This is a genomic window from Candidatus Nealsonbacteria bacterium DGGOD1a (genome assembly GCA_022530585.1).
Classification (GTDB): Bacteria; Patescibacteriota; Minisyncoccia; order Minisyncoccales; family UBA5738; genus UBA5738.
On record CP092821.1, the window covers coordinates 288,358 to 343,729 of the forward strand.

Annotated in this window: 66 protein-coding genes and 1 tRNA gene (2 of these 67 running past the window's edge); 53 read left to right on the plus strand and 14 right to left on the minus strand. The window is 44.9% G+C overall.

The window, feature by feature from the left end; genetic code table 11:
* The 3 genes in view from L7H18_01420 to L7H18_01430 are tightly spaced (at most 43 nt apart) and all read left to right on the plus strand, a layout consistent with a single transcriptional unit that may run on beyond the window.
* A protein-coding gene (locus L7H18_01420) for an ABC transporter permease (protein UMX48185.1) crosses the window boundary here: on the plus strand, positions 1 to 456 show its final stretch. It extends 768 nt beyond the left edge of the window; 456 of the gene's 1,224 nt are visible here — the last part of the coding sequence; its start codon lies beyond the left edge, outside the window; its stop codon occupies positions 454 to 456.
* A gap of 32 nt (positions 457 to 488) precedes the next feature.
* On the plus strand, positions 489 to 1,031 hold the full coding sequence (locus L7H18_01425) for a DUF5666 domain-containing protein (GenBank protein ID UMX48186.1): 543 nt from the start codon (positions 489 to 491) through the stop codon (positions 1,029 to 1,031).
* 43 nt (positions 1,032 to 1,074) lie between these two features.
* A complete protein-coding gene (locus L7H18_01430; protein ID UMX48187.1) occupies positions 1,075 to 1,584 on the plus strand; it encodes a hypothetical protein in 510 nt (169 codons plus the stop codon).
* 67 nt (positions 1,585 to 1,651) lie between these two features.
* On the opposite strand, the gene L7H18_01435 is transcribed toward L7H18_01430, so the two are convergent.
* Positions 1,652 to 2,101 (minus strand): divergent PAP2 family protein, encoded by a 450-nt coding sequence (locus L7H18_01435; GenBank protein UMX48188.1) that lies wholly within the window; start codon positions 2,099 to 2,101, stop codon positions 1,652 to 1,654.
* A 330-nt stretch (positions 2,102 to 2,431) separates the two neighbouring features.
* Here L7H18_01435 and L7H18_01440 point away from each other — a divergent pair, with 330 nt between their 5' ends.
* A complete protein-coding gene (locus tag L7H18_01440) occupies positions 2,432 to 3,244 on the plus strand; it encodes an alpha/beta hydrolase (protein UMX48189.1) in 813 nt (270 codons plus the stop codon).
* Entirely contained in the window at positions 3,241 to 4,386 is a 1,146-nt protein-coding gene (locus L7H18_01445; GenBank protein ID UMX48190.1) for a glycosyltransferase, read from the plus strand. Before L7H18_01440 ends, L7H18_01445 begins: the two co-directional genes overlap by 4 nt.
* Here the strand turns inward: L7H18_01445 and L7H18_01450 are convergent.
* Both L7H18_01450 and L7H18_01455 read right to left on the minus strand, forming a co-directional pair.
* Complete coding sequence (locus L7H18_01450; GenBank protein ID UMX48191.1) at positions 4,375 to 5,070, minus strand: rRNA pseudouridine synthase; 696 nt, start codon at positions 5,068 to 5,070, stop codon at positions 4,375 to 4,377. The two genes, L7H18_01445 and L7H18_01450, sit on opposite strands and share 12 nt — an antisense overlap.
* 58 nt (positions 5,071 to 5,128) lie before the next feature.
* A complete protein-coding gene (locus L7H18_01455) occupies positions 5,129 to 5,830 on the minus strand; it encodes a hypothetical protein (GenBank protein UMX48192.1) in 702 nt (233 codons plus the stop codon).
* 207 nt (positions 5,831 to 6,037) lie between these two features.
* Between L7H18_01455 and L7H18_01460 the strand changes: the two genes are divergently transcribed.
* The 11 genes from L7H18_01460 (at position 6,038) to L7H18_01510 (ending at position 12,704) form a co-directional block, all read left to right on the plus strand.
* A complete protein-coding gene (locus L7H18_01460; protein UMX48193.1) occupies positions 6,038 to 6,703 on the plus strand; it encodes a YdcF family protein in 666 nt (221 codons plus the stop codon).
* A gap of 265 nt (positions 6,704 to 6,968) precedes the next feature.
* Entirely contained in the window at positions 6,969 to 7,346 is a 378-nt protein-coding gene (locus L7H18_01465) for a DUF2178 domain-containing protein (GenBank protein UMX48194.1), read from the plus strand.
* Positions 7,343 to 7,540 (plus strand): helix-turn-helix transcriptional regulator, encoded by a 198-nt coding sequence (locus tag L7H18_01470; GenBank protein UMX48195.1) that lies wholly within the window; start codon positions 7,343 to 7,345, stop codon positions 7,538 to 7,540. The genes L7H18_01465 and L7H18_01470 overlap by 4 nt, the downstream gene beginning before the upstream one ends.
* Before the next feature lie 47 nt (positions 7,541 to 7,587).
* The gene (gene mutM / locus L7H18_01475; GenBank protein ID UMX48196.1) at positions 7,588 to 8,394 is read left to right on the plus strand and encodes a DNA-formamidopyrimidine glycosylase; all 807 of its coding nucleotides are present in this window, start codon (positions 7,588 to 7,590) and stop codon (positions 8,392 to 8,394) included.
* A gap of 82 nt (positions 8,395 to 8,476) precedes the next feature.
* The gene (locus L7H18_01480; protein UMX48197.1) at positions 8,477 to 8,749 is read left to right on the plus strand and encodes a hypothetical protein; all 273 of its coding nucleotides are present in this window, start codon (positions 8,477 to 8,479) and stop codon (positions 8,747 to 8,749) included.
* Positions 8,750 to 8,755: 6 nt separating this feature from the next.
* On the plus strand, positions 8,756 to 10,138 hold the full coding sequence (locus tag L7H18_01485; protein ID UMX48198.1) for a radical SAM protein: 1,383 nt from the start codon (positions 8,756 to 8,758) through the stop codon (positions 10,136 to 10,138).
* The gene (locus L7H18_01490; protein ID UMX48199.1) at positions 10,128 to 10,706 is read left to right on the plus strand and encodes an isoprenylcysteine carboxylmethyltransferase family protein; all 579 of its coding nucleotides are present in this window, start codon (positions 10,128 to 10,130) and stop codon (positions 10,704 to 10,706) included. The genes L7H18_01485 and L7H18_01490 overlap by 11 nt, the downstream gene beginning before the upstream one ends.
* A gap of 98 nt (positions 10,707 to 10,804) precedes the next feature.
* The gene (locus L7H18_01495) at positions 10,805 to 11,272 is read left to right on the plus strand and encodes a DUF4395 domain-containing protein (protein ID UMX48200.1); all 468 of its coding nucleotides are present in this window, start codon (positions 10,805 to 10,807) and stop codon (positions 11,270 to 11,272) included.
* Positions 11,266 to 12,039: a prolipoprotein diacylglyceryl transferase gene (locus L7H18_01500; protein ID UMX48201.1), complete on the plus strand. Its 774-nt coding sequence runs from the start codon at positions 11,266 to 11,268 to the stop codon at positions 12,037 to 12,039. The genes L7H18_01495 and L7H18_01500 overlap by 7 nt, the downstream gene beginning before the upstream one ends.
* The gene (locus L7H18_01505) at positions 12,039 to 12,359 is read left to right on the plus strand and encodes a hypothetical protein (GenBank protein ID UMX48202.1); all 321 of its coding nucleotides are present in this window, start codon (positions 12,039 to 12,041) and stop codon (positions 12,357 to 12,359) included. The genes L7H18_01500 and L7H18_01505 overlap by 1 nt, the downstream gene beginning before the upstream one ends.
* A gap of 57 nt (positions 12,360 to 12,416) precedes the next feature.
* Positions 12,417 to 12,704, plus strand: a complete 288-nt coding sequence (locus tag L7H18_01510; protein UMX48203.1) for a hypothetical protein — start codon at positions 12,417 to 12,419, stop codon at positions 12,702 to 12,704.
* Positions 12,705 to 13,020: 316 nt separating this feature from the next.
* Here the strand turns inward: L7H18_01510 and L7H18_01515 are convergent, their stop codons facing one another.
* Complete coding sequence (locus L7H18_01515; GenBank protein UMX48204.1) at positions 13,021 to 13,749, minus strand: hypothetical protein; 729 nt, start codon at positions 13,747 to 13,749, stop codon at positions 13,021 to 13,023.
* 342 nt (positions 13,750 to 14,091) lie between these two features.
* Between L7H18_01515 and L7H18_01520 the strand changes: the two genes are divergently transcribed.
* The 7 genes from L7H18_01520 to L7H18_01550 all read left to right on the plus strand — a co-directional run bounded on the left by L7H18_01520 (position 14,092) and on the right by L7H18_01550 (position 19,905).
* A complete protein-coding gene (locus L7H18_01520) occupies positions 14,092 to 15,774 on the plus strand; it encodes an AAA family ATPase (GenBank protein ID UMX48205.1) in 1,683 nt (560 codons plus the stop codon).
* Positions 15,775 to 15,797: 23 nt separating this feature from the next.
* Entirely contained in the window at positions 15,798 to 16,235 is a 438-nt protein-coding gene (locus L7H18_01525; protein UMX48206.1) for a YbhB/YbcL family Raf kinase inhibitor-like protein, read from the plus strand.
* A gap of 283 nt (positions 16,236 to 16,518) precedes the next feature.
* Positions 16,519 to 17,967 (plus strand): TIGR04141 family sporadically distributed protein, encoded by a 1,449-nt coding sequence (locus L7H18_01530; protein ID UMX48207.1) that lies wholly within the window; start codon positions 16,519 to 16,521, stop codon positions 17,965 to 17,967.
* A gap of 51 nt (positions 17,968 to 18,018) precedes the next feature.
* Positions 18,019 to 18,348, plus strand: a complete 330-nt coding sequence (locus tag L7H18_01535) for a nucleoside triphosphate pyrophosphohydrolase family protein (GenBank protein ID UMX48208.1) — start codon at positions 18,019 to 18,021, stop codon at positions 18,346 to 18,348.
* A 30-nt stretch (positions 18,349 to 18,378) separates the two neighbouring features.
* Positions 18,379 to 18,948, plus strand: a complete 570-nt coding sequence (locus L7H18_01540; protein UMX48209.1) for a M48 family metallopeptidase — start codon at positions 18,379 to 18,381, stop codon at positions 18,946 to 18,948.
* Between the two features lie 53 nt (positions 18,949 to 19,001).
* On the plus strand, positions 19,002 to 19,616 hold the full coding sequence (locus L7H18_01545) for a mechanosensitive ion channel family protein (GenBank protein UMX48210.1): 615 nt from the start codon (positions 19,002 to 19,004) through the stop codon (positions 19,614 to 19,616).
* A 19-nt stretch (positions 19,617 to 19,635) separates the two neighbouring features.
* On the plus strand, positions 19,636 to 19,905 hold the full coding sequence (locus L7H18_01550; GenBank protein ID UMX48211.1) for a DUF5652 family protein: 270 nt from the start codon (positions 19,636 to 19,638) through the stop codon (positions 19,903 to 19,905).
* 42 nt (positions 19,906 to 19,947) lie between these two features.
* Here the strand turns inward: L7H18_01550 and L7H18_01555 are convergent, their stop codons facing one another.
* Entirely contained in the window at positions 19,948 to 20,448 is a 501-nt protein-coding gene (locus L7H18_01555; GenBank protein UMX48212.1) for a metallophosphatase family protein, read from the minus strand.
* A gap of 285 nt (positions 20,449 to 20,733) precedes the next feature.
* On the opposite strand from L7H18_01555, the gene L7H18_01560 reads away from it, so the two are divergent.
* The 12 genes from L7H18_01560 to L7H18_01615 all read left to right on the plus strand — a co-directional run bounded on the left by L7H18_01560 (position 20,734) and on the right by L7H18_01615 (position 30,421).
* Entirely contained in the window at positions 20,734 to 21,399 is a 666-nt protein-coding gene (locus tag L7H18_01560) for a transposase (protein ID UMX48213.1), read from the plus strand.
* Between the two features lie 158 nt (positions 21,400 to 21,557).
* Positions 21,558 to 23,384 (plus strand): DNA primase, encoded by a 1,827-nt coding sequence (dnaG, locus tag L7H18_01565; protein UMX48214.1) that lies wholly within the window; start codon positions 21,558 to 21,560, stop codon positions 23,382 to 23,384.
* A 143-nt stretch (positions 23,385 to 23,527) separates the two neighbouring features.
* Positions 23,528 to 24,586, plus strand: coding sequence for a sigma-70 family RNA polymerase sigma factor (locus L7H18_01570; protein ID UMX48462.1), 1,059 nt, complete (start codon positions 23,528 to 23,530; stop codon positions 24,584 to 24,586).
* 59 nt (positions 24,587 to 24,645) lie between these two features.
* Entirely contained in the window at positions 24,646 to 25,191 is a 546-nt protein-coding gene (locus L7H18_01575; GenBank protein ID UMX48215.1) for a cytidylate kinase family protein, read from the plus strand.
* Positions 25,192 to 25,195: 4 nt separating this feature from the next.
* Entirely contained in the window at positions 25,196 to 25,735 is a 540-nt protein-coding gene (locus L7H18_01580) for a cytidylate kinase family protein (GenBank protein ID UMX48216.1), read from the plus strand.
* Between the two features lie 91 nt (positions 25,736 to 25,826).
* Positions 25,827 to 25,898: transfer RNA gene (locus L7H18_01585), tRNA-Asn, on the plus strand.
* A gap of 335 nt (positions 25,899 to 26,233) precedes the next feature.
* Positions 26,234 to 27,145, plus strand: a complete 912-nt coding sequence (locus L7H18_01590) for a hypothetical protein (GenBank protein UMX48217.1) — start codon at positions 26,234 to 26,236, stop codon at positions 27,143 to 27,145.
* A gap of 477 nt (positions 27,146 to 27,622) precedes the next feature.
* Positions 27,623 to 27,805, plus strand: a complete 183-nt coding sequence (locus tag L7H18_01595; GenBank protein UMX48218.1) for an AbrB/MazE/SpoVT family DNA-binding domain-containing protein — start codon at positions 27,623 to 27,625, stop codon at positions 27,803 to 27,805.
* A 143-nt stretch (positions 27,806 to 27,948) separates the two neighbouring features.
* Complete coding sequence (locus L7H18_01600) at positions 27,949 to 28,494, plus strand: flavodoxin family protein (protein ID UMX48219.1); 546 nt, start codon at positions 27,949 to 27,951, stop codon at positions 28,492 to 28,494.
* A 5-nt stretch (positions 28,495 to 28,499) separates the two neighbouring features.
* Positions 28,500 to 29,273, plus strand: a complete 774-nt coding sequence (locus L7H18_01605) for a DUF4037 domain-containing protein (protein ID UMX48220.1) — start codon at positions 28,500 to 28,502, stop codon at positions 29,271 to 29,273.
* Between the two features lie 116 nt (positions 29,274 to 29,389).
* Complete coding sequence (gene tnpA / locus L7H18_01610) at positions 29,390 to 29,839, plus strand: IS200/IS605 family transposase (GenBank protein UMX48221.1); 450 nt, start codon at positions 29,390 to 29,392, stop codon at positions 29,837 to 29,839.
* A gap of 174 nt (positions 29,840 to 30,013) precedes the next feature.
* A complete protein-coding gene (locus L7H18_01615) occupies positions 30,014 to 30,421 on the plus strand; it encodes a hypothetical protein (protein UMX48222.1) in 408 nt (135 codons plus the stop codon).
* Here the strand turns inward: L7H18_01615 and L7H18_01620 are convergent.
* Positions 30,348 to 31,607: an ISL3 family transposase gene (locus L7H18_01620; protein UMX48223.1), complete on the minus strand. Its 1,260-nt coding sequence runs from the start codon at positions 31,605 to 31,607 to the stop codon at positions 30,348 to 30,350. The genes L7H18_01615 and L7H18_01620 overlap by 74 nt on opposite strands.
* Between L7H18_01620 and L7H18_01625 the strand changes: the two genes are divergently transcribed.
* Together L7H18_01625 and L7H18_01630 are read left to right on the plus strand one after the other, a co-directional pair.
* A complete protein-coding gene (locus L7H18_01625) occupies positions 31,595 to 31,912 on the plus strand; it encodes a hypothetical protein (protein UMX48224.1) in 318 nt (105 codons plus the stop codon). The genes L7H18_01620 and L7H18_01625 overlap by 13 nt on opposite strands.
* Positions 31,913 to 31,986: 74 nt before the next feature.
* Positions 31,987 to 32,610, plus strand: coding sequence for a hypothetical protein (locus L7H18_01630; protein ID UMX48225.1), 624 nt, complete (start codon positions 31,987 to 31,989; stop codon positions 32,608 to 32,610).
* Positions 32,611 to 32,937: 327 nt separating this feature from the next.
* Here L7H18_01630 and L7H18_01635 read toward each other — a convergent pair whose 3' ends face one another.
* Positions 32,938 to 33,792 carry a DNA adenine methylase gene (locus tag L7H18_01635; protein UMX48226.1) on the minus strand — a complete coding sequence of 285 codons (855 nt, stop codon included), beginning with the start codon at positions 33,790 to 33,792 and terminating at the stop codon, positions 32,938 to 32,940.
* A complete protein-coding gene (locus tag L7H18_01640; protein UMX48227.1) occupies positions 33,789 to 35,714 on the minus strand; it encodes a hypothetical protein in 1,926 nt (641 codons plus the stop codon). Before L7H18_01640 ends, L7H18_01635 begins: the two co-directional genes overlap by 4 nt.
* A gap of 488 nt (positions 35,715 to 36,202) precedes the next feature.
* On the opposite strand from L7H18_01640, the gene L7H18_01645 reads away from it, so the two are divergent.
* The 5 genes from L7H18_01645 to L7H18_01665 all read left to right on the plus strand — a co-directional run bounded on the left by L7H18_01645 (position 36,203) and on the right by L7H18_01665 (position 39,723).
* Positions 36,203 to 36,526: a helix-hairpin-helix domain-containing protein gene (locus L7H18_01645; protein ID UMX48463.1), complete on the plus strand. Its 324-nt coding sequence runs from the start codon at positions 36,203 to 36,205 to the stop codon at positions 36,524 to 36,526.
* Positions 36,527 to 36,605: 79 nt separating this feature from the next.
* Positions 36,606 to 37,355 carry a transposase gene (locus tag L7H18_01650; protein ID UMX48228.1) on the plus strand — a complete coding sequence of 250 codons (750 nt, stop codon included), beginning with the start codon at positions 36,606 to 36,608 and terminating at the stop codon, positions 37,353 to 37,355.
* Between the two features lie 203 nt (positions 37,356 to 37,558).
* Entirely contained in the window at positions 37,559 to 38,677 is a 1,119-nt protein-coding gene (gene rsgA, locus L7H18_01655; GenBank protein UMX48229.1) for a ribosome small subunit-dependent GTPase A, read from the plus strand.
* Between the two features lie 40 nt (positions 38,678 to 38,717).
* Positions 38,718 to 39,131 (plus strand): desulfoferrodoxin, encoded by a 414-nt coding sequence (locus tag L7H18_01660; protein UMX48230.1) that lies wholly within the window; start codon positions 38,718 to 38,720, stop codon positions 39,129 to 39,131.
* A gap of 190 nt (positions 39,132 to 39,321) precedes the next feature.
* Positions 39,322 to 39,723, plus strand: coding sequence for a hypothetical protein (locus L7H18_01665; protein UMX48231.1), 402 nt, complete (start codon positions 39,322 to 39,324; stop codon positions 39,721 to 39,723).
* A gap of 60 nt (positions 39,724 to 39,783) precedes the next feature.
* Here L7H18_01665 and L7H18_01670 read toward each other — a convergent pair whose 3' ends face one another.
* On the minus strand, positions 39,784 to 40,041 hold the full coding sequence (locus L7H18_01670; protein UMX48232.1) for an SWIB/MDM2 domain-containing protein: 258 nt from the start codon (positions 40,039 to 40,041) through the stop codon (positions 39,784 to 39,786).
* A 382-nt stretch (positions 40,042 to 40,423) separates the two neighbouring features.
* On the opposite strand from L7H18_01670, the gene L7H18_01675 reads away from it, so the two are divergent.
* From L7H18_01675 to L7H18_01685, 3 genes are all read left to right on the plus strand, one after another.
* Positions 40,424 to 41,383, plus strand: a complete 960-nt coding sequence (locus tag L7H18_01675) for a M15 family metallopeptidase (protein UMX48233.1) — start codon at positions 40,424 to 40,426, stop codon at positions 41,381 to 41,383.
* Between the two features lie 170 nt (positions 41,384 to 41,553).
* The gene (locus L7H18_01680; GenBank protein ID UMX48234.1) at positions 41,554 to 41,751 is read left to right on the plus strand and encodes a cold shock domain-containing protein; all 198 of its coding nucleotides are present in this window, start codon (positions 41,554 to 41,556) and stop codon (positions 41,749 to 41,751) included.
* 81 nt (positions 41,752 to 41,832) lie between these two features.
* Positions 41,833 to 42,033, plus strand: a complete 201-nt coding sequence (locus L7H18_01685; GenBank protein UMX48235.1) for a hypothetical protein — start codon at positions 41,833 to 41,835, stop codon at positions 42,031 to 42,033.
* Between the two features lie 415 nt (positions 42,034 to 42,448).
* Here L7H18_01685 and L7H18_01690 read toward each other — a convergent pair whose 3' ends face one another.
* Positions 42,449 to 42,970 carry a GrpB family protein gene (locus tag L7H18_01690; GenBank protein ID UMX48236.1) on the minus strand — a complete coding sequence of 174 codons (522 nt, stop codon included), beginning with the start codon at positions 42,968 to 42,970 and terminating at the stop codon, positions 42,449 to 42,451.
* Between the two features lie 193 nt (positions 42,971 to 43,163).
* Between L7H18_01690 and L7H18_01695 the strand changes: the two genes are divergently transcribed.
* Entirely contained in the window at positions 43,164 to 43,646 is a 483-nt protein-coding gene (locus L7H18_01695) for a hypothetical protein (GenBank protein ID UMX48237.1), read from the plus strand.
* 207 nt (positions 43,647 to 43,853) lie between these two features.
* A complete protein-coding gene (locus L7H18_01700; GenBank protein ID UMX48238.1) occupies positions 43,854 to 44,837 on the plus strand; it encodes a DUF5671 domain-containing protein in 984 nt (327 codons plus the stop codon).
* A 53-nt stretch (positions 44,838 to 44,890) separates the two neighbouring features.
* Here the strand turns inward: L7H18_01700 and L7H18_01705 are convergent, their stop codons facing one another.
* Positions 44,891 to 45,991 carry a hypothetical protein gene (locus L7H18_01705; protein UMX48239.1) on the minus strand — a complete coding sequence of 367 codons (1,101 nt, stop codon included), beginning with the start codon at positions 45,989 to 45,991 and terminating at the stop codon, positions 44,891 to 44,893.
* A gap of 487 nt (positions 45,992 to 46,478) precedes the next feature.
* On the opposite strand from L7H18_01705, the gene L7H18_01710 reads away from it, so the two are divergent.
* Positions 46,479 to 47,687, plus strand: a complete 1,209-nt coding sequence (locus L7H18_01710) for a DEAD/DEAH box helicase (GenBank protein UMX48240.1) — start codon at positions 46,479 to 46,481, stop codon at positions 47,685 to 47,687.
* Positions 47,688 to 47,770: 83 nt separating this feature from the next.
* Entirely contained in the window at positions 47,771 to 48,643 is an 873-nt protein-coding gene (locus tag L7H18_01715; protein UMX48241.1) for a hypothetical protein, read from the plus strand.
* Here the strand turns inward: L7H18_01715 and L7H18_01720 are convergent.
* Together L7H18_01720 and L7H18_01725 are read right to left on the minus strand one after the other, a co-directional pair.
* Positions 48,592 to 49,242: a hypothetical protein gene (locus L7H18_01720; GenBank protein UMX48242.1), complete on the minus strand. Its 651-nt coding sequence runs from the start codon at positions 49,240 to 49,242 to the stop codon at positions 48,592 to 48,594. The genes L7H18_01715 and L7H18_01720 overlap by 52 nt on opposite strands.
* Positions 49,243 to 49,341: 99 nt before the next feature.
* On the minus strand, positions 49,342 to 49,665 hold the full coding sequence (locus L7H18_01725; GenBank protein UMX48243.1) for a YerC/YecD family TrpR-related protein: 324 nt from the start codon (positions 49,663 to 49,665) through the stop codon (positions 49,342 to 49,344).
* Positions 49,666 to 49,870: 205 nt separating this feature from the next.
* Here L7H18_01725 and L7H18_01730 point away from each other — a divergent pair, with 205 nt between their 5' ends.
* Positions 49,871 to 50,524 carry a DUF192 domain-containing protein gene (locus L7H18_01730; GenBank protein ID UMX48244.1) on the plus strand — a complete coding sequence of 218 codons (654 nt, stop codon included), beginning with the start codon at positions 49,871 to 49,873 and terminating at the stop codon, positions 50,522 to 50,524.
* 115 nt (positions 50,525 to 50,639) lie between these two features.
* Here the strand turns inward: L7H18_01730 and L7H18_01735 are convergent, their stop codons facing one another.
* Positions 50,640 to 53,312, minus strand: coding sequence for a GNAT family N-acetyltransferase (locus tag L7H18_01735; GenBank protein UMX48245.1), 2,673 nt, complete (start codon positions 53,310 to 53,312; stop codon positions 50,640 to 50,642).
* Positions 53,313 to 54,098: 786 nt separating this feature from the next.
* Here L7H18_01735 and L7H18_01740 point away from each other — a divergent pair.
* The 3 genes from L7H18_01740 to L7H18_01750 all read left to right on the plus strand — a co-directional run.
* Complete coding sequence (locus L7H18_01740) at positions 54,099 to 54,371, plus strand: anaerobic ribonucleoside-triphosphate reductase (protein UMX48246.1); 273 nt, start codon at positions 54,099 to 54,101, stop codon at positions 54,369 to 54,371.
* A 157-nt stretch (positions 54,372 to 54,528) separates the two neighbouring features.
* Positions 54,529 to 55,113: a rubrerythrin family protein gene (locus tag L7H18_01745; GenBank protein ID UMX48247.1), complete on the plus strand. Its 585-nt coding sequence runs from the start codon at positions 54,529 to 54,531 to the stop codon at positions 55,111 to 55,113.
* 174 nt (positions 55,114 to 55,287) lie between these two features.
* On the plus strand, positions 55,288 to 55,372 hold the 5' portion of the coding sequence (locus L7H18_01750; protein UMX48248.1) for a CAP domain-containing protein. The gene runs 995 nt beyond the window's last position; the window shows 85 of its 1,080 coding nt (coding positions 1-85); the start codon lies at positions 55,288 to 55,290; its stop codon lies beyond the right edge, outside the window.

Here is a 55,372-nt window from a genome sequence, read left to right on the forward strand (position 1 = left end):
TCGACAAAGGCCGATTTTTCGATTATGAACCAGGCCGACATTGTTTCGAGTATGTCGGCCGTAACGAGCCAGCTAACCTATCTTTTGGCGGCAATCGCCGGAATTTCGCTTTTAGTGGGCGGCATCGGGATTATGAATATGATGCTGACCACCGTGACCGAACGCACGCGGGAAATCGGTTTGCGCAAAGCTATCGGCGCTAAAAAAGGCGATATTACGGTTCAGTTTTTATCCGAAGCGGTTACCCTGACCTTTACCGGCGGTATTCTTGGGGTGGCGCTTGGGTGGCTCGCGGCATACGCGGTTTATAAATTCGCGGGAGTGGCGACCAGCGTTTCTTTGGTCTCGGTGATTTTGGCGTTTGGCGTATCGGCGATAATAGGAATAATCTTCGGCTATTATCCGGCGGTGCGCGCCGCCCGAATGAATCCGATAGAAGCTTTGCGTTACGAATAAATAATTCTTGATTAAAACAAAAAAACAAAAAAATGAATAAATCAATACCAATCGCGATTATTGCAGCGATAATTTTCGGGGCAGCGGGGTTTTATGGCGGTATGCTGTACGGGACTTCAAAAAGTTCTTCAAATTCTGCGGCGGTGGCCGGAAATCGTCCGACCGGGGTGCAAAACGGGAACGCAAGCGGCGTTGGTGGCATTGTGTATGGCGAGATCATTTCGGTTGACAGTTCCAGTATGACGGTAAAGGCTAGCGATAGCGGGTCGAAAATAGTTTTCTTCTCCGGCACATCAAAAATCAGCAAAAATGTCGATGCCCAGATTTCCGATTTGGCGGTTGGGCAAACCGTAATGGCGTCCGGTACCGCGAATTCCGACGGCAGTATCAGCTCCAAAACAGTTGAAATAAATCCTCAAACAAAGATAAATTCGCAAAGCGGCCGATCCGGTTCCGGGGGCACGGCCGCAAGCGCGACAAAAACACAAGATAGCCAGACGGAATCCGGTTCCGGTGATTTTGGGATGCCGCCCATGGATGATGGCGGCGCCGGTGGACCTCCTCCGGGAATGTAATTTGATGTTTTAATTCGCGCATTTAATTATACAAAATAAAAACATGAAATATACGAACAAGTCCATAGCGATCGTTATCATTGTGGCAACGGTTTTCGCCGCCGCGGGATTTTTTGGCGGAACGCTGTATCAAAAAAGCCAAATCGTAAAACCGGGTAAAAATTTCGGCGGTCCCGGCGCCGCCGGTTTCGAATCTCTGCCGTCGAATATCACGCGCCGGAGCGGCGGTTTGCAGGGAGGGTTTACTTCCGGCGATATTATTACCAAAGACGATGACAGTATCACGCTGAAGATGCGCGACGGCGGCAGCAGAATAATTTTTTATTCGGGCGCGACGCAGATCAATAAACAAGCTCAAGGCACGGTTGACGATTTGGCTGTTGGTTTATCCATTATGGTTACCGGGAGCGCGAATTCCGACGGCAGTATCAACGCTCAAAGTATTTCGTTGCGTCCTGCCGACGCCAACCCTGGCAATGGCGGAGTTCCGTCGGGCGCCAATCCGGCGGACGGGAACGAGCCGGTTTCAAACGGATCGCCCGGGCAAAATTAGGAAGTCCGGATTAAAAAACCGTCCCGAGCGCGATGCAAGGGGCGGTTTTAGTTAAAATTAAACGAAACTACCGGACAATTAACATTGCTACCGCGATTCCCAGCAGGATTCCGAAAAAGACTTCAAAACGCGTGTGGCCCAGCAATTCTTTCAGGTGTTTGGTTTCGAGTTTTTTATAGCGGTAAAAATCTTCGATCATCCGGTTCAAAACTTCGGCGTGCTTGCCGGCTTCCTGGCGCAAAGTGAACGCATCGTAGATAATGACCAGCGCGAATACCGCCGCGATGGCGAAATAAGTCGAGTCGAAGCCGAATTTTATTCCGCAGGCGGCCGCCAGCGCGGTAACCGCCGAGGAATGCGAGCTTGGGAAACCGCCGCTGGCCCAAAACCTTTTAAACGCCTCGCGGCTGACGCCGTGTTTTAACGCCAAAATCAATTTGCATAATTGGGCGATAAACCATGCCAAAAATCCCGCGACGAGCGGCTGGTTGTTGATTATTGTCGTAAAAACATCCATAAAGTTCGGTTTTCTTATTCCGTATTGATTCTAATCGTTTTCCCCCTGAATTTCAACCGGCAGGATGGTTTGCCGCGTATAATTCCGTTTGTGGCGGCAAAAACGGTCCGGCGGGAAAAGTAATTGTCGGAAAATACGGCAAAACCATTATCGTCGAGGACCGGAAGAATAATCGCGAATCGTTGATTTTTAGGATAAAAGGGAGTAATTTGAATGATATGGCGGATTTTAAAGAAGCGAAACCGCGGATAAAAACAAATTTCATCGAATCCGCCCGAAAATGATTGAAATTAAAAAAAGAAAAACAAAGAGTTGGTGAAAGATGCGTATATGGCAATGATCGAGAATTATTTGGACAACGGGGTTTATTACCGCCACAATGAGATTGTCGCCGGCCGGCCGGCGCTGGTTTTTGTGCACGGATTCACCGGGAGTTCTTCGGCGTGGGCGGGGTACGAAAAAGAACTGGGAGGAAATTACAACTTGGTTTTCTTGGACTGGCGCGGCCACGGCAAATCAAAAAAATTCATAAAATGCACAGACTACGCGATTGAAAAAATATCCGCGGATTTATCCGGTTTGTTCGACAAACTGAAAATCGCAAAGGCGGTTTTAATCAGCCATTCTTACGGAAGTTTGATCGCTCTGGATCTTTTTGTAAAACGGCCGGCCGCAATTTATGGATTGATTTTCTTGGCTCCGGACAATCGCGTTGGCGAACCCTTATGGATAAAGATCGGCGAATTTTTATTGTCCGGCATTCCTCCGGTTTTATTCGGTCCGTTTTGCAAGAATTACGGAATTCATCTTGATTATTCGAATCTGCCGACCGGCGACTGGAGTTTTAAAAGGATATTGGCTGATATCGGGAATACCACTTTTCGCGCTTATTGTTATTATTTTAAACAGATCAATGAGTTCAATATTGAAAAAATTGCGGCGGATATTAATGTGCCGGTTTTGATTGTCCACGGCGACCGGGATTCCATTTTTCCGGTTAAAAATTCAGTTTTGCTGGCCAAAAAAATAAAAAAAGCGCGCTTGAAGATTCTACCCGGCGCCAATCATATTCTGGTTTTGAATAACGCTTCCGAAATCATCGGGGAAATCGATGATTTTCTTCGGAAAGACTGTTACCGATGAAAATTGCCATCGTTACCGACACTTATTTTCCGCGTATCAACGGCGTTTCGGTTTCGACGCGGACATTTGCGCGGGAATTTGCCCGGCTGGGTCACGAAGTTCATGTCCACGCGCCGTCATTTCCGGATGCGGCAGAAGACAAAGAACCGTTCAAAGTGATTCGTTATCCGTCATTTTATTTGGCGCTTGATCCCGAAGACCGGCTTGCCTACGCGTTTCGCAAACAGGCAAAAGCTTTTATAGCCCAGAATTACGATATCGTGCATACGCAAACGCCATTTTTTTTGGGTCAGTTGGCGGTGAGATGGGCCCGCAAAAGCGGCGCCAAGGTCGTGCACACTTATCATACTTTTTACCGGGCCTACGCGGAGTATTATTTCCGGTATTTGCCGCGGGATTTGAGAACTTACGGAACCAAGTGGCTTAGTAAACGGTATTGCAACTCTTGCGATTTGGTAATTGTTCCATCGGCCCAGATGGTCGAGGAGGTTTTATCGTATCGTATTAAAGTTCCGGTCGCGACTATTCCCACCGGAGTGGCGCTTTCCCGGTTTGACGGTAAAAACGGAGACAAATTCCGCAAGAAAATGGGTTTTTCGGCCAACGAAAAGTTTTTATTGTATGTGGGAAGACTGGCTGACGAAAAAAATATTGATTTCTTGCTGCGGGTTTTTAAAAAACTGTCTTCCGGGCGCGACAATATCCGTTTTATTATTGTCGGTTCGGGGCCGGCATCGGCCAAACTGAAAGACTTGGCGTTTCGGCTGGGCGTAGAAAAAAAGACCCATTTTTTGGGTTATATCAGGGGCAATTCTTTGCGCGATTGCTATAGCGCCGCGGATTTGTTTTTGTTCGCCTCGGTAACCGAAACCCAGGGACTTACGGTTTTGGAGGCAATGGCCGCGGGCACTCCGGTGGTTGCGGTGGGGCGAATGGGAATTAAGGATATTTTAGATTGCCAGCGGGGAGGCATAACCGCCGAACCCGACGAAGAGGAATTTTTGCAAGCGATTTTGAGGATGTTGGAAGATACCGATTTTTATCTTCAAAAGAAATCAGAAACGATCGGCGTTGCCCAAAATTGGTCTTCCCGCGCGATGGCCGATCGCACTTTGAAGGAATACGAAAAATTATTCGGTTAGCTTTTCGATTTCCCGTTGCGTTAACGGCCGCCATTTGCCGGTTTGCAGGCCATCGAGGGTGAGGAAGCCGATTCTTGTCCTTTTCAGTCGGGCCACGGAGTTGCCGGTTTTTTCGATCAGGCGCCGCACCACATGTTTTTTCCCCGAATGGATTACGATGCGATATGAATTATCGCCGATTTTTTCAAAACGGTCGGGTTTAATGAAGCCATCTTCGAGCTTTATGCCGCGCTGGATGAATTTTATTTCAGCTTCGTTCAGAGGTTTGCCGGCGGTGATTTCATATTCTTTTTCCACGCGGTAACGGGGGTGGGTGAGTTTTAGAGTCATTTGGCCGTCGTTTGTCAGCAAGATCAATCCCGAGGTATATTTATCAAGCCTTCCCACCGGCCAGACTTTGGGAAATTCGGGTACTAGTTCGGTGATTAATTTCCGGGCGTGAGCGTCTTCGGTGGTCGAAGTGTAGCCGACGGGTTTGTCGAGCAAATAATACGCCAAGTTTTGGATTTGAACCAGCTTGCCGTTAAACGCGATTTTATCTTTTGCCGGATCAATCCGGCGGGCGACATTGGCCATTTTTTTGCCGTTAACAAAAATCAATCCCTGCGTTACCAGGGTTTCGGATTTGCGGCGGGAAGCGACGCCCGCTTCGGAAAGGAATTTGGAAATTTTTATCGTAGACATCGTTCGATTTATGAATGGCTGTAATAAAAAACGCAGTTGATGGGAATTTCTGCGGATATTAATTGACGGCGATTGCGGGCGCGGTGACTTGAGCGCCGGCAAGCGACTCGGCTTTCTTGGCGGCAAGTTTTTCGATGGCGGCGACAGTTTCGTTGATTTTTCCTCTTTTATTGATGACAACATGATCATAACGATCATGGTATTGCCACCACATTTCGCGGTCGCGGGCGAGTTTCATCAAAAATTTTTCTTCGGAAGCGTTCGGATCGCGGCGGAAATATTGTTCCCGCAACTGGTCCCAGTCTTCGGGCGCGATATAAACAGTAATGGTTTTTCCCAAAATGCATTCAGCCATTTCCGGCATATTTTCCCTGATGATGCTTTTAATATGCGCCATCGCGTATTCGTCAACCTGCCAAATCACATTTTTTCCGCTTAATATCGCCGCAACCGCTTCTTTGCTTCCTCCTTTGTATTCTCCGGGCCTTACTTCGACATATTCGAGATATTTGCCCTCCTTGATTCGTTGCTTAAATTCTTCTTTGGTATAAAAATTATGATGAACGCCGTTTATTTCTCCTTCGCGGGGCAAGCGGCTGGTATCGGTGACGATTTTGTGGAATCCCGGATTTCTTTTTAAAAAGAGTTCTTTGGCGGTATCTTTTCCCACGCCGCTGGGGCCGGTGATAACAAGCAAAATTCCCTGGCACTTGGTGCAGTTTTTAGCAAAAAACAGCGATTGGAATAATTTTGCGATCATTGTTTTCCCGCGACGATTATAAAAAACAATCTCCCCGCATTTACACACGGGGGCAAAACCTTGAATAGTGATTTAACAATACCACTACCGCTATATTATATTTTGCCTTTTTTAAAAAATATGTCAAGGCCTTTGCGGTTTTGCGGTTTTGTTTGCAAAGGCGGGTTTTTTTGCTAAGTTGGATTAACCGGTTATAATCAGGCGAAAATGAGACAACGAATTGTAAAACTGGTAAAAGTGTTATTGATAATGGCGGGCGCGCTGATCGCGGCGGCGATTGTTTTTGACGCGATCGTCGTATTCTCCGAAAGAGGGATAATCCATAATAGAGTCGAAGATTTGCCTTCGGTTGACGCGGTTTTGGTGCTGGGCGCGGCGGTATACAGGAACGGCCAAATGAGCGCGATTTTTAACGATCGGGCGAGCGTGGCGCTGGAGGTTTATAAATCCGGGAAAGTTAAAAAGATTTTAGTGAGCGGAGATCACAGCCGCGGCGATTATGACGAGGTGAACATCGCCAAAAGATTCTTTTTAAAAAACGGCGTCCCCGGCGAAGATATATTCGTTGACTATGCCGGTTTTGACACTTATTCCAGCGTTTACCGCGCCAGAGAGATATTCCAAGTTCGATCGATGATTGTTTCCACGCAGAATTTTCATTTGCCGCGGGCGTTGTATTTGGCACGCCAACTGGGAATTGAGGCTCATGGTATCAGCGCGGATTTAAGATTGTATGATCTTGGTTATTATAATGTTTTGCGGGAAAACGCGGCGCGCGTTAAAGCTTTTTGGGATATTATAACCAATGCCCGGCCGCGTTATTTGGGCGGCATTATTCCAATTACCGGCGATGGCCGCGCTTCTTGGGACTAGAGGGTTTGTCGCCGAATTAGCTTCAACTGCAATTTCCATTTTTCGGCGGCAAAGAATTCATCATTCGTCGCCGGATTTAGCTTAAATATGCCTCCTCATTCTTCATTCTTTTCGCTCGAAAACCGAAAATTTCGTTCTGAAGCCAATTCGGCGACAGACCCTAGAGTGGCGCGCGGCGCTTGACATCTATGTTATAATGGTCTAACATTAAGTTATATATAAATAACATATTTCCGTTAAAAACAATAGCGGAGGATGATACAATATGAACCAAAAAACATTTTATACGGTTAGGATTGTTTTTGCGATGGTGATCGCGATGGTTTGTTCGATTTCGGTGACGCAGGGAAACTATATTTTGCCGATAATCATCGGCATAACCGCGGCATTCGCGCTGTATGCGATGAAAAAGAAGGTTAGCGGCGTATTGGCCGATGAACGCGATTACAATATCGCGGGCAACGCGGCGCGCTGGTCATTGAACCTTTACGCGGTTTTCGCGGCAATCGGATCAATGGTTTTGATGGCGGTCCGCGCCGGCAATCCGCAATTTGAACTGGCGGCGCAAATTTTGGCCTATTCGGCGTGCGCGTTGCTGATCGCGCAAAGCTTGTTGTTCAAATATTTTCAAAATCGCGAATGAAATTCACAACAAAAATAAAAGAATACCGCCAGCGGAAAAATCTGACTCAAGAGGATTTGGCCAATATCGTCAATGTCCGGCGCGAAACCATTGTTTTTTTGGAGCAGGGCAAATATGTGCCGTCGCTGAAACTGGCGCACGATATCGCGCATGTTTTTGGAAAATCAATTGAGGGAATTTTTTTCTTTGATTGAATATTTTTTTGCTTTACATTTTTCATTTTTAGTTTTACGCTTTTAGCATGCCCGAACTACCGGAAGTTGAAACAATCAGGCGGCAGTTAAATGACGCGGTGGTTGGCAAAACAATCGGCCGGGTGGAAATTTTGGAGCCCAAAATTTTCATCGGCGATCAAAAGTCCATTACCGGCCAAAAAATTGCCGGCATTGGCCGCGTTGCCAAGGTTTTACGCATATTTCTTGAAAACGGCAGCGCGATTTTGGCGCATTTCAAGTTAAACGGCCAATTTCTTCTGGACACGGGAAAGGAAAAATTCGACACGCGGTTTACGCGCGCGATTTTGCATTTTGACGACGGATCGAGTTTGCTTTTCAACGATCCGCGCAAATTCGCGTGGATGAAGGTGATGAAAAATTTCAAGGAAGAAAAAACCGGCGCGATCGAACCATTTAAGGATAACTTCAATTTGGAAAATTTTTCAAGCATCATTTCCAAAACCCGCAAACCGATCAAGATATTGTTGATGGATCAGGAAAAGATCGGCGGCATCGGTAATATCTATGCCAATGAATCGCTGTTTGCCGCCGGGATTGATCCGTTTCGGCCCGCCAATTCGCTTGAATCCGAAGAAATAAAAAAGCTTTACCGGGCCATTCCGAAAATTCTGCAAAAAGCCATTGACTGCAAGGGTTCGTCGGGTAAAGATGAATGGTACCGGCAGCTGAACGGCCGGACCGGCGGTTATCAGGAACATTTTTTGGTTTACCAGCGCGACGGCCAAAAATGCCCGAAAAAATGCGGTGGCGAAATCAAGCGCGCCAAACAAGGCGGCCGCAGTACTTTTTACTGTTCAAAATGTCAGAAATAAAGTAAAATAAATACCCCGACATCAATGTATCTTTTTATTTTTGATTTTGTTTTTGCGTTAGTCGGGAATAGAATAAAAAAATATGAAAAACATTAAATCAATTTTATTCTTTGTTTTCGTGGTCGGGCTATCGGCGGTGGCGATGGATATGCAGGCGCAAGCCGAGATTCAGCGGCAATTGGACGGCGTTTCGTCAACGCTTGATGCCGCGGCCGCGCAAATTGCCAGCGTTAAAGAAAAAGGCGTTGTCCAAACCGTTTGGGACAACGCAACCGCGCCGATTGCGGCCATCTGGCAACAAATCACCGGAATTTTCGGCCAATTATCATCGATATTTTCCACCGTTTCCAAATAATCAAATATGGATAATTTACAGAGGGATTATAGGTTTGTCAGCTATACCGGTTCGCTTTGCAATGAATGTTTGAAAAAGATTGATGCCAAGATTGCCGAGAAAAACGGCAAGATTTATATTCTAAAAAACTGCCCCGAGCACGGGCAGTTTTGCGAGTTGTTGGAAGAAGATGCCGGCTTCTATTTAAACCACGGTGATTATGACAAGCCGGGAACGATTTCAAAAATCCAGACCAAGGTTAAAAACGGCTGTCCTTTCGATTGCGGTTTGTGTCCGAACCATGACCAGCATACTTGCAATGGCTTGATTGAAATTACCAATGCCTGCGATTTGGGTTGTCCGACTTGTTACGCCAACAGCGGGACCGGCGATTTTTTGCCGTTGGAGAAGATCAATGGAATGCTGGATTTTTTTGTTGATTCCGAACACGGCCAAGCGGAAATTCTGCAAATATCGGGCGGCGAGCCGACAATGCATCCGCAAATCATTAATATCATTAAATTGGCGCGGACAAAAAAGATAAAATATATTTTGTTAAACACGAATGGGTTGCGTTTAGCCAAAGATGAAAAATTTGCGGAAGAATTGGGCCGGTTCAAAGGCGGGTTTGAAATTTATTTGCAGTTTGACGGGTTATCCGAAAAATCGGCAATGGCAATTCGCGGCCGGAATGTGATTGAAGATCGAAAAAGGGCGGTGGCCAATCTTTCAAAACACCATGTGCCGATAACTTTGGTGGCCACGGTTGTGCGCGGCGTGAACGATGACCAAATTGGCGAGGTTTTTAATTACGCGATCGGCGAAGAATGGATCCGGGGCATCAACTACCAACCGGTGGCATTTTTTGGCCGTCTGCCCGAAGGCGAGGACATAAAAAACCGGATCACGATGACTGGAATTTTGAAAACGCTGGAAATCCAAACCAAAGGGATGGTGAAATTAGCGGATTTTATTCCTTTACCGTGCGATGTGGAGCGTGTGGCGATTAGTTATCTGTTTAAACAGAAAGGAGAGCTTATTCCGTTGATCCGGGATATCGACATCAAACAATTTTTGCCGGCAATCCGCAACACATTCCAATTCGCGCCCGACAAAGTGGTGAAAGAGATCGCGGAAACTTTGGATAAAAAAGGAAATTGCTGCCAGATAATGGGTTTGTTCAAGGATTTAAAGAAAACAGTCTTACCGCCAAATTATCTTTTGATGAGCCAGGATCAGAAAGCGGAATTCATTAACAACAACACCTTCCGAATCAGCGCCACATCGTTTGTCGACAAATACAACTTCGATGCCAAATCGATGCAAAAAGAATGCGTCCACATCATCACCCCGGACCTGAAAAAGATTCCGTTTTCGGCGTATAATATGATACACAGGTATGCTAATTGAAATTATTATCAATGGTATTGTCGGATTGTGCATTTTCGCGGTGATCGCGGCGGTGGCTGCGGATTTTTTGTTTTTTCAAGAGAGAAATGACCAAAAAAAAGAGAAGAAAAGCCTGGTGGCGACATTCACGATGTTTATGTTTTTCTTTTTGTTCTATACGATTGAACGGAATGGCTGGGGAGTGTTGCAAGTCGGGAGCGACGCGGTGAGAATCGCGATGATCGCGGTCGGGTTGGTCTTGATGGTTATTGGCGCGGCGGTGAATATCGCGGGCCGGTTCAAATTGGGAAACAATTGGTCGGATAATATCAAAATTTATCTTGGCCATTCGCTGGTTAATGCCGGGGTTTATGCTTGGGTGCGGCATCCGTTGTATGCATCACTTGTCTGGATGTTCTATGGCTCAAGCCTGATTTACTCCAACTGGCTGGCGTTTTTGGCAAACACTTTGATATTCATTCCGGCAATGTATTATCGCGCCAGACAGGAAGAAAAAATGTTGTTGCAGGAATTCGCGGAATATTCAAATTACAAAAAGAAAGTCGGTATGTTTTTTCCCAAATTTTGAATTTGAGTTTTTGTATTTAAGGTCGTTCCTCGGCGTACTCGTCGAGGTGCGACCTCGGCAAACTGTATTTTGTAATTTGATTTTGTAATTATAAAACCATGAAAATTTCTTATCGTCCGGTTGCGGTTCCAAAGGGCGCGTTTATTTTTTGCCGTTATTCGATCGCAATTCTTGTTTGGCTGGCGTTTATTTTGCGTGATCCTTGGATTCTTGTTTTAGTTGGCGCAATTATGTTTTTGTCGGCGGTTTTGAAAATCAGACGCGCGCCCATGATAGTTTTATACGGTTATACGATTGATAAAATTTGGAAATCGCCAAAAGAGATATTGAACGAAAGCGCGATGAAGTTCGCGCATATCTTGGCAACGGGGTTAAGCGTTATTTGCCTGGTTTTTATTTTATTTATTAATTCGCATGTCGGCTGGTTTTTAACTTTTTCTTTCGCGATTATGAAAACTATTTCCGCGGTCGGTTTTTGCCCGGCGTCGAAACTTTACGAATGTGCGGGGAGCGATAAATGCTGTTCGTTTGCCAAGGGGATTAAAAAAGCCGGCAAAACATGTTAGATGAACATTTCCACCCGGAGAATTGGGGAATCCGGCCGGTGTTGTTTTCGATAAACGGGTTTGATGTCCCGGCTTATGGTTTTTTTGTCGGTTTGGCGATAATTGTCGGCGCGTTTGTTTATTGGCGCGAAGCGAATAAATATCGACAAGGCGATGACCATGGTTTTTATTTGGCGGTTGCCGGACTGCTGGGCGGCGCGGTTGGCGCCAAACTTCTGGAGTGGATTATCAATTACCAATTTGTGGCGGCGCATTTTTATGATCCGCGCGCGTTTCTTTACGGCCGCACGATTGTGGGCGGTTTGATCGGCGGGACGATCGCGGTTTTAATTACCAAGCGCAAAATGAAAATTACTCGGCGGATGGGTAACGCGTTCGCGCCCGCGATTGCGCTGGGCGCGGCCATCGGCCGGATTGGCTGTTTCTTGGCGGGCTGTTGTTTCGGCAAACCGACCAATATGGGTTGGGGAGTTAATTTCGGCGATGGTATTTTGCGTTACCCGACGCAACTTTTTGAATCTGCGTTTATGCTGGCGATGTTTTTTTATCTGCGGTATAAAACAAAAAAAAATAATTTAAAACCCGGCCGGCTTTTTACCGAACTGATGCTGGCCTATTTCGCTTTCCGTTTTTTTCTTGAATTCATTAAAGCCGAACCGGCGATGATCGCCGGTTTGACGGTATTCCAAATTATAAGTATTATTGTTATGCTTTATTTAATATTCGTTAAAGAAAAAATCTTGAATTTAATTTTAACTAAAAAATAATGGAAGATCAAAAACCGGTGAATAATCAAAAAATCAGCGGGTTGCGAAAGCCCGTTTATTTGATCATAGGTATTATTTTTGGCGCTTTAGTATGGTTTGCCGCCGGGTATCTGCTTTTGACATTATCAAGTTATGTTTTTTATTTTAACTATGTTTTCCCGATATTCCTTGTTGATATGCTGATTGTCGCTGTTTTGGTTTGGTCTTTGCCTCGCGCGATGAAAAAAAAGTTTATTATTATCGGTATGCTTTTATTTTTTGCGGCAGTGTTTTTAATACCCGGCCCTTGCTCGATCTTTTCATTTTTGAGTGAGTTATGATAACTAAAATCACGGTAAATCAAAAACAGAATTATTTAAAGTAAGACTATGTACGGGATGCCGGCAAAAAGATTTGAGCCTGATATTTACAAGGATCGCAGAAAATTAAAGGTGAGCGACTTTCTCGCCGGGTTTTTATGCGGTTTGATATTTTGGCTTTTATCTTTTTGGATTGCGTGGTATGTCGCGCCGCTGATAATCGCCGCGCTTTGCGCCGCCGGATTATTTCTGAAATTTCGCCGCCGCTATTTTATTTACGGCGCGCTCGCCTTGATCTTTTTTCCGTTTGTTGTTTGGGCGACGCTCATCTGGTTCTACGCCGGCCGCAACGAAATCAAAAGCTAGAAATAAATCCATTTTTGATACAGGTCTAATCCCTAAACTTCCGGCGGTAAATTACAAACAGATTGTGAGAGTCGCGAAAAGATTGGGATTTTATTGTGCGCGGAAGACAAAAGGAAGCCATTAGATTTGGTGTTGCGATGGCAGCGGCAGACAAACCACGATTCCAAATCATTGGAATAGGTTATTTAAGAGAAAAACATTTGCAAGTATTTTAAATGATATTGGAATCACCGTTGAGGATTTTATGAAAATAAAATAATTTTGTATTTAAAAAACGCCCTTTAATAATCTTGGGGCGTTTTTCAGGAAAACAAAACTAGAATTTGCAGAGGTTGTCTTCAAACTTGCCGCCGGATTTGTCGCACCAATCCCGGGACAGGCCTTTGCATTGGTTTGAGGTGACTATCCATGTGCCGCCGTTGTCGGTGCAGGCCGCTTCCACTTGCGCGTTGGCGCGTTTGTCGGTCAATTCTTTGAACATCACGCCATCAAGAATGAAACTTTTTGAAGTTGGAACCGTGGGCAGGCTTTCCACCGCGTCGCCGTCGATTTTCCAGTCGAGATAATCGACTTTCACGGCTTGGTTGACGATTGCGATATTCCGCAGATCAATACGGTCGCCGATGGCCACGGCGTTTGAGCCCACAATCAACCTTTTTTCTTCGTCAACCAGGGCGATTGCGGCGTAATAATAAACTCCCACATCATTGGCGGTTTTTTGGGTTAAAATTACCGCCCAATCGGGCTGGCCATCGGAGTTGAGATCGCCCGTAACCGGGGTTCCCGCGATTTGGGTGGTAATCTTGGACCCGTCGGCAGATGTGTTCTCGGACTTGCCGTTTTCCAGAGAGACGAGTTGATATTCGACGAAATATCTCGCGTTCAACGGGTTTAATTCGCCGGCGACCGGTTGGTTTTCCGCGGGGTTTTGAGTCGTATTTTTGGGCAGGTTTGATAGGATTGCCGCGGCGATGATAACCACGGCCAAAACCGCAATTCCGATAAAGATGATTTTTTTGTGCGCGAGAATCGTATTTATATTCATATCTAAATTATTTGTTATTAAAACCAGTATAACACCGAGAAGCAAATTTGTGGAGGTTTACCTCGGAATTCTGCTTTTTGAGGTCAATCTTCAACGAATTTGCGGTAACGGATGGCCGCCGCCGGTTGGATTGCTTGCTCAACTTCGGCGGCAAGTATATTATGAGAGTGTAGAAAAACTATATTTCAACTGCAATTTCCATCTTTCGGCTGCGAAAAATCCGTCAGTCGGCGGCAGACTTTAAGCCAAGTATGCCTTCTCCTTCCTCATTTTTCTCGCTCGAAATATGAAAATTTCGTTCTGAAAATAGTTTTTCCACGCTCTCACTATGATAAATACGACATGACACAAGAACAGGCGTTGGAAATTTTAAAATCAGGCAAAAACGCGTTCATTACCGGCCCGGCGGGGAGCGGCAAGACTTTTGTGTTGAACCGTTACATCGATTGGCTGAAAAGTTGCGGCATCAACGCGGCGATTACCGCGTCCACGGGGATCGCGGCCACCCATTTGAACGGTATTACCATTCATTCATGGACCGGAATGGGCGTGCGCGATGAACTGGCTTCGCGCGATATAAAAGAACTGGTCAAGCGGGGATATTTGCGCCGCCGGTTTTTAAGTACCGGCGTTTTGATCATCGATGAAATATCGATGCTGGCCGGTTGCCAGTTGGAAATGGCCGATTTATTGTTTCGCGCGTTCAAACAGATTGACGCGCCGTTTGGCGGCGCGCAGGTGGTTTTGTGCGGTGATTTTTTTCAACTGCCGCCAATCCGGCGGCGGATGAATGGGCAAGAGGTTCGTCCCAAAAGAGGCAGATCGCAGGCAAGCATGGATTTTAACGATGGCGACGGCGAGCCGGCGCCGCTGTTCGCCTATGGTTCGCGCGCGTGGCGCGAACTCGATTTGAAGATTTGTTATTTGGACGAACAGCACCGGCAGAGCGATAAAGGTTTTTTGGCCGCACTCAACGCCATTAGGAGCAATTCCGCGGATGATGCCATTCGGCAATATCTGCAAACGCGCGTGGGCGCCAAGATTCAAATGAGCGTCGAGCCGACCAAGCTTTACACGCATAATGTTGATGTGGAAATTGAAAACAATCTGGAGTTGGCCAAAATTTCCGGCAAGGAATTTTATTACAAAATGGAACAGATCGGTCCGGCCGCGCTTTCGGAGCGGTTGCAAAAAAGCTGTTTGGCGCCGGAAGTCCTGCGCTTGAAAATCGGCGCGCGGGTGATGTTTGTGAAAAACAATTTTGAAGAGGGTTATGTCAACGGCACTTTGGGGGTGGTGGAAAAATTGGATGAAAGCCGGATTATGGTGCGTACCGCCGCGGGCGATTTGATGGATGTGGGGCTTGCCAGCTGGCACATTGCCGAGGAGGGCGATATTAAAGCCGAGATCAACCAGTATCCGCTGCGGCTGGCGTGGGCGATCACGGTGCACAAAAGCCAAGGGATGAGCTTGGACGCGGCCTTGGTTGATTTGAGACAGTCATTTGAGCCGGGGATGGGTTATGTGGCGCTGTCGCGCGTGCGTTCGTCGGCCGGACTGTCGCTGGCCGGGTTCAACGAGATTGCGTTGCGGGTCAATGAAGAAGTTTTGGAGTTTGACGAAAAATTAAAAGAAAAATCCGCGGTCGCGGCCAAGGAATTGGCAATTTCGCCTTTCAAGTTCCGGAAGCCGGTTCCCGCCGCGCCGAGAAACAAAAAACCGGACACGGTTATCGTTACCCAAGGATTATTTGAGAAAGGATATTCTTTGGAGCAGATCGCCGAGGCGCGGCGGCTCAAGAAAGCGACGATCGTCGATCATTGCGAGAAGATAAAAGAAAAAGATCCGAACCTTGACTTTTCGCCGCTGGCCAAAGATGTGCCCGCGGGCAAATTGATTCAGCTCAAGGCCGCGTTGCGAAAATGCAAAGACGCCGATGGCAAGTTTCTTTTGAAGCCGGCCAAAGAATTGCTGGGCGATGATGCCGATTACGATGAATTGCGTTTGGCCCGATTGCTTTTGTAGAAAATAATAATTTCAAAAATACTATGATGGAATTAACCAGTCCGCTGTTTACGCATAACGACGGTTTTCCGGAAAGGAGCACTTGCGACGGAAGCGATGTCAATCCGCCGTTGGAGATCGCCGGAGTTCCGCGCCAAGCCGAATCGTTGGCGCTGATTTTGCGCGATCCGGACGCGGTGGAGGGGATTTTTATCCACTGGATAATGTGGAATATCGATCCAAAAACAAATCGTATCGAGCTTGATTCCGTGCCTGCCGGCGCGGTGCTTGGCAAAACCACCGACGGCGGAATCCGTTACATAGGCCCGTGCCCGCCAAGCGGTACCCATCGTTACATTTTCACGCTCTACGCTTTGGACACAAAGATTTATCTCAACGAGGGCGATACCGCCGAACAACTCAACGCCGCCATGAAAGGCCATATCCTTGAACAAACCGACCTCTTGGCAAAATATCGCTGATTTTTTGTCGGTTATTTTGCTTCCGAAATTAGTATATACCAAGTATATATTCAAATATATACTTTTGTTATATTTTGCAATAACGGGAAAAATTACTTAAAATAATATCGGGCAACGGCCCGATTTTATTTTTTTATACCCCGTCAGCTTGCTGCGGGGAAGAAAAAGAATGAGGAGTCCTTAGTAATCGGAAGTAATTTTCGAGGAAACATCCTCTGGTTGCGGCGGGGTTAATGCCCCGACGCAAGAACTCAATTTATTTTTTAAAGACGGAAATATAATTATGGCGAAATATAATTTGTATCGGGTAATGCCGGAGAAACGGTTTGAGTTGGTTGAGAAATTGCGCAAGGATGGGTTGGAGATGGCCAAGAAGGTTGAGGTTGACGGGTGCGTGTTGGAATTTTTGATTTCGCGCGCGCCGGACGGATCGGATATCTGGTGGACCAAGACATACCGGGATTTTCTTGACGGCGCGGAATTGCCGAAAAATATTGTTTACAGCGCGGCGTTTTTTGTTTACAGCGACGAGTTTTGTTATGCCGCGGCATTGGGGAAGACCTATTTCCAAATCAAAAATTATTGCGATTTGGATTTTGGCATAAATATGGCCCAGCGCATCGCCGCCGACCGCGTGAAAATAAAGAATTCCAAATTTTTCAAATCGCGGCGCAACCGCGTGACCTCCAACTATCAGGCGGGCAACCGTATTGAGTTTGACAGCGGCGAGTCGCTGGATATGATCCGCGCGTCCACGATTGATCCGGCATTGTGGGGCGGCGAGGCCAATTTCGGCGCTTCGGTGCAGTTTTCCATTGATATCTCGCCGGATCAATTGCCGGCATTTATCAAAAGGATTGAGGCGGCTTTGGCTCGACCCGCGCGGATGGATTTACCCAAGGTGATTGCGATCCGCGATGCCGTTAAGTCAAAAGACTTGGACGCCGAGTTGGTGCGAACTTTGGCCAGCGAGGATCACGGCAGAATAGTTTTGATTGCCAATGAAAACTGCCAGTATTCTTTTTATTTGCAGGGCGCTTATGGCGAGCTTTCCGACAAAGGCGAATTCGACAAAAAGGCGTTGCAAAATTTTTTTAATTCGCAGAATATAAATTTGTTGGAGCAAATCAATGAAATCAAAGTCAGAGTTTATGATCCCGAAGGCCGCGAACGGTCGAAGAATCTAAAAGCCTTGATCGATTTTCATGATGAAGAAGGCCGGGTTTGTCTGATTGACGGCAAGTGGTATCGCTATAACCAATCGTTCGATAATTTTTTGCGGCGCGAAGCGGATTCGATCGCGGTTGAAAAAAACAAGGCGGCGGCGGAAGGGAAAAATTTGGATGAATTTATCGAAGCGCAAATCGCCGCCGGTTTCATCGATTGCCGCAAAGCAATCGCGGCAATCGATGAAAAATATCGGGTGAATAAAATCGATCTTTATAAAGACGGTACATTATATTTCATCGAATTCGGCAATATTGAAGCTCCGAATTACGCGGTTGACCAGGCGATCGCCGCGATCAAATATCTGCAAGCGCGCCGCGGCCAGCTGGTTTTGGACGGTCAGACTCTGGATGTCGAAAGGATTTGTTTGTGGCTGGTTCCCGATGGCGGCCGCGAGATCGAAAAAATTTCGCAAATCGATTCATTAAACTTTCTGATGAAAATTTCCGATTTCAAACGCTCGGTTCTTTCGGCCGGGTTCAGGCCAAGAATTAAAGTTGGCTGACTTTGCTTTTTATTCGTATCGGTATTAAGATTTTTGATATAGCACAACAATATGGAATTCAACGAATATCAAAAAATCGCGCGGACTACCGCGATGTACAGCGGGGCGGGGAATAATTTCGCTTATCCGGCTTTGGGATTGTGCGGCGAAGCCGGCGAGGTGGCCGAGAAAATAAAACGGATCGTGCGCGACGGCCGCAAAGAAGCGACCGCCGAAGAATCGAAAGAAATTTCCAAAGAGCTGGGCGATGTTCTATGGTACATAGCCAATCTGGCCGCGGAATTCGGTTTGGATTTGGATATGATCGCGCGGGAAAATTTGGAAAAGTTAAAATCGCGCAAGGAGCGCGGCGTGTTGCATGGATCGGGAGACAACCGATAGCCAATTTCCAATATCCAATTTTCAAAAACCATGGGCAAAGAGGAAAAAAGGGAAATTAATTTGCGGGGCCGCAAGGTGATTTATTATTTGAAGACCAGCACGCGGACGCGGAGTTTGAGGATTTCAATCAAGCCCGGCGGAATCGTGGCGGCGATAAAACCGAATTTTGTCAGCGACCGGAAGGTCGATGATTTTTTAACGCAAAAATCGGAATGGGTGATTGCCAAGATTGATCTTCTAAAAAATAAGCAGCCGATTCTCGCGGCCGGCACTCGCGCGGATTTTAAACGATTATCGCCCAAAGCCCGGGCGTTGGCCCTGGAAAAGATCGGGCGGTTCAACAAAACCTACCGGGTCAACTTCAACCGCGTTGCCATACGCGACCAGAGTACGCGTTGGGGAAGTTGTTCATGCAAGGGCAATTTGAATTTCAATTACCGCATCGTTTTTTTGCCCGAACATCTGGCCGATTATATCGTGGTGCATGAAATGTGCCACCTGCGCGAACTTAACCACTCGACCCGATTTTGGGATTTGGTGGCGCGCGCGATTCCGGATTATGCCGTTCGCCGCAAAGAATTGAAAAACGGCTATTGCTGAAATTGGGGGCGAATGTGTTATGATAAATATGCGGAACTTACGCAAAAGTTGTTATGTTAATCGATATATCAATTTTGTTGAACGAGACCTACGGTTTATTTTTGCATTGGATTGAACAGCACGGCGGCCGGGTGCTTTTGGTGATCTTGATTGCCGGCGCGGTCAACGGTTTGTTCCGCACGGTTTTGTCGAGAAAAAGATTGATGCCCGTTATTGACAATATCCCCCGTCCTAAGTATAAGAATATAATCGGCGAATATCAGAGAAAAAGGATTGAAACCGTGGTTAAAGCACTCAATAACACATTATCAACGACGATTTGGGCGATTGCGATTATTACTGTATTGCCGGAATTCGGGGTTAATTTGGGGCCGATACTGGCCGGGCTCGGGCTGGCCGGGTTGGCGGTGGGAATGGCGGCCAAAGATATGCTGACTGATTTTATCGCCGGATTTTTCATAATCATTGAGGGCGAGTATAGCATCGGCGACAAAGTTAAAATTGGCGGAGTTACCGGAAAAGTTATGGAAGTTTCGTTGCGCCGCACCATTTTGCAGGGTAGCGGCGGTTCAATCCATATTGTTCCCAATCGGGAGATAAAATTGATTAAGCGTTTCGCGGGGAGGAAAAAGGGCGAGCAAGCAAATAATAATCAATCCGCTGTTTAAAGGCGGGTTTGATAAAAAAATGGAAATAGAATCGTTTCCCCGTTCAGTAAACTGGTTTTTTACCACTGGCAGTCCGGTGCCGGAAATTAATTTTTGGCTTTTTATCGTTATCGTGGCTTGGTCGCTGGCTTGGAAAGGCGCGGCGCTTTGGAAAGCCGCGCGCAATAACCAATTATATTGGTTTACGGCGCTGATGCTCGTGAATACCGTGGGTATTTTGGAAATAATCTATATTTATGTTTTTACCAAAAAACGGCCCGAAATCGGTTCAAGTTCGGTTATTAAATAATGTTTTTCGGAAAATCTCCTGTCTTCGGGCGGGAGATTTTTGTTATAGGCGGCTGACAATTTTCAGATCCAATTTTTTTGTTTGAGTTTCCAATATCGCGAAAGTTGCCTGGTAGAACATTCCGGCCAGAGTGCCCGGATTGGCCAGTTGGCATCCGTTGACGCTTTCAATCCACGGCTTGTGGGTGTGTCCGTAAAAAATAAAATCGAATTTTTGTTTTTGGCAACGCAATAAAGCGATTTCCCGGTAATGGCAAAAGCCGATCTTCAAACCGTCAAATTCCATTTGGCCGAAATCTTCGAAAAGCGTGATTTTTTGCGGATAATTTTTTGCGGTAATTTCAACGCTTGGCCGATAATCCATATTTCCGAAAGCCGTGAACACTTTGCCGCTAAAATTTTTTACCAGCCGTTCCAAAGTTTCGCCCGAAGCGATATCTCCGCAGTGGATCGTCGCCGCGGCCGGATATTGCTTGGCATAATCCAGAAATTTGTCCAAAGTCGCCAAATTGTCATGGGTATCCGAAATAATTGCGATTTTCATACTTTAATTCTATCCGATTATCAGTTTTTTCCAAAATGCATCCCGCAGGAGCAAGACACCTGCGAAATATACAAACTTTCGCAGGTGTCTTGCTCCTGCGGGACTGGTTGCGGTAAAATAAAAAATATATTGATGGCGGGTTAATACCCCGCCATCAGCCAAAGGATGTTTCCTTTGGAATCCTCATTCTTTTTGTTCCCCGCAGCAAGCTGACGGGGTATAAAAAGAATAAAGTATGGCACAAAGAAAAGATGAGTTTATAAACGGGAGATTTATCATATCACTTTGCGCGGCGTTGAAGGTCGGGAGATTTTTGTTTGCGATGATGATCGCTGGCGCGGTATTTTTTCTTTGTATGAATTCAATAACTTAATTCCGGTAACGATTAGGCGGCAGCGGGAGAAAAGAGAACAGTTTAAAGAAAAAGTTCGCAGGCGTCTTGCTCCTGCGGAGCTTACGGTTGCGACACAGCAAGACCAAAGGGATAAGTTGGTGGAGATTTTGGCGTTTGTTTTTATGCCGAATCATATTCATTTATTATTGCGGCAGTTGAAATTCAACGGAGTCAGTTTTTTTATGCAGAAATTCGGCTCTGGATATGCGAATTTTTTCAATAAAAAATACCAAAGAAAGGGGCATTTGTTCCAGAGCAAATTCAGGGAAAGCCATATTGACGGCGATGAATATCTGAAAACCGTTTTAACTTATATCCACACGAATCCCATTTCGATCATTGAACCCGGATGGAAGGAGGCGGGCATAAGAAATCCTTCCAAGGTGATCGAGTTTTTGGAAGAATACCGCTGGTCGAGTTATTTGGATTATTTGGAAAAGAAAAATTTTCCCTCCGTAACCGAAAGAGACTTTATTCAGAACATTTTTGGGAGTTTTCAGAACATTAAAGAATTTGTTGATGCGCGGATATACTCGTCGCGGATCTCGCAAATATAAATGTAAAAATTCGCAGGTGTCTTGCTCCTGCGGCATTAAAAAGTTCGCAGGAGCAAGACACCTGCGAACTCGGTCTTTTAAATTGTTTTTGGCGTGGTTTGGTGATAATATATCCATACCGTGAGGATGGGTTTTTAGCTTAATCAATTTTTTGGAACATGGATTCGCCGATTGAGGAAATAAAAAGCCGGCTGGATATCGTTGATATTGTCGGGCAATATTTGAAACTGCGCAAAACGGGCGCCAATTTTTCCGCGTTGTGCCCGTTCCACTCCGAAAAGAGCGGATCGTTTTTCGTTTCGCCGGCGCGGCAGACTTGGCGGTGTTTCGGATGCCAGAAGAGCGGGGATATTTTTACTTTTATCCAAGAAATCGAGGGCGTGGAATTCGGCGATGCGTTGCGGATTCTGGCGGCCAAAGCGGGCGTTGAATTGAAGAGACAAACGCGTGAAGCGGTGGAAATGAAAACCGAACGGCAGCGGTTGTACGATGTTTGCGAACTTGCGTCAAGATTTTTTGAAAAACAATTGGAGGCCAGCGCGATCGGCAAGAAAGCAAAGGAATATCTTCTGGGCCGGGGCTTGTCCGAGAAAAGTATTTCCATGTGGCGCATCGGTTATTCTCCGGACGCATGGCAGGGACTGCATGATTTTCTGGCTTCGGAAGGGTATACCGATGCCGAGATCATCGCGGCGGGGTTGGCCGGATCCGGGAATGGCGGCCGGGTTTATGATCGTTTTCGCGGCCGGATAATGTTTCCGATCTTTGATTTTAATTCGCAAGTGGTGGGATTTGGAGGGCGGATATTCGAAAATAAATCCAAGGATGATAGCAAGGGTTCAGCCGCCGAAGCTTTAGCCAAGGCGGTTGGAGTGAAAGAGGCCAAGTATTTGAACACGACCAACACTTTGCTTTATGATAAAAGCCGGATTCTTTACGGTCTTGACCGTGCCAAGCTCGCGATCAGAAAATCAAATGCCTGCGTTTTGGTGGAAGGCTACACCGATGTGATTATGTCGGCGCAGGCAGGCGTGGAAAATGTGGCGGCAAGTTCGGGTACCGCGCTTACGGCCATGCAATTAAAAATGATTAAGCGGTTTACTGACAATATCGTGTTGGGGTACGATATGGATATTGCCGGCGATACCGCGAATCGCCGCGGCATTGATTTGGCATTGGCTCAAGGTTTTAATGTGAGCGTGGCGCGGCCGCCTTTCGAGGGTAAAGATCCGGCCGATGTTATCGCCCAAAGCCCCGAAGAGTGGCGCAAGGCCGTGGCGAACACCCGGACGATTATGGATTTTTATTTTGACCGGGCGTTTGCGGCCGACGACAAGAACACTCCCCAAGGCAGAAAGAAAATCGTTGGTTTTGTTTTGCCGGTGATTAAAATGATTCCCAACGCGGTGGAACAGGCATATTGGTTGCAAAAGATTGCCGATCGGTTGGAGGTGCGCGATATTCATTACGAAGATTACTTGCGCCAAGAGCTAAAAAAGGTTAAGCTAAACGAATATATATCCGAAGGGGTTAATAATGCGGTGTCCGCGCCGGCATTGCCGAGGGAAAAGCGTTTGGAAGAACGCCTATTGGCACTTTCCATCAAATATCCCAAAATCGCGGGACTTATTGAAAAACCGGCGCTTGATTCATTTTCCGCTTCGGCCAAGGAAATTATCGAAAAGATAAAAACCGTGGAAAATTTCAACGGCGAAGGGCTTGGCAACGGCGCCAAGGACCTTTACGAAGCGATTTTTATGGAAGCGGAAAGCGAAACGATCGATGAGAAAGCCGCAGTCGGCGAAGCGGAGTTTCACTCCGGACGGATAAAAGGTATTTTATTTAAAAATTCTTTGGCAAATCTTTCGCGCGAGTTGCTTGAGGCTGAAAAAAAGGGCGACGCCCAAACCGCGGCGCGTTTGCGCGATCAATTTAATTTGTTGGCAAAGTCGTCCGCTCAAATTCCGCCAAAATCGGAAAAATGACACATATGGCTACTCAAAAAAAATCCGTTAAAAAATCGGCAAAAATTAAAAAACCGGCGGTTGCCAAAAAAATCAAGAAGACCGTAAAACCCAAGGTTAAAAAACCGGCGGTTAAAAAGCGTTCTTCGGTGAAAAAGGAGGGAATGTCGGCCAAGGTTTTCGATCCGCGCAAATTGGAGATTTTTCTGGAAAAAGGCCGGGAAAGGAATTTTGTGACATATTCGGAAATTATGTCATTTTTTCCGGATGTCGAAAAAGATATCGACGGTTTGGACGAGCTGTACCAGATGCTTGATTCGCGCGGAATCGAAGTCAAAGAGGCGCGCGAATTTTTGGAAGTCGGTCCGGCGGCGGCCAAGCGGCGTTTGGAGTCGAAAATCGATCCGGTGCAGATGTATCTGAAAGAGATCGGCCAGATTCCGGCGTTGACCGCGCATGACGAAAAAGATCTCGCCAAAAAAATCGAAGCGGGCGATATGGAAGCCAAAAAGCGATTGACGCAATCGAACTTGAAATTGGTGGTGTCGATCGCGCGCAAATATATCGGCCGGAGCGCGCATCTGACTTTGCTGGATTTGATCCAGGAAGGCAATTTGGGATTGTTTCGCGCCGTGGAAAAATTCGATTGGCGCAAAGGCTATAAATTTTCAACCTATGCCACATGGTGGATTCGCCAGGCGATTACCCGGGCCCTTGCCGATCAGGCGCGCACCGTGCGTATTCCGGTGCATATGATTGAAACCATTTCCAAGTATACTCAAGCGAAAAGAAAACTGCTGCAGTTTTTGGGCCGCGAGCCGTTGCCGGAGGAAATCGCTTCCGAACTCGGTTTGGAGGTTTCCAAAGTGCGTTATATCCAAAAAATTTCTCAAGATTCGGTGTCGTTGGAAACGCCGGTGGGCGAAGAAGGCGAAGACAGCATTTTGGCCGAGTTTATCGCCGACGATAAAGTGACATCGCCCTCGCTGGACGCGGCAAGGAGCTTACTGAAGAACCGCCTGCACGAAGTCTTGGTTGATTTGACGCCGCGCGAACAAAAGATATTGGCGTTGCGTTTCGGCCTGGAAGACGGCGTTACCCACACCTTGGAAGAAGTCGGCCAGGAATTCGGCGTAACGCGCGAGCGCATCCGCCAGATCGAAGCCAAAGCCCTGGAAAAAATCCGCAACCACGCCTCTTTGAAAAAACTCCGCGACTATTGATTTTAATTTGAAAAACGCGAGCCAACTTTGCGCTTTTCATATATTGCTTGAATTCAATTATGATCTACAAAAGTATTGTGATTTCTGGGTTGGCCGGCGCGGGGAAAACGACGCTGGCAAAAAAGCTGAGCGGCATTTACGGCTGGCCGGTATATTCCGTGGGCGATTTGTGGCGGGCTCGCTGGGAAAATAAGTATCCCGATAAAGATATCGCCTTCGAAGAATTCTGGCGCACAACTTCAACTCAGGAAAATTTGCAGACAGATACGGATTTTCGCGCGATTGTGGCCAAGGAAAATGTGGTGGCCGACGGCCGGTTCGCGATTCATCTGCGCAACTTGCCGGCGTTGCTGGTTTTTTTAACGGCCGATTTGGAAACCCGCGCGGCGCGGGTTTTAGGAATGGAAAAATACAAAGAAAAAACGCTTGATGAGATTAAACAGATTCTTCGCCAACGCGAAGTGGATGAGATTGCTTTGGGTCGCCGGTTGTATAATTACGATTACCGCGATTCTTGCTATTATGATCTGGTGATAAATACAAAGTCGCTGTCGGTGGAAAATGAAGCCGCGATCGTGGACAGCGTGATGCCAAAAATAATTTAAATTGATGAAATATAAAAGCATTGTCTTTTCCGGATTGCCGGGCGCGGGCAAAACCACACTGGTAAAGAAGCTTAGCCAGAGTTATAATTGGCCGCTGTATTCCGTGGGCGATTTGTGGCGCGCAAAGTGGGCGCAAAAATTTCCCAATAAGGAAGTGGCGTTTGAAGAATTTTGGCGCACCAGCGCCACCCGCGACTTGGAGCAAGTGAACATTGATTTCGCGCAAGTTATTATCAAGGGTGATGTGGTGGGCGACAGCCGTTACGCGATTTATTTGCGCAATTTGCCGGTGCTTTTGGTGTTTTTGTCGGCGGATTTGGAAACCCGTTCGTCGCGGGCGTTCGGCTTGGAAAAATACAAAAACAAATCGATTGAGGAAGTAAAACAAATTCTGCAGCAGCGCGAAGTGGATGAAATCGCTGCCGGTCGCCGTTTGTATGGTTATGATTACCGAGATTCCTGCTATTACCACATTTCGTTTAACACCGGAATGCTAACTCAAGAAGAAGAAATCGCGATTGTGGACAGCGTGATGAAAAAATAGCCGTTTTTGCCGCGCCCATCGCAAATACGCTCATCGCAAACCTTGATATTTTTCTTCTCTTGAGTTATTATTTATTCGTTGGAAAAAATATTCCGGCGTGGCGCAACGGTAGCGCGGTTCGCTGTTAACGAAAAGGTTGTAGGTTCGAATCCTACCGCCGGAGCCCAGTAGTTGAAAAATCAGAATTTGCAGCTAAAGGCACCGTATCGCACGGTGTTTTTGGGCTGTCATTTAATTTGACAACATCATATAAATATTGTACTGTTTTCGTTGCAACGAGCCGCCTGCACATTACAAAACAACGAGGCGAGCGTTTTGGATGTTCTGCGATAAGTAAGAATTCCTAAAACGTTCGCCTTGTGAACCGATAAATCGTTTGCGTGATCGAGGCGACAAAAACGAAAGAGGTGGTATGCAGTGGTAAATTCCATTGGTAACCCGACGAAAGAACTAACTGCGGGCCAGATAGCCAGACTGTTGGCTTCTTGGCATAAAGGCATGGAAAAATCAGGTCTGTCATTAAATGACCTGCAAAGAGGAATAGAAGACGTCAAGCTGCGAAAGGGTTTGATTGGCATTTGGCATCGCGAGTCTTCTGAGCCATCACCCGAGTGGAAGCGCTCAAAAACCTTCAGGAATTGGTTCATGCTGTATCCAAGCCAAGTGACTGGAAGATTGGCGACATGGTATGAACGCATGGAGAAATTGGGCTTAACGGTTGATGACTTGCGACGAGCAAACGCCGATGTCCAGCTGAGAAGATGCCTGATATGGTATTGGCATATCGAGAGCTTAACGCTTTCTCCCAGCCAGAAACGAGCCAAGGAAATAATGGGTAGAAATATGCTCGAGGTCAAAGAAGTGGTTGAGTGCCTTGGATTGAATCCAGACAACAATCAACTACTTGCCCTTGGTCAAGTGCCATTCTCCGAAGACATTCTCGAAAAATGCAAGAATACTCATATCTTGGTTCCAATCTTCCCGCTATCCATAAAAAATATTATGGATTTGACGAGGCAGACATTCCATGAAAGGACTCTTTGGCATGAGCATTATATGTTCGAGGAAGAAACCGGGTTTCCTGAATGGCAGCTGATTTGCAAAACCTTGGCGCCGAAATCTCTTAATCAAACTTGGAAAAAGCAATTAGCACATCTTGGGAAAAAAGAAGAGGTGCCAAGTGCAATAGTAATGGTTTCCGCGCTAATCAGTTACTACCTAATAACCGGTGAACGATTGTTTGAAAATGCGATAGGACGAACATCGACTTTCGGTCATCGGGGCGGACCGGCGCCACAACTTAATGTTGGGCCATTTCCGCCCGAAGGTCTCAAGGTAGACGATTTCTGCGATTGGTTGCCTAACTGGAGCTTTGTCGGAAACTTCTGTGCTATGAAAAAGAATCTCTAATTTAGTTGGTCAATTTTGCCTCACCAACTTGTGTTCGCCAAATCATAATCGGCGAACCATTTTTATTATAATGCGCAACCTAAACTTGATTTTCCCAAACGATGATGAATAATTTTGAATCGAGCTGTCGACTGATGTTATCAAAGACTTCTTTTTATATACAGACTGCATTGTTTATTCAAGTCAGTTCGACTTTTAGCTGCGAAACTAGAACTTGTCCTGGGTTGCAAGGCGGGGGCTACCGCGAGCCCCCGGAGCTGGCTAATGAACCCAGTAGCTTGGCGTCTTCCATACTGGATTTGATAAACGGATAAATCCGGTAGAGTTCGGAAAATATGTCAGTGCCGGAGCCCAGCAGTTGAAAAATCAGGATTTGAGGCTAAAGGCACCGTATCGCACGGTGTTTTTGGGCTGTTTTTGGGCTATTAGATCTTTTACCAAAATGTTATATTTAAACTATATTTAAATATAATCTGCATGAACCGAAAAACTTCGGAGAAAAATATTCGCAATCTTACGCGTCTCGGCAAAACTTCTCTTTCGATTACCATTCCCAGAAACTTGATTCTGGAACTCGGCTGGCGCAAAGGCCAAAAGGTGGTCGTCAAAAAGCGCGGCAAAGGTTTGACAATAGAAGATTGGCAAGAAAAACTGCCCTAAAAGTCTAACCCTTTTAATTCCGACGGGTTTAATAAATCCGAGTAAATCAGATTTTTTTAATGTAGTCGTGGAGTATGGCTAAATCGGAAAAAATCAAAATTATTGGTATATCGGGTAGTCCAAGGAACAAAAATACCAATTACATGTTGAAAACAGTCCTTGACGCTACGGGTTGTCTTTATGAGTTAATTTTGTTGAAAGACAAAAACATAAAGCCGTGTTTAGCTTGCGGTGGATGTTTCCATTCGCATAAATGCGTCGTAAACGATGATATGCAAGATTTATATGGCAAAATGTTAGATTCAGATATTATTATTTTTGGTTGTCCGACATATTTTGCCAATGTTACCGCTTTAATGAAAAATTTTATGGACAGATGTTTGCCGCTTTATCTTTCGGAAGGATTAAAAGATAAAAAGGCTGCTTTGCTTGCCGTAGGCAACTTTAAGAAAGGAGAGGTGCGATTTTTGGATAATTTTGACGCGGAAAAAGCAATGCAAACATTGGCGGGTAGAAAGATATTGGAAGAACCCGTTAAAAAATGTCTTGATATTATGAATTTTTTTTGTACCCAACATATGGGGATGAAAATAGTTGGCAGTGTTCTTGCAATTAACGGAAATTCGCAATCAAAAGAAAATGAATTGATAAATTTGGGAAAAAAACTAATTTCAAGGGAAAATAAATAAAATTTATGGAATCTGATATACAAGGTGCAGATAAATTATTCAATAAAGTGTTGGAGGAAGCAAAGAACGACCCAAATATTCTCGCCTTTTGGCTTGATGGCTCGCGAGGCAAGGGTATTATTAAACACGCTGAATCAGATTATGATTGTATGATGATAGTTGCAGATGAAGTATTAAATGAATATAAGTCGCGTTACGAAAAAATCGGCAATCCGGTATTTGAGCTTGGGGTTATGACGCTTAATGAATTCAAGAAATTTGCGGCTTGGGACAGCGATATGGTTTGGTATCGCTATAATTATGTTGGGATTAAACCGCCGTTGGTTGATAAAACCGGTCAAATTAAAAAGCTTTTTGATGAAAAAGCGAGCATACCGGAAAATGTAAAAAGAAAGTTTATTAGCGATGCACTCGATTATTATGTAAATGAGGTCTATCGTTCATTGAAATGTTTTCGTGATGGTCAAATTGTGGGAGCGCGATTAGAAGCATCAGAATCAATGTTGCCGCTACTTAATACGGTTTTCGCGATTCACGGGAGGTTGCGGCCTTATTATAAGTATTATGAGTGGGAGTTAAGGAACTATCCTTTAAGCAAATTGAGTATTTCGGGAGATGAATTTACAAAACAAATATTGATTATTTTGGGGAACGCCGATATCAAAGTTCAACAGAAACTTTTAATGGAGATAGAGAACATCACGCGCAAAGAAGGTTATGGCGATGTTTGGGATAGTTGGGGTGATAAAATAGATTGGATGAGGCATTTCCAAATGTAAATAATGTTTTCACCCTGTCGGTCTTGCCGCAGGGAACAACTTAAGGGGGTGGTTTGGTAGGGGGATATCCCCCTACCATCACGCGCGAAAGCGCGTCCGTGTTACAATAAGCCAATATGGAGCAAGAAAAGCGGGATATCTGGCGTTGGTACCACAATGTTTCCGAATGTTATTACCACATCCAGATTACGGTCAAATATCGCAAAGCATTACTGAACGAAAAGGTGATTGTCGCAATTGTCGAGAGCCTGAAAGGATTTATGGAACGGTACGCCATTGAGATCAGCCATGTGGGATTCGACCAAGACCACGCCCATATTCTGGCAAGATTCCTGCCGAAGTATTCCGGCGACCAGGTTATCAAAATAATAAAAAGCATTACCGCGCGCGAGGTGTTCCGGCAAGTTCCCGAAATTAAAAAAGAACTCTGGGGTGGAGAGTTCTGGACAGACGGCTATTATATCGCTACGATCAGCGCACGCGGTAATAGGAAAGTTATTGAGCGATACATTCAAAACCAAGGCAGACCAAAAGACGTGAGCCAGTTACGATTGTTTGAATTGTAGCTGCGAACGCCCTGTCGGTCTTGCCGCAGGGTCATTTACATAAATAAATTAACTCCCATTTCGTATATTTGTGTTTTGAAAAAAATGAATAAGCAAATTTAAAGACATTATGGAAAGAGAAAGACCAAAAATAGGGGTTGGAATGTATGTCATAAAAAATAGTATAAATAATTTATGAACAGAAAAAGAGAATTAGATATCGTAAAATCATTTTTAAAACATGAAAATATCAGTTTTACCAATAGTGATTTTAATCAGAGCGAAAATTTAGACAAAAAAGGGATAGATGTTGTTTTTAAGAATAAAAAAATCCAAGTTACAGGTGCACCGTCTGATAAATTGGAAGTCCAAGGGAAAGTTTTGAAAGCGAGAGAAAAGACTGCTGAAGCTGGAAATGCAAGATATATATCAGAAACTAACCAGTTTGAATATAATGCCAATGCCGATGAAGTATGGGAAAAATTTATTTCAGAACCGTTGAAAAAGAAAATAAATGGCTCTTCTCCATTTAATGTGAATTTAAGCCGATTACGGGCGGCAGGTCAAAATGCAATTTCCCCAAACGCAAGTAAATCAGCGTGATAAAATTATCGGTATTTTTGAAGCCTCTGGCTTGGCGTTTGATGGTCTGAATGATGCCGTTGATGGCTTCGGCGAACGCATTGGTAACCCGGTCTTTGAAATAGCTAACAACTCCTTGCCAATGGCGTTTGATAGTTTTGGCCGCCTCGATCATCGGCCGCAAGCGGCAATGGGTGGCCCAGAAATACCAGTTTTTCAGTTTTGATTCGGCATAATATGGACTGGTAAGGGAATAAATGTCTTTCAAAGCGAGTTTAAGATTATAGGCTTTCACGGTTTTGAGATTCAGCTTGCACAAGTTTTCCAGCTGTTTTTTCTGTTTTGCGGTGGTATTTTCCGGACTATGGAGAAAAGCGTAGCGGGTGCCGTTGAGTAAGGGATTGGCTTTGCGCTCTTGGCGGCAGACTTCATCAACGGCGTTGTTAACATATCCCATTACATGGAATTTATCGAAAACAATGCCGGCGTTGGGCAAATAGTCAGTAACTCCCTTGATGAATGCTTTGGACAAATCAATGCAGGCGGTGGTGATTTTAGCCGGATCGCCCTTGTGGGCGGCAAGGTTGGCTGCAAATGATTCAAAGGTTTTAGCGTCCCGGTTTTCAGTGATATAAAGCACTTTTCTTTCTTTTTGATCGGAAAATACGGTAATATAATCGTGTCCTTTGGCTTTGCTGGTTTCATCGACGCTGACTCCGTTCACGCCCGACATATCCACTTTTAATCGGGCTTCCCGCACATAATGCTGGACGATTCGCATGATGCGGTTGTCGTAAATTCCTAAAATTCTTTCAACCATTGCCAGAGGCATGTGGCTTGCCAATTCCATCGCGAAAGCTTCAAAAAGCAAAGTGAACCCGCTGTTTGGCCTTGCCCAGGGAACGGAAACGGTAATTGTGGTATTGTTGCTTTTCGGACATTGCAGGCGAGGCAGCGGCGCATGCAGGTAAGCGGCAAACTGGAAAAAATTCAAATGCCGCCAAACGCGTTCTTGATAATCATGTATCGGATGCTCTTGATGGCAGAGCGGGCAAATGAAGCGGGAACCTTTGGGATAACTGATATGAATATCCAACCGTCCTTCTTTTTGGGAAAATTCGGTTTTCTGGACAAACCAGGGAGATGATAAACCCAGCGCGATCTGAAACACATTCAAATTAACATCGTTGTTCTGTGGATTGGACATATGTGAAATATTGGTTAAGATATTTCAAATATATCCAATCCACGGATAATTTCCACCCCGCCGCCGAAAAAATTCAAGAATACGAATCACATAAAGTGGAGAAGAAGCAAATAAATAGATATATCAAAAGAATTAGCCTCAAAGAAATTAAAGAAATCATACTTATAATTTATACTAACAATATTCCTCAATTATTTAATTTTTCCGAATATATTGCTAACAATAAAATAAATGATTTGGAAAATCTTAAAAAATTCAAGGAAGTTTTCTTAATAGAATCAGGAAGAAATATAAAAATTAATTAAGGGTAAATTTATGAAGGTAAGTAGCGAGATGTAAATTAATCGATAATTTCAAATTTTATTAAACAATTTTTAATATGATTTATTTAATTGGCGGCCCTCCAAAATGCGGAAAAACCACATTGGCAAAAAAAATATCAAAATCATTTGGTATTCTTTGGGTTTCCACAGATACGCTCCAAAATGTCATTAAGCCATATATGCGCGAGAATGATTTTCCAATAAAATTTCCCGCAGATTATCAACGAGGCAAGGATAATGATGAAAAATATTCTAAATTTTCAACCAATGAAATTATTGAAGCCTATAAACAGCAGGCAAAAACTGTTTATCAAGCGATAGAAATGTTTGCAGTTTGCGAAATTACCGATGGTAATGATTTTATTATCGAAGGTTACCATATCGAGCCGGGGCTTGCCCAAGAATTGAATATAAAATATCCGGATAAAGTTAGTTGCATATTTCTTGTAAAATCCGATAGAAATAAGTTTGTTTGCGATATAAAGAAAAGTACAACCCCGAATGACTGGATAATTGCCAGAACAGGTAAAGAAGAAACCTATCAAAAAATTGCAAATATGATTTGTGAATATGGCGTTTTTTTTGAAAAAGAGGCAAGAAAATATAACCTTAAAGTATTGAATATGGATAATGATTTTGATATTCGAGTTAAAGAGGCCATTGATTATTTTGCAAGATAATAAAACAAGACAATAAAAGCGGGAGTAAAATTATTATGCCCTTATGGTTTATTCCGCCCACTGGCAAATTTAGATCTAAGACGAGGAAAACCCACCGGGGGCTCGATATTTAGCTTCCAGCGGCCTTGTAGATGATAGTTTTTGGTAAATTTAACTGCTAACAACTGCAAAAGCAGTTATTCCCTCAAAAATCTGTTTAATTTGACAAGTTTTTAAAAAATTTCAGAGGGTCTAACCCTCTGTGGCAAAGTTTTAGGAATTTCCTTAGATAAATTAGTAAACAACTAAAAACCCGCACAGCGCGGGTATTTAGTTTATCGATAGCTATTAGATTTTGATTGGGTTTTGATTTAAATCAACTTCTATGTTTTCACTAAAAAACAAAACCTCGTTTGCTTTTTTTACAGTGTGGGCAACATGCAAAAAAGAATATTCTATCGTTTTAAAATCGTGATACAAATCTTTTATTTCTTTCGCCTCATCATAAGATACGATCCATTTTGAATTTTGAATTTTTTGTATTGCCTCGCTAACTTTTTTATGACTGTCTTGTTTGTAATGATTTAAGTATAAAGAAGGCCCTTTGAGATAGTACGGGGGATCGAAGTAAAATATAGTATTCTCATTATTGCTTTGCTCTTGTATTTGTTTTATAAGTTCTAAGGCATCTAAATTAAACAATTCAATATCGGCCTTGCGTGACGCAATAAGTTCGATTTTTTCAATTAGATTTTTTTTATTAAACCGGCAATCTATTTTATATTCTCCCTTTTGATTCTCTCCTCCTATCACGCCGCCGTCGATAATTCCTGAATGATTTGTACGATTAAGAAAAAATGTTGCGAAGCCTAAATCAAATAAATCTGCTGTTTCGCTGTTTGAATTAATTTCTTTAAATTTTTTCCAGTTCTTAACGGTAATTTTTGTATTGCTAATTTTTCTGCAAAATTTTTCCGTATTGTTTAGAATTGAATACCAAAAAGCGTAAATACCGCGATCAAGGTCGTTAATCATTATTTTTTTTATATTTCCGTTTATTAGCAAATAAAGGGCGACTGACGCGCCCCCCGCGTACGGCTCAACATAGTGACCCTTGATATTATTCTTCTCGCAAATTGAGGCAATAAACTTTGCCAATTTGCTTTTTCCGCCCGGATACCTTAATGGCGAATAAAATATCATATTAGTTTTTTGGTATTTAGTGATGCAATTAAATCGTTCGGATCTTGCAACATAAACTCAATTAACGATATAAGGTTATCCGCCACAGTTCTCGCATCGTTTGGCCCTGCGCCAGTTTTATAATTGTGAATAATTTGATGAAGTTGGTCTAAATCAAATTGCTCAAAAGCTTTTTTACTGCCAGTATCATTTATTAGCTCGATAAATTTTATGCGTAAGGTTTTGAAATTCGTATATTTTCGTTGGACCCTGTTGTCGTAAAATGCGGACTTAAAATGATTGTAATCTTTTATTTTTTTTCCGTTATATTCCGTTTCGCTAACTGTATATTTCAAAACGCATTCAAAAACTACACGGGCAAGTGCTACTTTTGCATTGGAAAAAAGCGAATTATCTAGACTGTAACATTCATCGATTAAGTGTTTTAGTTTTGGAGCAACCACCTTTCTCTCAAAAACGGGGCGGGTCTTTGTTGACCCCTTTTTATATTGGAGATTTATTTTTTGTTGATTTAGGTTAGTTTTTTGGCTATTCGGTTTTATCGAAGTTGACGGAACAAAACCGTGTATATTTAACCTTTTAAGAAACTCTGCTTTTTCCCTATCGACATCTATGTGAGAGATGCTTGGATTGTTTTTTAAATAAGCTACCAAAGCATTAATATATTCAGAAAATTTATTTGCATCATTAACCACTATTTGATAATGCGGTTTATTTTTAAATTTATATCCGCATAGTTCACTAAAACTAAATAACCTTTCGAATATAATAGTTTTGCCACCCATGCCACCTTTTCCTCTCCGTAATAATATTTTCAAATCTTCTTTGGCAATTTTAACCGCCTCATAATAAAAACTGGCAAGTTTAATTAATTGTCCGGGGTTAGAATCTATTTCTTTTATTGAATCGTCAGAAGATCCGGTATTGTGCATCTCAAATGCTTTCAAAGCTTTTGCGATGCGATCCCATTCCCGAAAAAGGCTATGAGTATGTTGTTCTTTAATCCTTCGGTCCAGTTCGTTTTGATCCGTATAAATCAGTACCGGCAACTTATCAATTTGTATTTTTTGCAAACTTAAACCGTATTTTCCGGGAAAATTCAGGGCCTTTGCCGCTGCACATCTTCGATTGCCATCTTTTACGATGAAATTCTCTCCCGAAGGCATAACCCATAACGCCTCGTCTGGATAAAATTCTTTTCTGTCGGAAATATTTTGAGCAATTTCTTCAGCCGATTCTGTATAAAGCAAATATTCAATCAAATCTTCTTCTTTCTCGCTGCCATTATACAATTCGGCAAATCTGTCATTATCTGGGTCAAGTATCAGTTTGCTTATATCTTCGTATTCTATTGCCATAATCTTAAATTCAATAATTCTTATGTTGAAGCTAGAATCCACTATTTCGTTGATTCTAACATTTTGTACCATTTTTTCAATTATTGTGAAATCGGCCTGTTTTTGCTTCAAAATCAAACAATTCCGGTTTCCGCACACCCCCCCCACAAACAGCGCGCGGAGCGCCGCAAAATTTTGCCAACAAAAAAGCGGAATTACTCCCGCTCCTGCCTTTCGGCAGTTCGCTTCAGCTTCTGGGCTCCCCAACGAGCCATTAAAGCAAACTATTGTCGTTGCCCTCTGCCCAAATCTCATCCACCATGCCAAGGCCAGAGGTTTCAGGAAGTAGGTTATGCCCCCGACTAAGCTTCGGTCGCCCCTCCAACCTGCTGTTTTCCGGGGCTTCCCTCGCAAAGGGGTAGCCGAGCCCGAATTGGGCTTGGGCCAACGCATCTTAGCCGCAAGTGGGGGTAAATTTGAGGAATCTGCCGCTAAAAGCACCGCGTCAAACAGTGTTTTTAGTTCAAGAACGAGTTTTTGACCGTCTGATTTGAAGCTCCGAAATACAAAACGAAAAATTAACATTAAAAAATTTCAGAGGGTCTAACCCTCTGTTTGCACCCTCTTTCACGCTAAAGCGGCTGGCGATTTTTGGTATGGTGGTTTTAAAATGTTATATTTAAATCGTATTTAAATACAACTTAAACTATAAATTAAATATGTCGGAGAATGACCATATAATCGCAAAAAGGAATGTTGTCGCGGTGGAAAATGAATCCGGTTCCAAAAAAAATGTGACCATTGAGATATTTTTGCCCCAACCGACCGAAGACGGCAAGGATTGTTTTTGCCGCGTTCAATTCAACGGGATCGAGGGCGAATCATACAATGTTGGCGGCATGGACAGCCTTCAGGCGCTCTCGCTGGCGATTTCCAAAATAAAATCGCGGTTTGACGCGTTGCGGAACGGGAAATATGATTTTTTGTGGCCCGAAGACGGAACGCCGATGGAATCCGTTGATTACGACTTTGTGGCAAAAGGATTCCAACATCCGCCAAAAAAATCTTTGAATATGGATCAAAATTGTGATTTGCGAAAAATTCCCGGGGTTGGCAAAAGCATCGCGCGGGACTTGCGGGATATCGGCATCCGCTCCGTCGCGGATTTGAAGGGTAAAGACCCGGAAAAGTTATACGAACAATCCAACCGGTTCGCGGGCGCGATTCAAGACAGATGTTTGTTATATGTATTCCGCGAAGCGGTATATTTTGCGGAAACTGACAATCCGAATCCCGAAAAATTAAAGTGGTGGAACTGGAAAGATAAAAAAACAAATTCAGCAAGGGGTTATTCAACTTCAGCAAGGGGTTATTCAACAAGTTTAACAAGGGTCTAACCCTTGTTGGTAAAAAAAACACATCGACAAGGGTTAGACCCTTGTTGAATAGTCGTTGTTGAATGGTCTTTTATTTTATATGAGTATTAAAGTTGAACCGTTTGGCGTTGGAAATTTTGTTCATGCATATAACCGGGGCAATAAAAAAGGAGATATTTTCTTTTGCAAAACCGATTATTGGCGGTTTCTTAGGGCGTTGCGCTTTTTTAATGATGAGCGCGATATTACTAGATTTGCCCAATGTTTGGGAGACCTAATTATTTCAAAGAAAAAATCTTTAATGGGGGTGGACCCATTTAGCGGACACAATACATTTGAATGGCAAGAGGAATGGGGGCCTCAAAGACAGTTGGTGGAAATCATCGCCTATCATTTATCACCCAATCATTATCATTTGCTTTTAAGGGAAATTATTTCTGGAGGCATTAGCAAATTTATGAAAAAAATAGGCGCTGGCTATACTGTCTATCAAAATATCAAGAAGAAAGAGATTGGGAGAATATTCCAAGGTCAATATCGAGGAAAAACAGTCAATGATGAAAAATATTTGCAATACTTAGACGCATATATCCAAGTTTTTAATGCGTTTGAGATTTTTGAAGGTGGGATCGAGGCGGCGTTAAATGATTTTGATACTGCGTTCCAATTTGCAATGGACTACCCATTTAGTAGTTTGGGAGAAGCATTTGGGTCTCGCAATTTAGGTATTATTAAAAGGGATTGCTTTGAAAAAGTTTTTGGGAATGTAAATATCTACAAAGAATTTTGCCGCGACGCTTTATTGGCTCGCAATACTCGCGAATTTTTGGGAAAACTGACAATTGAATAGCGACCACATAAGAAATACATTTAACAAGGGTTAGACCCTTGTTAACTTGTTGAACTTCTTGTAGGATAGTCGAAAACATATATATTGTTTTTAGCGAGGTGAAATATATGAAAATATCAAAATCGATCGTATTGGGGATAATAAGTTTTGCCGCCGGAGCTTTGGCGATGTATTTTATGAAAAGCTTTTTTTAAGCAATTATCATGGAAAGGGAATTAAAACTTGAAGATTTGGGGTATGGGGAATTTTTTGAAGCCAATCGGACGAGTTTGGGATGGGACGGTTTTGCGGTCGCGCGGGTTATCGCCGAATACAAAGGAGCTTACCGGGTAAAAAATACCAAGGGCGAATATTCGGCAAAAATCACGGGAAAGCAAATGTTTGCCGCCCGGTCCCGGGAAGATTATCCGGCCGTGGGCGATTGGGCGGCGATTACCGATCTTGGCGGGGGGCAGGCGGCAATCCGTGGCGTGTTGCCGCGAAAAACCATCATAAAAAGGAAATGTGTGGGTAAAAACGATGTCCAGATAATCGCGGCGAATATCGATATCGCGTTTGCCGTTGAATCCGTTGACAGCGATTTCAGCTTGAACCGTTTTGAAAGATATTTTGCCATTGCCAATGACGGCGGGATAAAAACGGCGATTATTCTTAATAAAATCGACCTGATCCCAAAGGAGGAGTTGGAAGAAAAAATGGCGCGAATAAAAACGCGGTTTGGCGATGTTGATATTGTCGCGACGAGCACTCTGGCCGAAACAGGGTTGGATACATTGAAACGATATTTGGAAAAAGGGAAAACTTATTGTTTCCTGGGATCGTCGGGCGTGGGGAAATCGTCTTTGATCAACAAATTGATCGGCAAGGAAATCATCGACACCAAAGAAATTGATCTCCGCACCGACCGGGGCCGGCACACCACTACCAGCCGGGAAATGTATTTTTTGGAAAACGGCGCGCCCGTTGGCGAAGCTCGCCCGACGGGCGGCGGCATTGTGATCGATAATCCCGGAATGAGAGAAGTGGGGATGGCGGACGCGGGCGCCGGAATTGATGATTTGTTTGGCGAAATTGCCGCGCTGGCCTTGGATTGCAAATACCCCGACTGCACCCACACCCACGAGGCCGGGTGCGCGGTGCTGGCCGCGATTGAATCCGGCAAATTGGATGAAGACAAATTCAACAATTACGCCAAACTGAAAACCGAATCGGAATTCTACGAAATGAACGAGCTCGAAAAAAGACGAAAAGACCGGCAATTCGGAAAATTCCTCAAAACCGCGAAAAAGCAGTTAAAGGCGCAAGGCCATAAAGATTATTAAAAAATTAAAAAGGATTTAGCAAATAATAACAAAAAAACATATGGCACAATTTAAGGAGATTTATAAGTGCGCGGTTTGCGGGAATATTGTTGAGGTTTTGCGCGCGGGCGCGGGGCAATTGGTTTGTTGCGGACAGCCCATGGAGTTGCAGGTCGCAAAAACTTCGGACGAGGGTACCGAGAAGCACCTGCCGGCGCTGGCGGAGCTTCCGGCCAATGTTTGCAGCGGCAAGGACGGGGTAAAAATAAAGATCGGCGCGGTGGAGCATCCGATGACGCCCGAACATTATATCGAGTGGATCGAAATTGACACTATCGACGGCAAATCAGGCAAGAAATTTTTAAAACCAGCCGACTTGCCCGAATCCGAGTTCCAGACCCGGATGAACATCGTGGGCGCCCGCGCCTACTGCAATGTTCACGGCCTCTGGGAAATAAAAATAGCCGCTAAATAGTTAATTACTTTGAATTACGAAACGCTTTGCATTTGGGGTCTATCCCTCGCGCTTGTCCCGAGGCTTTTGCGAGGGATAATCGCAAGGGTTAAACCCCTTCAAGGCATTTGAATTTAATGGTTTCGTAATTCAAGATAATTAAAAAGAACAAGGGTTAGACCCTTGTAACCTTTATTCTTTTTTTAAAAATATGGCAAATAAAATCGACGGGTTCGCGTATTGGGCTCCGCGAATACTATCAATCATGTTCGTTCTGTTTTTGGCGTTGTTTTCTTTGGATGTTTTTGAACCGGGGAAAAGTTTTGCGGAAGTCGCGGCGGGGTTGTTGGTTCATAATATACCGGTGTTGTTGTTGGCCGCGGTCGTGGCAATTTCGTGGAAGCGCGAGATCGTGGGCGGGATTACATTCATTTTGGCGGGAATATTTTATATCGTGATGGTGATGGTGGGAGCGTTAAAGAACGGTTTTGAATGGTATATGGCCTCGTGGTTTTTGACAATTTCGGCCCCGGCATTTTTAATCGGCGCGCTGTTTCTTTGGGGATGGCACAGGAAGAGGATGCAAAAAATCAATTCGTCTGATAAAAAATAGCAAGGTTTTAAAACAAAAACCGTCTCAAAAATGCGAGGCGGTTTTTTTTGAATTTAACAACTATGAAAGGTGGGCGGAAACCAGTTTGGTCATTTCAAACATATTGACCACTTTCTTGCCGCCGAACACCGCTTGCAAGCCGGCATCGGCATTGATGTTGCGTTTGTTGTTCGGGTCCTGAAGATTGTTCTTCTTAATATAGGCCCAGAGATTTTTGACGACTTCGGACCTGGGCATTGGGCCTTTGCCGACGATTACCGCTAATTCTTCACTGATGGTCATTGGCTTCATAAAAGCCGAATTCACTTTTTTTGCCATAATTTTTTTTATTATTAAAATTATTTACCTTTATAGATATATACCACAAACCGGTTCATAATGGAATAAGCCGGGCGCTATTCGGTACAAAACGGATAATTTCGGACGGATTCGGGCATCGGGCATGAGAATTGATTTTGGAAGCGGACAAAGATAGAAGACAAAGGTAGAAGTTTTTATTACGCGTGTTTTAATGGTATATTGAGAGCGTGGAAAAACTATATTTCAACTGCAATTTCCATCTTTCGGCCGCGAAAAATTCGTCGGTCGGCGGCAGACTTTAAGCCAAGTATGCCTTCTCCTTCCTTATTTTTCTCGCTCGAAATCTGAAAATTTCGTTCTGAAAATAGTTTTTCCACGCTCTCATATTGATTTTATGATTTTGAATAAAAGAATTGGCGTATCGTTTTTGCTGAGCGCGGCAATCTTCGCGGTCGCTGGCGCGGCAATCGCGTTTTTGGCGTCGCAGAATTATTTTCTGCGGGAGAACCGAAAATTGCTTGAAAACGAAATTTCGCAAACTTCGCGCGGGTTTGCCGCGACAATCAAAAATTTGAATTCCGAAATCAACAGTTCGGAAGCGGAATTGGCGTTGACAAAACAGAATTTGGCAATCACGGTTGCCCAGCGCGATAATATCGGCATGCAATACAATGATGCCGTGGACAAATACAACCAGGAAAAGATCCGGGTGGACACCCTCAACTCGCAAGTCGGCGAGATTCGGGGATCGGTGGACGCTTTGGAAAAATTAAAAGCCATCGACGAAGAACTTCTTAAGAAATATTCAAAAGTTTATTTTTTGAATGAAAACTATATTCCCGAATCGTTTTCGGCGATTGATCCGGAATACGGCTATAATTCCAACGCCGATTATCTGGTTTATTCCAAGATTTGGCCGTTTCTGAAAGTTCTGCTGTCAACGGCGCGCGCCGACAATGTCGATATAAAAATAGTTTCGGCTTATCGTTCGTTCGGCGAGCAGAGCAGTCTGAAGTCGTCGTACAAAATAACTTATGGCGCCGGGGCGAATAAGTTTTCGGCCGACCAGGGATATTCCGAACACCAGTTGGGCACCACGGTCGATTTCACCACGCCGGAGATCGGCGCGAGTTTTTCCGGTTTTGAAAAAAGCGATGCCTACGAATGGTTGCGGCAGAACGCTCACCAGTATGGCTTCGCGCTTTCCTATCCCGAGGACAACGATTATTACCAGTTTGAACCGTGGCACTGGCGGTTCGTGGGACGGGCGCTGGCGCAAAAATTGCACGACGAAAACAAAAATTTTTACGATCTTGATCAGCGCGAAATCGACCAGTACAGGATTTCATTTTTTGATTAGCGGTCGGCAAACAACGATGGTTGTTTGCGGAATGGATGCCGTCGGTTGTAAATTGCCGCGCCATAGCCATTTGGCAAAAAACCGAATATGGTGTATAGTGGGATAACGAGGATGATAAGCAACAAAACAGTCGATTTTCCCGTTGTTATTAATTTAAACAAAACAAAAAAATGGAAGGTACAATCAAAACACTTACGGAAAGAGGATTTGGCTTCATTTCCCGCGAAGGGGAAGCCAAAGACTTGTTTTTCCACTCCAAGGAATTGAAGGGCGTTACCTACGATGAATTGAAAGTTGGCGACACCGTCTCTTTCGAGGTAATTGATGGCGATAAAGGCCCCGCGGCAGTGAATGTTTCCCGCGTCTAATCATGAGACTTCAAAAGCGCTCCGATATTTTTCGGAGCGTTTTTTTGTTGCTTTTCCGGCTTAATAGTGTAGTGTGGAGATATGACCCGGCAAGAGATGTTTTTATCAGAGCATAACAAGTTGTCGCCGTTGAACCTGCGGGCAACGATTGCGTTGTTGGTGCGCTTCAAGGAAGAGAAACCGTCGCTTTTTGAAGACGGCGAGGATTGGCCGTTGGACAAATTGCGCCGGCCGTTCATAATGTGGCTCACATCTTTGCCGATCCGAAACCGCAAAAGTTAATATTATCTTAAATTGTGAAACCGGTATTTTCCGATAGCGCTCATACAATTTTTTCGTTATTGCCTTGCCAAATGCGCGGTGAAGCAAAGTTTGTAATTTTGGCAATAACGAAAAAAATGTAAATTATCGGAAAATACCGGTTTCACAATTTAATTGAATTGTAAGCTATGAAAAATTCGCACAACCCCAACAAGAACAAAAATAAAACCGCGCATCGCCGGCTGGTCAAAAAGCACCGCCCCAAAAAAGGAAACAGCCGAAAATAGTTTTTCAAAAATCGCCCAAGCGGCGATTTTTTGGCGGAACAATTCGGGAGCGTTTAAAAAATTATATAAATTCAGCCATAGCTAAAATTATAGAATCGCGGAAAGGCGGCAGTTTGCATATATTCCATTTGAAATATATTTCGTTTTGGTTATTTGCATTTGGCCAGGATTCTGTTGATGAACTTGGTTTTGGCGCGGTAATATTTTTGAGTGCTCAAGCCGGCCGCGGCTTCTTTTATTTTTTCATATGCATTTAGTGCTTTGGGGTGGGTTTTTAGATGTTCTTCAAATTCCAATAAATTCGTCCAGTCGGCGCATTCCTCATTCACCACAATGATCTCCGCTTTTGTCTCTTTGATACAAATTACGAAACGCGCCCTTCGCAAAGGATATAAACTACCCGGCTTGCCAAAGGCCCTTTCCATTTTTTTGATTGTTGTGTCAAAATCAGCCGGAGATACGGGAATATCAATATCGATCTCGCCTTGCCCGGAAATTCCAAAGCTGACCGCGCCGTGAAGCTCTATTTTTGCGCCTTTTCCCAGTGTTTTCTTAATCATTTGTTTAATGAGGCTAAATTTGTCCAGTGAAGTTGGATCGTAAGGATGAATTTCAATTGAATTGCCATCCGGCAAATGCGCCAACCATTTTTCTTGTTCAGATGTGATCATAATTTTTTTGCTTATCGTGATATTGTATCATATTTCATTTGTTTTTTGACAGCCAAGCCCGGGTGAAATAGCAGGCCGAGTGAAATCTCATATATTCCATTTGGAATATATGAGGGCGGCATTATACTGTTTCTTGATTGATTTTTGGCGTAAAAACGGATAGATTGTAATTATTGACGAGGTAAAAACTAAAATGGGCAAATTTAATTTCAATCAAGGTGATTTTAACAAGATAAAGGATGAAGCAGAAAAATTTTACGGTTCAATCGGGGAAATTTATTGTCCCTATTTTCAAGAAAAAATTGTTTTTAATTCAAAGGGATTAAAGCATCTTAAATTCAAAGCCGATCAACAGGCACGGCCGGCAAAAGACCAATATGCGAGATTAAAACTTTTGTGTTTGGTTCCCGAAGTATTAAAAAAATCCCATACTATTCAAGGGATATGGAAAATCAAAAGATTTGAAGAACAAAAAACGAGTGGCGGATGGAAGCACATTTTAAGGGAGGTGGTTTATTATGAATTTGTAGCGGTTGTCTCCTCGGTTAGATTAAAAATAGTCGTCAAGGAGGTAATTGGCGGCGAAAAACATTTTTGGAGCGTTATCCCTTTTTGGGGCGTTGATAAGAAAAACAGTAAAAGGATTTTGCACAGCGGCAGTCTTGATCCCGATTAAACTAAAAATACCGCGGACGCGGTATGCTTTAGTGACGCTTGGTTACAGCTTGGATAGCCGTGACAGGGCCAAGGCCCTCCAAACGTCAATTTAAGCATATGATAAAATCGGACATTGTCAAGCTTGCTTGAGCATTGAACGATGCCATCTATGGCGTTATAGAGCGGGTTTGATATAATCTAATCAATAATAAAATAACCAAAAACTATGGAAAACACAAATGTTTCCAATGTCCCCAAGGAGACGGCCAAGGATGCGTTTTTGCATCTTTTGTCGGCGGCGATGATCTATTTGAGCGTGATCGCGTTCATCACTTTGTGGTGGCAGATCATCAATTTTCTGGTGCCCGACAAATTGAATCCCCAAGGCATCGGCAGCGGCATATATATGACGCTGATTTGGGCGACATCGGCGATCGTGGTGGCGTTTCCGGTGCATGTTTTGGTTTCCTGGATAATCGGCAAGGATCTGCGGGCCAATCCGGCCAAGCGCGAAGCCGGGGTGCGCAAATGGCTGTGGTATATCACTTTGTTTGTTTCGGCGCTGACCATGGTGATCGATCTGGTTTCATTGATCTTTAATTTTTTGCGGGGCGATCTGACCATGCAATTTTTCTTGAAATCGACGGTTATCCTGATCGTTGCCGCCGCGGTGTTCGGTTATTTTTTGTGGGATTTGAAAAAGAAAGACAAGGCGACCGATATGCCCAAAAAGATCGCCTGGATTACGGCGGCCGTGATCGCGGCCAGCATTATTTTCGGTTTTTCCTTGATGGGGTCGCCGGCAAACCAGCGCGATCTGCGGTTCGACGAGCAGCGAACGGGCAATTTGCAGGAAATACAAAACAACGCGGCCGATTATTGGCAGCAAAAAAAGGTTTTGGCCAAGGACTTGAATGAATTGAGCGTGACCGGCTATGGCATGCCCAAAGATCCGGAAACCGGAAAACAATACGAATACGCGGTTACCGGAGAGCTTTCGTTCCGGATCTGCGCGGATTTCAAAACGGTTTTGAGCGCGGAATCGGTTGGCAAGAATACGCCCTATTATTACGGGACGCGGGCCGGGTTGATGACGGTGCCCCAATATTGGGTTCACGGCGCCGAACGCACCTGTTTTGACACCACTATCGATCCGGCTTTTTTCAAGACCGAATCCGATATCAAAGCGCAGAACATGCTGGCACCGTAATGCGAATTTTTCAAAAAACCGCGGCATAAAATGCCGCGGTTTTTTGTTTGGCGTTACTGCCGGCAATTGGCGATATCGGCCAAGCATCCGGAATTGTCGTAACCCGCCGGATCGAAATTGGGCAGATTGTTTTTCCGGCATTGCAGGATTTTGTCCAAAACTTTTTGGCTCACCAAACACTCCGGGTTTTGCATTCTTGCGATTGTTGCGGCGGCGATTTCGGCTTGCGTCATGCATTTGTATTCCGTAACGCATCCTTGTTGATCGAAGTTGGTTTCAATCTGGCCGCCGCGCAAATTACAGGCGGTGCGTTCCGATTGCGCGGGTTGAATGATATTTTCGCACGCGACCGGCGCCAAGCATTGCGGTATCCAGGCGATTTTGGATTTTTCATTGGCGAAATTTTTAAGCGTCCAGCCCGGTCCTTGCGCGTTTTCAAAGGCCATAGAAACAACAAAAGGCAAGTTGATGTCGCCGATTTTTCGCGCCACGCAAACATTGAAAAACCCGTCGGTGTCGGTTGATTTCACCACCATCTTAAATTTTTTGCAGGGAACCGCGCCGGTATCGTCGTTTTCTTGCGGGATGATGGAATAATCGCCCGTGGATTGTCCCGTGAAAACATTTTTCAACAATATCGGCGAAGTTGTTTCCCAGTATTCTCTATCGTTAAAATTTTTACCGGCATAAGCAAACAGCCTGTTGAGCGTTAACGGCAAATCCAAATCGTTGTATTTTGACACGGCATCGTCAAAAGCCATGCCGGTTTCGTTGACCCAGGTACTGACGGCCATTTGGCCATTATCGGCATAGATTGTGAATTTGGCGTATTGCGTTTGCGAATTTTTATCGTTCGGTCGGATTTCCATCAATCCCAAATAAGCCGGCCGGTTGTCGCATGTGGTTTTGTTTTCTATGTAATAAGAAATCGTGTTGCTTTGGCCCGGACCAAAATTGCTGATGGCGTAATCAAGCCGCAAGGGAGTGATGGATTCTTCGGCGGGTTTGGTTTCCGCGTCTTCTTTCTTTTGTTCGGATTGCCGCAAAATCGGGGCGGGGATTGTTTTTTCATTTTGAAAGTAGAAAAACAAACCGCCGCTTATCGCCAGAACGAGGATAACAACGCTGCCCAGAACCATTGTTTTTTGTTTCATATATTTTATTTTACAATCCCAATTTTATTATATCATCTTTGTATTTGTATTTAAGGGTCTATCTCCTGTTGCCTGTCCCGAGTATTTCCGAGGGATAATCAACAAGGGTTAGACCCTTGTAAGAAGAATCCGGGGTGAATTTCAAGGGACTATCCCTCGTATTAACGAGGGATAGACCCTTGAAATCCCGTTCCCGGCGAGTGGCTACAACCACTGCAACCTTGACAGGGAGGCGGTTTTATGATATTGTTTAAACATAACTTAAATTCTCGTTAGTTTTGTTTAGGCAAAACCTATTCTCGTTAAGCGAGCGGTAATCCGCGAAGTCCTGAGCGTTGCGAAGGGCTATAAGCTTCAAAAACTGGCGAAAAAAATGATTGGTCGCTTTTTTTGTTTTGCAAACGCACGCAGGAAAGCCTAAAGACCCGAAGTTATAAAAGATATGCAGACGAGTACGCAGAGCGGGGAAAAAACCCGCGGATATTTTATGAAATCAAGGCTCTCGAGTTTTGGTTCCCGGCCCCGGCGTTTTAACGCCGGCAAGTTCGGCGCCAAGCGCGGGGGAGGCTCAAGGGGGAATAATTTCCGGGGAGCCAGAATCGATCCGGCAAAATTTGTCAACAAAGCAATCGGGCAAAGCGACCCGGCCGGCGAGAAGCTGTCCGAGACGAAATTTTGCGATTTCGAAGTTGATAAGCAATTGAAACAAAGAATCGCGGATAAGGGTTATGTGAACGCCACGCCGATTCAAGCCAAAGCCATTCCGCAGATTCTGAAAGGGATCGATGTAGTGGGGATTGCCGATACCGGCACGGGGAAAACCGCGGCATTTTTGGTGCCGCTGATCAACAAAGTTTTGGGCAATCGCAAGGCCAAGGTTTTGATCGTGGCGCCGACGCGCGAATTGGCGGCGCAAACCGACCAGGAATTAAAAAATTTGGCCAAGGGATTAAAGATATTTTCGGTGTGTTGCGTGGGCGGAACCAGCGTGTCGCGGCAAATGTCCGAATTGCGCTATTTCAATAATTTTATTATCGGAACACCGGGGCGGTTAAAGGATTTAATCGACCGCAAGCGGATAAATCTGGCGGAATTCTCGACCATTGTTTTGGATGAAGCCGATCGGATGCTTGATATGGGGTTTATCAATGATATGAGATTTTTGATGGCGGGTATGCCGCAAAACCGCCAGACTTTGTTTTTTTCGGCGACTTTGTCGCCCGAAATCGATCGGCTTATCGGCGAGTTTTTGCGCGATCCGGTGAAAATTTCCATCAAAACCCGCGACACTTCGCAGAATGTGGAGCAGGATGTGGTGAAAATCAACGGCCGCAACAAAACCGAAGTTTTGCGCGAGTTGCTGGCGCGGGAAGAATTCAGCAAAGTGCTGATTTTCGGCCGCACCAAGCATGGCGTGGAAAATCTTTGCAAGACTTTGGAGAAAAACGGCTTTAAAACCGAATCAATCCACGGCGACAAGAATTATTCGCGCCGCGTGAAATCATTGGAATTGTTCAAGCAGGACCGCATTCAAGTCCTTGTCGCCACCGATGTGGCCGCGCGGGGATTGGATATCGCCAATGTTTCGCATGTGATCAATTATGATTTGCCGCAATCCTACGAGGATTATATCCATCGCATCGGCCGCACCGGCCGCGGCAATCAATACGGCAAAGCGCTGACCTTTATCGACTAGTTTGCGTTTCAATTTTTTTAAAAATCGCCATTTTGGCGATTTTTTGTTAAAATAACCAAGCAACAGCTATAATAATCAAAAAAATGGAAGATCAAAAATTGGAAAAAATCGAGAAATTGGATTATTACGCGATGGAAACGGCAAAAAATCTGGCCGGTTGGAAATATCCGGAATTGAAAATCATAAAATCGAGCCGCAATGTTTTCGTGGGTTCGGGCGACGCCGACAACACGGGACGGATTCTGGCGCAGAATTTCGGCGGCGTTGGATTCTCCGTGGTTGATTACAAAAAGTTTTTTGAGAACAATCCCGAACGCGATTCGGATATCTACATCGTCAACGCGTCGGGCGCGAAAGACGGCGTTAAAATGGCGCGATGGCTCACCGAAAACAACTGGCGGCCCAAGTTGATTACTTCCAACCCCGAACCGCCCGCGGGCAAGTTTTTGAAACCCGAGGATATTTTCGTGTTTCCCGCGATTATGGAACCGCCGACTTACAATGTGAGCACTTACGCGGCCATGCTTTACGGGATTTTAAAAGAAGATGTTGCCGGCCTGGCGGATACGATGGAAAATTTGCGGATTCCGGATTTGCGCAAATACAAATTTATTTTCTTTTTAGCCGACGATAAATATGAAATTGTCGGCAGGATGGCCAAGCGGAAAATCGCCGAAACCCTGGACGGCATCGGCGCGGACGCGGGCGGATATTCCAACGCGGCGCATGGTATGTTGCTGCAGCCAAATCCCGACCGCTTGGTGTTTTGCCTAAATTGCAAGTATGACGGAACCGGCGATAGTTACGAGCTGGGTGGTGATTCTTATCTGGGATTGTTGCTTTGCATTCATTATATTATCGGAAAAAACCAGACCGACCGAAATTCCGAAACAATCTTGCGCAACTATTTCGAGAACGCCAAAAAACAAGGCTGGAAATTCAACAAAGTTTGGTAAAATACTTCAAAAAAGATCGGGGGGATGATGGCGTCTCGCGCGAAAATATAAAAACAGTCTCGGGATTTTTCTTCCGAGGCTTTGATCAATTGGAGGCAAATCTTGTTTTGTTCGAATATTTTTTCGCCTCCCAAGCTTTCGCAGGCTTCAAAAAGCCGCGAGCCGGTCATCGTTTTGATCAGGATATTTCGTCTTCCGTGCGGCCATATCAGTTTGGCGACCAGTTCTTTTCCCGCGTCGGTTTCTTTCTCCGCGACAGTTGTCAAATCGTCCACGAAAAAAAAGATTTCGTCGCGCAGGATATCGTTCGATTCCGGGATTCCGATGAAGTCGCCAAAATAATTATCCGCGAAGAGGTTGATTATTTTGCCGTTTTCATCGGTGACGATTTCAAATCCCAGAACAAAACCGGCGATTTTGCCGTATTCGGCCGCGACCAGGCAAATTGAACCGCGTACCCCCATTTCAAGGCAGTCGCCGCATGTTCTGACCGGGTATCCGACGGGCAATTTCCGGCCGCATATCAGGCATTCGCGGCTCTTGCCGTTTGACGGGGCGATGCCATTCAATCCAATCGAATTTGTTTTGCTTATTTTCATTTTTCGACCACTCCGTTTTTTTAAAGAACCGCTTCCCCGAAGGATGCGCAACAAAAAACCCTTCCGGGAAGGGATTGACAGTGGCAAAATTTGTAAAATTTAAAACCGACCGCGGCCAATCTCCGCCCGGGAGCGTTGGTTGCGGCGATGCAAACGGTTTAGAATGGTTTTGTAGCCGCCCAGCGGGCCGTTGAGCCATTTGGAAACGCGGGCAATCGTGGTTGAGCTTAGGCCGGTGGCATTGACGATGGCCGAATAGGGGATTTTTTCCGAAAGCATTCGTGCGGCTTTCAGCCGGTTGGCGAATTCTTTGATTTCGTCTTCGGTCATCAAATCGCGCAAAAAAGCTTGGGTTTCCCCAATAGTTTTAAACGCCAGAAACGCGCTGATCAAATTTTGTTTATCCTCATTTTTCCAATCCATATTATCACTTTATCAAACTAAATTACTTTAGTCAAGTAAACTAACAAAAAATATAATCAAATTGCCTTGAGATCATCTCGATTTGAGAATCATTATCGCGGGGCGTTTCGCGCCAGCGGACCTTATTATGACATTGATAATTTTTTCTAAAAAAGTTAGTTTAAAAACAGATTTGCCAAACCCAACCGCGTATAAAGCCAAAAATATGAATTTTCCTCAAATCAACATAAAAAATAAATTTATTCCCCGGGCGGCGATCGCGGTTATTATTGTCGCGGTTTTTATCGTTGCTTATTTGAACGATCGCAGAACGCCTTCCGGCGGCGCCGACGCGCGGGATCAGGAGTCGCGAGAACAATCGCCGGTGTTGACTGATCCTCAAAACAATATCGGGACTACCGAGGGTGACGGCAAGTTCGCGCCGCTTTTGGAAACCGAAATTGGCGCGGTAAGCAATCCGGTTTCATCGTCAACCGCTCCCGAAGCCGGACGGATCGCGGGCAAGGTTTGTTTTGGCGAGCAATGTTATGGCGTGGAATTGGCAAAGACTTCGCAGGAAATCGAGCGTGGTTTGATGTACCGGGCAAGCTTGGATAAAGACAAGGGGATGCTGTTTGATTTCGGCGGCGCCGGAATCCATAAATTTTGGATGAAAAACACTTTGATCAGTTTGGACATAATCTGGATCGGCACGGACAAAAAAATAATTTTTATTTCAAACAATATCTCGCCTTGTATCAAAGACCCTTGTCCGCTATACGGGCCGGATTTTTCGGCCAGATATGTTATTGAAGTGAACGGCGGCGAAATGAAGCGTTTGGGCGCGAAAATTGGCGATATCGTGAAGATCGAACAATAAAAAATCGCTTGACCTTTGCATTCGCGCTATCCATTGCCGCAAATCCGTTGAGGATTGACCTCCCAAAAGCTGAGGTCAAACCTCAACAAATTTGCTTACCGGGTAACAATTACATTTAACCCAAATTCAATTCCGCGGAGCCGCTGTCCGGGTTTTCAGCGATTGTGAATCCTTCTTTTTTAACCAGAGCTTTGATGGCGTAGTTGTCTTTCAGAAAGTTAAGATAGATTTTTTTCAATCCTTGCTGGCGGGCGATGCGGATCATATGATCGGTGATTTTTTTGCCCAATCCTTTTCTTTGCCAAGCGTCGGCCACCACAATCGCGAATTCCGCGGTTACATTGGGTTCTTCTTCAATGAGACGGCCCGCGCCGATGGTGGTTTTCTTGCCTTTTTCTTCAATCTCGGCGATAATCGCGGTTTCGCGTTCATAATCGATTTGGGTGAAGTGGCGCGCGAATTTGGCGTCGAAATTTTCCGGCGCGTTGAAAAACCGAAAGCGTTTGCTTTCCTCGGAGAGATTGTTCAGGAATTCCCGGTGGCGCGGTTCGTCTTCGGCCATAATGGGCCGAAGGAGCGCTTTCTGTCCGCCGGCAATCGTTATGCGGCTTTCATATTCTTTGATATAGGGCAGTATCGCCAAATGGGAGTATGGTTTGGGCGGATTGGCGATAGCTTCGGGATCGAAAACGACTTTCGCGTCAACGATAAGAACACCTTCCGTGTCCGCGGCCAGCGGATTGATGTCGATTTCTTTGATTTGCGGAAAATCAGCCAGCAGATAGGAAAATTTGTACAGGAAAAATTGCAATTCGGCAATGTTGGCGCCCGGCATATTCCGATAGCCCTTGAGCAGGGTGAAAATTTTGGTTTGCTCCATCAGGTTTTTTGCCAGCGCCATATTCAGCGGCGGCAAGCCGATGGTTACATCGTTAAAAACTTCCACGGCCACGCCGCCCATTCCAAAAACGATTACCGGGCCGAACATCGGATCTTTTTTCGCGCCCACAATCAGCTCGAATTTTTTGGAAACCATTTTTTCCACGGTTATGCCTTCAATATCCTTGGGATCGATGTAGTTTTTGGCGCTTTCCATGATTTGGCCAAAAGCTTTTTTAGCTTCGCCGGCCGACCGGATATCAAGTTTTATGCCGCTAACTTCGGTTTTGTGCAATAGTCCGGCCGCTTCCAGTTTTATGGCCGCGGGAAAACCGATTTTTTTGGCGATTGCCGCCGCCCGTGCCGCGGTTTTGGCCAAATAGGCGGGGTTGGCGGCCAGACCGTAACAGCTTAAAAATTTTCGGGCCGGCGCGCCGGTGAGAATAAATCTTTTTTCTTCCGCCGCCCGTTCCATTATTATCCGCGCGGTTTGGGTGTCGGGGACAAATTGCGCCGGAATCGCTTCGGGCGGAGTTTGGATGTCGTCCAGATTTTTTTGCCATTCGTTGATGCCCAGAAAACAGGCGATCGCTTTTTCCGGCGTGCGATAAACCGGAATGCCGGCGCCAAGCAATATCCGGACGCCGTCTTTTACTCGTTGCTGGCCCATAAATGACGCGAACACCGGTTTGCCGCCAATGTTGGGAAGATCGGCGATTTCGCGCGCGATTTGGCCGCTTTTGGTGACCGCTTGCGGGGTCAAAGTGATCATTATTCCGTCAACATTCGGATCGTTTAGGCAGGCTTCCACCGCGGCGCGGTAATGTTGGGGCTGGCCATCGCCCAAAACATCGATAGGGTTGCTTTTGCTCCATGCCGGCGGCAGTTGGGTGTTTAAAGTTTGAACGGTGGCCTGCGAAATTTCCGCCAGACGCCCGCCGTTGCCGGTCAAGAAATCAGTGGAGATCACGCCCGGACCGCCGGCATTGGTCACGATGGCCAAACGGTTGCCGGCGGGTTTTTTGTAGTGATTCAAAGTTTTGGCATAATTGAACAGTTCGCTGATGGTGGCGGCGCGAATCACGCCGGCGCGCGCAAACGCGGCTTGAAAGACTTTATTGTCGCCGGCGATCGTGCCGGTGTGCGAGGCCACGGCTTTTACGCCGGCGGCGTCCACGCCGGATTTCAAACACACGATCGGTTTGGTTTTGGAAAACGCGCGCGCCGAACTCATAAACTTGCGCGCGTCGTTTAGCGATTCCATATACAGCAGAATGCTGGTTACATTGGGATCGGTGTCGAAATAATCGATCAGTTCATCGAAACTGATGTCAGCCATCGAGCCGATGGAAACAAAATAGGAAAATCCCACATTGTCGCCCAAAGACCAATCCAAGAATGTGTCGCACAAAGCGCCGCTTTGCGACACGAACGCGATATTCCCGGGGTTGGGCATTTCGGGCGCGAAGCTGGCATTTAACGAAATTCGCGGGTTGATGAATCCCAGACAATTGGGTCCCAGAATTTTGACCCCGTATTTTTTGCCCGCGGCCTGGATCCGGTCAAACATTTTTTGGCCTTCGGCGCCGGCTTCTTTGAAACCCGAAGAGATGATCGCGACGCCGCTGACTTTGGCTTTGCCGCATTCGATCACCAGATCGAGCACGGTTGGCGCGGGCGTGGCAATGATCGCCAAATCAATATGTTCGCCAATATCGGAAACCGAGCAATAAGCTTTAACCCCTTGCACGGTTTTGGCCTTGATATTCACCGGAAACGCTTTGCCGCCAAACGCGCTGTCCTTGATATTCTTGAAAATCGAATACCCGACCGAATTTTCCCGGTCATTGGCGCCGATGACCGCGACGGTTTTGGGATTGAAGAAGTTGTGAAGTTGGGCAAGTGACATAATATTTTAGAATAGTGAAAAATTTAAACTCGCGCGAAAGTTGAATTCGTGGAGGTTTGACCTCGGCTTTTGGGAAGTCAATCCTCAACGAATTCAACGGCTGGGGATAATTGCCATTTGTTTATTCTACCTTGTTATCGCATTTTTTAAAAATTCGAGTATTCGCGTTTGTAAAATAAAAAACGCCAACGCGTTTATAAAAAGAGAGAAAGCAGAACGGTTTTATATTGTGCTCTGCTTATGAAAGGGGTGGCCGCTTGGTCAATGAAGGGATAGGAGGAGAATTCCAAGCGGCCGCTACAATAAGGAAGGAACTATGACTCGGGAGAGTATATCGTAATAATACGATAAACCTCCAAGTCTATTTTTTATATAGCATATCCATAAAATTTGTCAATGCATTGCACGCTTGACATTGATCTATCAATGTTTTATATAATTAGTGATCTCTTAGGGATAGGAGATTCAAAATAAAAGAGGTGAAATATGCATCAGCGGATTTTTCTTTCCTACCTCCATGAGTTGGCCAGCCAACTTTTGGATGGGAGGAATGTGACTGTTGAAAGTCACATCGATAGGTACCATCCAAAGCGTTATTAGTGGCTGGTATGGCAATAGATAGGGAGGATGAGGGCGCAAAATTTTACTTTGTTTTGCCCGAACCTCTCTCTTTTTAATTTATAAACAGATAGGCAAAAGCCTTGTTTTTGTTTATGTTTGATGGCTATTGACGGCGCCAACGGGCAAGATACAATGGATTTACTAAATCATAATCAATTAAAAAATATGGAACCAAATCAAAAGTGTTATGATTGCAAGGCCGATATCGAGATCGAGGGCGACCGGATAAAAAACGGCGTGTTGCTTTCCTATAAAGAAGGCGATAAGGAATATGAGGTTTTCAAGTGCAGCGATTGTTACAAAGCCAGTCCGCGCTTGACCGATTACAAACCTTGCGAAGTTTATTCGCGGGTCTGCGGTTATTTGCGGCCGGTCGGGCAATGGAACGCGGGCAAACAACAAGAATATAAAGAAAGGAAAGAATATAAAAATTCTTAAATCCGAATATTCGAATGTTCGAAATCCGAAACAATATCGAAATTAAAATATCGAATGACCAAAACAAAAAAATTGCATTTTGTTTTGAAAATTTAAATTTTGAAAATTAGAATTTGTTTCGGATTTCGATACTCGTGTTTCGAATTTTGCTACTTTTATGGATAAAACTCTTATTAATTTGGCCAAGGCGTTTGTGGGCGAATCGCAGGCGCGCAACCGTTATACGATGTACGCCAAGATCGCGCGCAAGGAAGGGTTTGAACAGATCGCCGAGGTTTTTTTGATGAGCGCGGATAACGAACGGGAACACGCCAGCTGGCTGTTCAAACTGATCAACCAGTTGCAGGCCAAGGCCGGCAAGGCCGGAGAAAAGATTGCGGTTGAGGCTGAAGTGCCCACGGTTTACGAAACCACCGTTGATAATTTGAAAGCCGCGATCGCGGGCGAAAATTACGAACACACGCAAATGTATCCCGAGTTCGCGCGGGTTGCCGACGAGGAAGGTTTGCCCGATATCGCCCGGCGCTTGCGGGCGATTGCCAAGGCCGAAGAGCACCACGAGAACCGTTATCAAAAAATCTTGGAAGTGATCGAGGCCGGCACGGTGTTCAGCAAGGCGGCCGATTCCTGGTGGGTTTGCCGCGAGTGCGGTTACATCCACTTTGGCAAAATTCCGCCGGAAGTTTGCCCGTCCTGTGATCACGCCCGGGCTTTCTACCAGTTGCGGTGCGAGAAGTATTAGAGGGGGGCAATCAATCGTGGGTAACTATTTTTGCGACGCGCATAATTTTCTGCTGAAAATTTGCTTTCGCTCGCGCCGTCGCGCTCGCGGCATCGCAAAAATAGTTGCCCACGATTGATTTTTTGGGAGAGAGAAGAAGACGGGGAACCGCTTTTTTTGTGTTAAAATATAATTATGCCACGAACTTTGTGGATTTCGACATTGTTGTTATCGGCCGCCGCCGGGTCGGTTTTTTTGTGGTTGAATATCTTGCAAATCA

Coding starts and splice junctions, on each gene's coding strand:
- L7H18_01425 (UMX48186.1), top strand. CDS start 489: ATGAATAAATCAATACCAATCGCGATTATTGCAGCGATAATTTTCGGG.
- L7H18_01430 (UMX48187.1), top strand. CDS start 1,075: ATGAAATATACGAACAAGTCCATAGCGATCGTTATCATTGTGGCAACG.
- L7H18_01435 (UMX48188.1), bottom strand. CDS start 2,101: ATGGATGTTTTTACGACAATAATCAACAACCAGCCGCTCGTCGCGGGA.
- L7H18_01440 (UMX48189.1), top strand. CDS start 2,432: ATGGCAATGATCGAGAATTATTTGGACAACGGGGTTTATTACCGCCAC.
- L7H18_01445 (UMX48190.1), top strand. CDS start 3,241: ATGAAAATTGCCATCGTTACCGACACTTATTTTCCGCGTATCAACGGC.
- L7H18_01450 (UMX48191.1), bottom strand. CDS start 5,070: ATGTCTACGATAAAAATTTCCAAATTCCTTTCCGAAGCGGGCGTCGCT.
- L7H18_01455 (UMX48192.1), bottom strand. CDS start 5,830: ATGATCGCAAAATTATTCCAATCGCTGTTTTTTGCTAAAAACTGCACC.
- L7H18_01460 (UMX48193.1), top strand. CDS start 6,038: ATGAGACAACGAATTGTAAAACTGGTAAAAGTGTTATTGATAATGGCG.
- L7H18_01465 (UMX48194.1), top strand. CDS start 6,969: ATGAACCAAAAAACATTTTATACGGTTAGGATTGTTTTTGCGATGGTG.
- L7H18_01470 (UMX48195.1), top strand. CDS start 7,343: ATGAAATTCACAACAAAAATAAAAGAATACCGCCAGCGGAAAAATCTG.
- mutM (UMX48196.1), top strand. CDS start 7,588: ATGCCCGAACTACCGGAAGTTGAAACAATCAGGCGGCAGTTAAATGAC.
- L7H18_01480 (UMX48197.1), top strand. CDS start 8,477: ATGAAAAACATTAAATCAATTTTATTCTTTGTTTTCGTGGTCGGGCTA.
- L7H18_01485 (UMX48198.1), top strand. CDS start 8,756: ATGGATAATTTACAGAGGGATTATAGGTTTGTCAGCTATACCGGTTCG.
- L7H18_01490 (UMX48199.1), top strand. CDS start 10,128: ATGCTAATTGAAATTATTATCAATGGTATTGTCGGATTGTGCATTTTC.
- L7H18_01495 (UMX48200.1), top strand. CDS start 10,805: ATGAAAATTTCTTATCGTCCGGTTGCGGTTCCAAAGGGCGCGTTTATT.
- L7H18_01500 (UMX48201.1), top strand. CDS start 11,266: ATGTTAGATGAACATTTCCACCCGGAGAATTGGGGAATCCGGCCGGTG.
- L7H18_01505 (UMX48202.1), top strand. CDS start 12,039: ATGGAAGATCAAAAACCGGTGAATAATCAAAAAATCAGCGGGTTGCGA.
- L7H18_01510 (UMX48203.1), top strand. CDS start 12,417: ATGCCGGCAAAAAGATTTGAGCCTGATATTTACAAGGATCGCAGAAAA.
- L7H18_01515 (UMX48204.1), bottom strand. CDS start 13,749: ATGAATATAAATACGATTCTCGCGCACAAAAAAATCATCTTTATCGGA.
- L7H18_01520 (UMX48205.1), top strand. CDS start 14,092: ATGACACAAGAACAGGCGTTGGAAATTTTAAAATCAGGCAAAAACGCG.
- L7H18_01525 (UMX48206.1), top strand. CDS start 15,798: ATGATGGAATTAACCAGTCCGCTGTTTACGCATAACGACGGTTTTCCG.
- L7H18_01530 (UMX48207.1), top strand. CDS start 16,519: ATGGCGAAATATAATTTGTATCGGGTAATGCCGGAGAAACGGTTTGAG.
- L7H18_01535 (UMX48208.1), top strand. CDS start 18,019: ATGGAATTCAACGAATATCAAAAAATCGCGCGGACTACCGCGATGTAC.
- L7H18_01540 (UMX48209.1), top strand. CDS start 18,379: ATGGGCAAAGAGGAAAAAAGGGAAATTAATTTGCGGGGCCGCAAGGTG.
- L7H18_01545 (UMX48210.1), top strand. CDS start 19,002: ATGTTAATCGATATATCAATTTTGTTGAACGAGACCTACGGTTTATTT.
- L7H18_01550 (UMX48211.1), top strand. CDS start 19,636: ATGGAAATAGAATCGTTTCCCCGTTCAGTAAACTGGTTTTTTACCACT.
- L7H18_01555 (UMX48212.1), bottom strand. CDS start 20,448: ATGAAAATCGCAATTATTTCGGATACCCATGACAATTTGGCGACTTTG.
- dnaG (UMX48214.1), top strand. CDS start 21,558: ATGGATTCGCCGATTGAGGAAATAAAAAGCCGGCTGGATATCGTTGAT.
- L7H18_01570 (UMX48462.1), top strand. CDS start 23,528: ATGTCGGCCAAGGTTTTCGATCCGCGCAAATTGGAGATTTTTCTGGAA.
- L7H18_01575 (UMX48215.1), top strand. CDS start 24,646: ATGATCTACAAAAGTATTGTGATTTCTGGGTTGGCCGGCGCGGGGAAA.
- L7H18_01580 (UMX48216.1), top strand. CDS start 25,196: ATGAAATATAAAAGCATTGTCTTTTCCGGATTGCCGGGCGCGGGCAAA.
- L7H18_01590 (UMX48217.1), top strand. CDS start 26,234: ATGGAAAAATCAGGTCTGTCATTAAATGACCTGCAAAGAGGAATAGAA.
- L7H18_01595 (UMX48218.1), top strand. CDS start 27,623: ATGAACCGAAAAACTTCGGAGAAAAATATTCGCAATCTTACGCGTCTC.
- L7H18_01600 (UMX48219.1), top strand. CDS start 27,949: ATGTTGAAAACAGTCCTTGACGCTACGGGTTGTCTTTATGAGTTAATT.
- L7H18_01605 (UMX48220.1), top strand. CDS start 28,500: ATGGAATCTGATATACAAGGTGCAGATAAATTATTCAATAAAGTGTTG.
- tnpA (UMX48221.1), top strand. CDS start 29,390: ATGGAGCAAGAAAAGCGGGATATCTGGCGTTGGTACCACAATGTTTCC.
- L7H18_01615 (UMX48222.1), top strand. CDS start 30,014: ATGAACAGAAAAAGAGAATTAGATATCGTAAAATCATTTTTAAAACAT.
- L7H18_01620 (UMX48223.1), bottom strand. CDS start 31,607: ATGTCCAATCCACAGAACAACGATGTTAATTTGAATGTGTTTCAGATC.
- L7H18_01630 (UMX48225.1), top strand. CDS start 31,987: ATGATTTATTTAATTGGCGGCCCTCCAAAATGCGGAAAAACCACATTG.
- L7H18_01635 (UMX48226.1), bottom strand. CDS start 33,792: ATGATATTTTATTCGCCATTAAGGTATCCGGGCGGAAAAAGCAAATTG.
- L7H18_01640 (UMX48227.1), bottom strand. CDS start 35,714: ATGTTAATTTTTCGTTTTGTATTTCGGAGCTTCAAATCAGACGGTCAA.
- L7H18_01645 (UMX48463.1), top strand. CDS start 36,203: ATGGATCAAAATTGTGATTTGCGAAAAATTCCCGGGGTTGGCAAAAGC.
- L7H18_01650 (UMX48228.1), top strand. CDS start 36,606: ATGAGTATTAAAGTTGAACCGTTTGGCGTTGGAAATTTTGTTCATGCA.
- rsgA (UMX48229.1), top strand. CDS start 37,559: ATGGAAAGGGAATTAAAACTTGAAGATTTGGGGTATGGGGAATTTTTT.
- L7H18_01660 (UMX48230.1), top strand. CDS start 38,718: ATGGCACAATTTAAGGAGATTTATAAGTGCGCGGTTTGCGGGAATATT.
- L7H18_01665 (UMX48231.1), top strand. CDS start 39,322: ATGGCAAATAAAATCGACGGGTTCGCGTATTGGGCTCCGCGAATACTA.
- L7H18_01670 (UMX48232.1), bottom strand. CDS start 40,041: ATGGCAAAAAAAGTGAATTCGGCTTTTATGAAGCCAATGACCATCAGT.
- L7H18_01680 (UMX48234.1), top strand. CDS start 41,554: ATGGAAGGTACAATCAAAACACTTACGGAAAGAGGATTTGGCTTCATT.
- L7H18_01685 (UMX48235.1), top strand. CDS start 41,833: ATGACCCGGCAAGAGATGTTTTTATCAGAGCATAACAAGTTGTCGCCG.
- L7H18_01690 (UMX48236.1), bottom strand. CDS start 42,970: ATGATCACATCTGAACAAGAAAAATGGTTGGCGCATTTGCCGGATGGC.
- L7H18_01695 (UMX48237.1), top strand. CDS start 43,164: ATGGGCAAATTTAATTTCAATCAAGGTGATTTTAACAAGATAAAGGAT.
- L7H18_01700 (UMX48238.1), top strand. CDS start 43,854: ATGGAAAACACAAATGTTTCCAATGTCCCCAAGGAGACGGCCAAGGAT.
- L7H18_01705 (UMX48239.1), bottom strand. CDS start 45,991: ATGAAACAAAAAACAATGGTTCTGGGCAGCGTTGTTATCCTCGTTCTG.
- L7H18_01710 (UMX48240.1), top strand. CDS start 46,479: ATGAAATCAAGGCTCTCGAGTTTTGGTTCCCGGCCCCGGCGTTTTAAC.
- L7H18_01715 (UMX48241.1), top strand. CDS start 47,771: ATGGAAGATCAAAAATTGGAAAAAATCGAGAAATTGGATTATTACGCG.
- L7H18_01720 (UMX48242.1), bottom strand. CDS start 49,242: ATGAAAATAAGCAAAACAAATTCGATTGGATTGAATGGCATCGCCCCG.
- L7H18_01725 (UMX48243.1), bottom strand. CDS start 49,665: ATGGATTGGAAAAATGAGGATAAACAAAATTTGATCAGCGCGTTTCTG.
- L7H18_01730 (UMX48244.1), top strand. CDS start 49,871: ATGAATTTTCCTCAAATCAACATAAAAAATAAATTTATTCCCCGGGCG.
- L7H18_01735 (UMX48245.1), bottom strand. CDS start 53,312: ATGTCACTTGCCCAACTTCACAACTTCTTCAATCCCAAAACCGTCGCG.
- L7H18_01740 (UMX48246.1), top strand. CDS start 54,099: ATGGAACCAAATCAAAAGTGTTATGATTGCAAGGCCGATATCGAGATC.
- L7H18_01745 (UMX48247.1), top strand. CDS start 54,529: ATGGATAAAACTCTTATTAATTTGGCCAAGGCGTTTGTGGGCGAATCG.